At 50.2% G+C, this 57,671-nt stretch carries 51 protein-coding genes and 1 riboswitch (2 of these 52 only partly in view); of the genes, 33 read left to right on the top strand and 18 right to left on the bottom strand.

Annotation, left to right across the window (positions count from 1 at the left end; genetic code table 11):
* On the bottom strand, positions 1-734 hold the start of the coding sequence (locus A8F97_RS22550) for an AMP-dependent synthetase/ligase (RefSeq protein ID WP_015731241.1). 1,072 nt of this gene lie to the left of the window's left edge; only the first 734 of its 1,806 coding nucleotides appear in the window; it begins with the start codon at positions 732-734; its stop codon lies off the left edge, out of view.
* 411 nt (positions 735-1,145) lie between these two features.
* Here A8F97_RS22550 and leuA point away from each other — a divergent pair, with 411 nt between their 5' ends.
* Genes leuA through leuD form a run of 4 tightly spaced genes read left to right on the top strand, consistent with a single transcriptional unit; the run spans position 1,146 to position 5,854 of the window.
* The gene (gene leuA, locus A8F97_RS22545; protein WP_014701439.1) at positions 1,146-2,744 is read left to right on the top strand and encodes a 2-isopropylmalate synthase; all 1,599 of its coding nucleotides are present in this window, start codon (positions 1,146-1,148) and stop codon (positions 2,742-2,744) included.
* Positions 2,744-3,835, top strand: a complete 1,092-nt coding sequence (gene leuB, locus A8F97_RS22540) for a 3-isopropylmalate dehydrogenase (protein ID WP_011095330.1) — start codon at positions 2,744-2,746, stop codon at positions 3,833-3,835. The genes leuA and leuB overlap by 1 nt, the downstream gene beginning before the upstream one ends.
* A gap of 2 nt (positions 3,836-3,837) precedes the next feature.
* Positions 3,838-5,238: a 3-isopropylmalate dehydratase large subunit gene (gene leuC / locus A8F97_RS22535; protein ID WP_014701441.1), complete on the top strand. Its 1,401-nt coding sequence runs from the start codon at positions 3,838-3,840 to the stop codon at positions 5,236-5,238.
* A 13-nt stretch (positions 5,239-5,251) separates the two neighbouring features.
* A complete protein-coding gene (gene leuD / locus A8F97_RS22530; protein WP_014701442.1) occupies positions 5,252-5,854 on the top strand; it encodes a 3-isopropylmalate dehydratase small subunit in 603 nt (200 codons plus the stop codon).
* A gap of 72 nt (positions 5,855-5,926) precedes the next feature.
* On the opposite strand, the gene A8F97_RS22525 is transcribed toward leuD, so the two are convergent.
* From A8F97_RS22525 to A8F97_RS22510, 4 genes are all read right to left on the bottom strand, one after another.
* Positions 5,927-6,238 carry an AzlD domain-containing protein gene (locus A8F97_RS22525; protein WP_014701443.1) on the bottom strand — a complete coding sequence of 104 codons (312 nt, stop codon included), beginning with the start codon at positions 6,236-6,238 and terminating at the stop codon, positions 5,927-5,929.
* Complete coding sequence (locus A8F97_RS22520) at positions 6,235-6,969, bottom strand: AzlC family ABC transporter permease (RefSeq protein ID WP_015731244.1); 735 nt, start codon at positions 6,967-6,969, stop codon at positions 6,235-6,237. The genes A8F97_RS22525 and A8F97_RS22520 overlap by 4 nt, the downstream gene beginning before the upstream one ends.
* 105 nt (positions 6,970-7,074) lie before the next feature.
* The gene (locus A8F97_RS22515) at positions 7,075-7,911 is read right to left on the bottom strand and encodes a helix-turn-helix transcriptional regulator (protein ID WP_033072153.1); all 837 of its coding nucleotides are present in this window, start codon (positions 7,909-7,911) and stop codon (positions 7,075-7,077) included.
* A 220-nt stretch (positions 7,912-8,131) separates the two neighbouring features.
* Positions 8,132-9,751, bottom strand: coding sequence for a methyl-accepting chemotaxis protein (locus tag A8F97_RS22510; RefSeq protein WP_025920438.1), 1,620 nt, complete (start codon positions 9,749-9,751; stop codon positions 8,132-8,134).
* Between the two features lie 620 nt (positions 9,752-10,371).
* Between A8F97_RS22510 and A8F97_RS22505 the strand changes: the two genes are divergently transcribed.
* Complete coding sequence (locus A8F97_RS22505; protein ID WP_227001574.1) at positions 10,372-10,794, top strand: helix-turn-helix transcriptional regulator; 423 nt, start codon at positions 10,372-10,374, stop codon at positions 10,792-10,794.
* A gap of 114 nt (positions 10,795-10,908) precedes the next feature.
* Positions 10,909-11,127: a hypothetical protein gene (locus A8F97_RS24490; RefSeq protein ID WP_033072154.1), complete on the top strand. Its 219-nt coding sequence runs from the start codon at positions 10,909-10,911 to the stop codon at positions 11,125-11,127.
* On the opposite strand, the gene sgrT is transcribed toward A8F97_RS24490, so the two are convergent.
* Positions 11,059-11,223 (bottom strand): glucose uptake inhibitor SgrT, encoded by a 165-nt coding sequence (sgrT, locus tag A8F97_RS25080; RefSeq protein ID WP_014701448.1) that lies wholly within the window; start codon positions 11,221-11,223, stop codon positions 11,059-11,061. The two genes, A8F97_RS24490 and sgrT, sit on opposite strands and share 69 nt — an antisense overlap.
* Before the next feature lie 90 nt (positions 11,224-11,313).
* Between sgrT and sgrR the strand changes: the two genes are divergently transcribed.
* Positions 11,314-12,972, top strand: coding sequence for an HTH-type transcriptional regulator SgrR (sgrR, locus tag A8F97_RS22495; RefSeq protein ID WP_033072155.1), 1,659 nt, complete (start codon positions 11,314-11,316; stop codon positions 12,970-12,972).
* A 52-nt stretch (positions 12,973-13,024) separates the two neighbouring features.
* Here the strand turns inward: sgrR and A8F97_RS22490 are convergent, their stop codons facing one another.
* Positions 13,025-13,954: an aromatic alcohol reductase gene (locus A8F97_RS22490; protein ID WP_033072156.1), complete on the bottom strand. Its 930-nt coding sequence runs from the start codon at positions 13,952-13,954 to the stop codon at positions 13,025-13,027.
* Positions 13,955-14,239: 285 nt separating this feature from the next.
* On the opposite strand from A8F97_RS22490, the gene A8F97_RS22485 reads away from it, so the two are divergent.
* From A8F97_RS22485 to thiQ, 4 genes are all read left to right on the top strand, one after another.
* Positions 14,240-15,145: a LysR family transcriptional regulator gene (locus A8F97_RS22485; RefSeq protein ID WP_033072157.1), complete on the top strand. Its 906-nt coding sequence runs from the start codon at positions 14,240-14,242 to the stop codon at positions 15,143-15,145.
* Positions 15,146-15,298: 153 nt separating this feature from the next.
* Positions 15,299-15,395: riboswitch (TPP riboswitch) on the top strand.
* An 80-nt stretch (positions 15,396-15,475) separates the two neighbouring features.
* On the top strand, positions 15,476-16,459 hold the full coding sequence (gene thiB / locus A8F97_RS22480; protein ID WP_141650735.1) for a thiamine ABC transporter substrate binding subunit: 984 nt from the start codon (positions 15,476-15,478) through the stop codon (positions 16,457-16,459).
* Positions 16,435-18,042, top strand: coding sequence for a thiamine/thiamine pyrophosphate ABC transporter permease ThiP (gene thiP / locus A8F97_RS22475; RefSeq protein ID WP_033072159.1), 1,608 nt, complete (start codon positions 16,435-16,437; stop codon positions 18,040-18,042). Before thiB ends, thiP begins: the two co-directional genes overlap by 25 nt.
* Positions 18,029-18,733, top strand: coding sequence for a thiamine ABC transporter ATP-binding protein ThiQ (thiQ, locus tag A8F97_RS22470; protein WP_033072160.1), 705 nt, complete (start codon positions 18,029-18,031; stop codon positions 18,731-18,733). The genes thiP and thiQ overlap by 14 nt, the downstream gene beginning before the upstream one ends.
* 10 nt (positions 18,734-18,743) lie before the next feature.
* On the opposite strand, the gene A8F97_RS22465 is transcribed toward thiQ, so the two are convergent.
* Positions 18,744-20,366 carry a family 43 glycosylhydrolase gene (locus A8F97_RS22465; protein ID WP_033072161.1) on the bottom strand — a complete coding sequence of 541 codons (1,623 nt, stop codon included), beginning with the start codon at positions 20,364-20,366 and terminating at the stop codon, positions 18,744-18,746.
* 484 nt (positions 20,367-20,850) lie between these two features.
* Between A8F97_RS22465 and ilvB the strand changes: the two genes are divergently transcribed.
* Both ilvB and ilvN read left to right on the top strand, forming a co-directional pair.
* Positions 20,851-22,515 carry an acetolactate synthase large subunit gene (gene ilvB, locus A8F97_RS22455; protein WP_033072162.1) on the top strand — a complete coding sequence of 555 codons (1,665 nt, stop codon included), beginning with the start codon at positions 20,851-20,853 and terminating at the stop codon, positions 22,513-22,515.
* A gap of 5 nt (positions 22,516-22,520) precedes the next feature.
* On the top strand, positions 22,521-22,814 hold the full coding sequence (ilvN, locus tag A8F97_RS22450) for an acetolactate synthase small subunit (RefSeq protein WP_014701457.1): 294 nt from the start codon (positions 22,521-22,523) through the stop codon (positions 22,812-22,814).
* Positions 22,815-22,854: 40 nt separating this feature from the next.
* On the opposite strand, the gene A8F97_RS22445 is transcribed toward ilvN, so the two are convergent.
* Positions 22,855-23,625, bottom strand: a complete 771-nt coding sequence (locus A8F97_RS22445; RefSeq protein WP_025920447.1) for a DedA family protein — start codon at positions 23,623-23,625, stop codon at positions 22,855-22,857.
* Positions 23,626-23,772: 147 nt separating this feature from the next.
* Between A8F97_RS22445 and A8F97_RS22440 the strand changes: the two genes are divergently transcribed.
* The 13 genes from A8F97_RS22440 (at position 23,773) to rluA (ending at position 40,088) form a co-directional block, all read left to right on the top strand.
* Positions 23,773-25,353 carry a sensor domain-containing diguanylate cyclase gene (locus tag A8F97_RS22440; RefSeq protein ID WP_033072163.1) on the top strand — a complete coding sequence of 527 codons (1,581 nt, stop codon included), beginning with the start codon at positions 23,773-23,775 and terminating at the stop codon, positions 25,351-25,353.
* A gap of 154 nt (positions 25,354-25,507) precedes the next feature.
* Positions 25,508-25,810: a hypothetical protein gene (locus A8F97_RS22435; protein WP_033072164.1), complete on the top strand. Its 303-nt coding sequence runs from the start codon at positions 25,508-25,510 to the stop codon at positions 25,808-25,810.
* A 67-nt stretch (positions 25,811-25,877) separates the two neighbouring features.
* A complete protein-coding gene (locus A8F97_RS22430; RefSeq protein WP_033072165.1) occupies positions 25,878-26,363 on the top strand; it encodes a hypothetical protein in 486 nt (161 codons plus the stop codon).
* A gap of 694 nt (positions 26,364-27,057) precedes the next feature.
* A complete protein-coding gene (locus A8F97_RS22420) occupies positions 27,058-29,424 on the top strand; it encodes a DNA polymerase II (protein ID WP_033072166.1) in 2,367 nt (788 codons plus the stop codon).
* A gap of 161 nt (positions 29,425-29,585) precedes the next feature.
* The gene (gene rapA, locus A8F97_RS22415) at positions 29,586-32,489 is read left to right on the top strand and encodes an RNA polymerase-associated protein RapA (RefSeq protein ID WP_015731258.1); all 2,904 of its coding nucleotides are present in this window, start codon (positions 29,586-29,588) and stop codon (positions 32,487-32,489) included.
* A 466-nt stretch (positions 32,490-32,955) separates the two neighbouring features.
* Positions 32,956-34,067 (top strand): IS3 family transposase gene (locus A8F97_RS22405; RefSeq protein ID WP_099092839.1). Its coding sequence is split into 2 segments (ribosomal slippage): positions 32,956-33,217 and positions 33,217-34,067, totalling 1,113 coding nucleotides; the frame shifts between segments, so codons are not numbered across the junction.
* 59 nt (positions 34,068-34,126) lie between these two features.
* Complete coding sequence (locus A8F97_RS22400; protein WP_025920170.1) at positions 34,127-34,444, top strand: hypothetical protein; 318 nt, start codon at positions 34,127-34,129, stop codon at positions 34,442-34,444.
* Positions 34,444-35,373: a hypothetical protein gene (locus A8F97_RS22395; protein ID WP_069704217.1), complete on the top strand. Its 930-nt coding sequence runs from the start codon at positions 34,444-34,446 to the stop codon at positions 35,371-35,373. The genes A8F97_RS22400 and A8F97_RS22395 overlap by 1 nt, the downstream gene beginning before the upstream one ends.
* A 411-nt stretch (positions 35,374-35,784) precedes the next feature.
* Positions 35,785-36,726 (top strand): hypothetical protein, encoded by a 942-nt coding sequence (locus A8F97_RS22390; RefSeq protein WP_069704216.1) that lies wholly within the window; start codon positions 35,785-35,787, stop codon positions 36,724-36,726.
* Positions 36,727-37,186: 460 nt separating this feature from the next.
* Entirely contained in the window at positions 37,187-38,110 is a 924-nt protein-coding gene (locus A8F97_RS22380) for a hypothetical protein (RefSeq protein ID WP_069704214.1), read from the top strand.
* A gap of 32 nt (positions 38,111-38,142) precedes the next feature.
* On the top strand, positions 38,143-38,871 hold the full coding sequence (locus A8F97_RS22375) for a hypothetical protein (protein ID WP_014701477.1): 729 nt from the start codon (positions 38,143-38,145) through the stop codon (positions 38,869-38,871).
* Positions 38,872-38,890: 19 nt separating this feature from the next.
* Entirely contained in the window at positions 38,891-39,190 is a 300-nt protein-coding gene (locus tag A8F97_RS22370) for a PAAR domain-containing protein (RefSeq protein WP_014701478.1), read from the top strand.
* Positions 39,191-39,434: 244 nt separating this feature from the next.
* On the top strand, positions 39,435-40,088 hold the full coding sequence (gene rluA, locus A8F97_RS22365; protein WP_014701479.1) for a bifunctional tRNA pseudouridine(32) synthase/23S rRNA pseudouridine(746) synthase RluA: 654 nt from the start codon (positions 39,435-39,437) through the stop codon (positions 40,086-40,088).
* 95 nt (positions 40,089-40,183) lie between these two features.
* Here rluA and djlA read toward each other — a convergent pair whose 3' ends face one another.
* Complete coding sequence (gene djlA / locus A8F97_RS22360; RefSeq protein WP_014701480.1) at positions 40,184-41,074, bottom strand: co-chaperone DjlA; 891 nt, start codon at positions 41,072-41,074, stop codon at positions 40,184-40,186.
* Between the two features lie 187 nt (positions 41,075-41,261).
* On the opposite strand from djlA, the gene lptD reads away from it, so the two are divergent.
* From lptD to apaH, 6 genes are all read left to right on the top strand, one after another.
* Positions 41,262-43,631 carry an LPS assembly protein LptD gene (lptD, locus tag A8F97_RS22355; RefSeq protein ID WP_033072284.1) on the top strand — a complete coding sequence of 790 codons (2,370 nt, stop codon included), beginning with the start codon at positions 41,262-41,264 and terminating at the stop codon, positions 43,629-43,631.
* Between the two features lie 89 nt (positions 43,632-43,720).
* The gene (gene surA / locus A8F97_RS22350) at positions 43,721-45,016 is read left to right on the top strand and encodes a peptidylprolyl isomerase SurA (protein WP_033072169.1); all 1,296 of its coding nucleotides are present in this window, start codon (positions 43,721-43,723) and stop codon (positions 45,014-45,016) included.
* Positions 45,016-46,017 (top strand): 4-hydroxythreonine-4-phosphate dehydrogenase PdxA, encoded by a 1,002-nt coding sequence (gene pdxA, locus A8F97_RS22345; protein ID WP_033072170.1) that lies wholly within the window; start codon positions 45,016-45,018, stop codon positions 46,015-46,017. Before surA ends, pdxA begins: the two co-directional genes overlap by 1 nt.
* The gene (gene rsmA / locus A8F97_RS22340; protein WP_014701484.1) at positions 46,010-46,828 is read left to right on the top strand and encodes a 16S rRNA (adenine(1518)-N(6)/adenine(1519)-N(6))-dimethyltransferase RsmA; all 819 of its coding nucleotides are present in this window, start codon (positions 46,010-46,012) and stop codon (positions 46,826-46,828) included. Before pdxA ends, rsmA begins: the two co-directional genes overlap by 8 nt.
* A gap of 12 nt (positions 46,829-46,840) precedes the next feature.
* The gene (apaG, locus tag A8F97_RS22335) at positions 46,841-47,218 is read left to right on the top strand and encodes a Co2+/Mg2+ efflux protein ApaG (RefSeq protein ID WP_014701485.1); all 378 of its coding nucleotides are present in this window, start codon (positions 46,841-46,843) and stop codon (positions 47,216-47,218) included.
* Between the two features lie 2 nt (positions 47,219-47,220).
* Positions 47,221-48,066 carry a bis(5'-nucleosyl)-tetraphosphatase (symmetrical) ApaH gene (gene apaH, locus A8F97_RS22330; protein ID WP_014701486.1) on the top strand — a complete coding sequence of 282 codons (846 nt, stop codon included), beginning with the start codon at positions 47,221-47,223 and terminating at the stop codon, positions 48,064-48,066.
* A 52-nt stretch (positions 48,067-48,118) separates the two neighbouring features.
* Here apaH and A8F97_RS22325 read toward each other — a convergent pair whose 3' ends face one another.
* The 4 genes from A8F97_RS22325 to A8F97_RS22310 form a co-directional block, all read right to left on the bottom strand.
* Positions 48,119-48,313 carry a hypothetical protein gene (locus A8F97_RS22325; RefSeq protein ID WP_014701487.1) on the bottom strand — a complete coding sequence of 65 codons (195 nt, stop codon included), beginning with the start codon at positions 48,311-48,313 and terminating at the stop codon, positions 48,119-48,121.
* Positions 48,314-48,543: 230 nt separating this feature from the next.
* A complete protein-coding gene (gene folA, locus A8F97_RS22320; RefSeq protein ID WP_014701488.1) occupies positions 48,544-49,026 on the bottom strand; it encodes a type 3 dihydrofolate reductase in 483 nt (160 codons plus the stop codon).
* Between the two features lie 98 nt (positions 49,027-49,124).
* Positions 49,125-49,595: a threonine/serine exporter gene (locus A8F97_RS22315; RefSeq protein ID WP_014701489.1), complete on the bottom strand. Its 471-nt coding sequence runs from the start codon at positions 49,593-49,595 to the stop codon at positions 49,125-49,127.
* Positions 49,586-50,359 carry a threonine/serine exporter family protein gene (locus A8F97_RS22310; RefSeq protein WP_069704228.1) on the bottom strand — a complete coding sequence of 258 codons (774 nt, stop codon included), beginning with the start codon at positions 50,357-50,359 and terminating at the stop codon, positions 49,586-49,588. Before A8F97_RS22310 ends, A8F97_RS22315 begins: the two co-directional genes overlap by 10 nt.
* A gap of 222 nt (positions 50,360-50,581) precedes the next feature.
* Here A8F97_RS22310 and A8F97_RS22305 point away from each other — a divergent pair, with 222 nt between their 5' ends.
* Positions 50,582-51,196, top strand: a complete 615-nt coding sequence (locus A8F97_RS22305; protein ID WP_033072171.1) for a LysE family transporter — start codon at positions 50,582-50,584, stop codon at positions 51,194-51,196.
* Between the two features lie 86 nt (positions 51,197-51,282).
* On the opposite strand, the gene carB is transcribed toward A8F97_RS22305, so the two are convergent.
* The 4 genes from carB to ispH form a co-directional block, all read right to left on the bottom strand.
* The gene (gene carB / locus A8F97_RS22300) at positions 51,283-54,507 is read right to left on the bottom strand and encodes a carbamoyl-phosphate synthase large subunit (protein ID WP_014701492.1); all 3,225 of its coding nucleotides are present in this window, start codon (positions 54,505-54,507) and stop codon (positions 51,283-51,285) included.
* 14 nt (positions 54,508-54,521) lie between these two features.
* Positions 54,522-55,670, bottom strand: coding sequence for a glutamine-hydrolyzing carbamoyl-phosphate synthase small subunit (gene carA, locus A8F97_RS22295; protein WP_014701493.1), 1,149 nt, complete (start codon positions 55,668-55,670; stop codon positions 54,522-54,524).
* A 445-nt stretch (positions 55,671-56,115) separates the two neighbouring features.
* Entirely contained in the window at positions 56,116-56,937 is an 822-nt protein-coding gene (gene dapB, locus A8F97_RS22290; RefSeq protein ID WP_025920181.1) for a 4-hydroxy-tetrahydrodipicolinate reductase, read from the bottom strand.
* Positions 56,938-57,272: 335 nt separating this feature from the next.
* A protein-coding gene (gene ispH, locus A8F97_RS22285; RefSeq protein ID WP_014701495.1) for a 4-hydroxy-3-methylbut-2-enyl diphosphate reductase crosses the window boundary here: on the bottom strand, positions 57,273-57,671 show its final stretch. The gene runs 552 nt beyond the window's last position; 399 of the gene's 951 nt are visible here — the last part of the coding sequence; its start codon lies beyond the right edge, outside the window — the gene reads right to left on this strand; it ends in the stop codon at positions 57,273-57,275.

The raw sequence follows: 57,671 nt of genomic DNA, 5'->3' as shown, positions 1-57,671 counted from the left end.
TGCATCACGAAGAAGCTCCAGGCACGCTCGAATACATGGGAAAGTGGTAAGAAGCTAAGCGAGATGTCGTTTTCTGACATGCTTAAGCGCTCGTCATGCAGCTTAAGTTGCATCGCCATGTTGGTGTAATCCAGCATGACGCCTTTGGGTTCACCCGTGGTGCCAGAGGTATAAATCAGCGTAAACAGATCGTTGAGATCGCGACTATCGATGCGCTGCTGCCATTCATCACGCCAGAAATCGTCTACGGCCTGCGCTTCAAACTCATGCAGAGATTGCGCAATATCGCTACCGTGCAGGTTAACGCCCTCATCCATCACGATAATATTTCGCAACTGTGGGCAGGTATCGCGCAGCGTCAGCAGCGCATCCAACTGCTCCTGACCACCGACGAATATCGTGCGGATATCCGCATCATTGATAATGAACGCCGCCTGAGCCGCCGTATTCGTGGCATAAATTGGCACGCTGATCGCACGCAGGTGCAATAGCGCAAGGTCGGCCAGCGACCAATTCATCGAGTTATGAGAGAAAATCGCAACCCGTTCCTGAACATCCACGCCCTGCGCTAAGAGCGCACTGGCAATGCGCTGAATGCGCTGTCCTGCCTGTGTCCAGGTAAGTTGCTGCTCGCCCGCAGGCGTCCACTCGCGCAACGCAATACGACCTGCGCAGTGATTGATCCGATCTTGAACCCGGTGCACCACATGGTATGGCTGTAAATGATTAGTCATCTGTAAAAGAATTTATAAGGGAAATGAATGTGACAGCGTTTCAGCGTACAGCTGTATATTATTTGGCGTGCAGTCTACCGCCATTGTTCAAAACCGCAACGATCTTTCGTTCATTCGCCGTGGGCTATCGCTGGTTTACTTGACGCACGTCACATCAATCAAAAGTTGACATAACCCTGATAATCGCGTACCAATAATGCAACACCAAATTTTAGATGACGAGATCCCATGTTCAACTTTGCTGTCCTACTAGGCCTACTACTAAACGCATCCTTCTTGCGCGGTAGGTTTGTGGGCAGAGTTAAGAACTAAGTTTCTCGCCACACGATACAAAAACCCGCGCTGATGCGCGGGTTTTTTTTTACTCGCCGAGCGCCAAGTACAAAGTAGACACGACAAGGAACTAAACCGATGAGCGAGCAAGTCATTATTTTTGATACCACATTACGCGATGGTGAACAGGCTTTACAGGCGAGTTTGAGCGTAAAAGAAAAGCTGCAAATTGCCTTCGCTCTGGAGCGTATGGGCGTTGATGTCATGGAAGTTGGCTTTCCCGTGTCATCTCCCGGCGACTTTGAATCCGTTCAGACCATTGCCCGCAACATCAAAAATAGTCGTGTATGCGGTCTGACCCGCTGCGTCGAAAAGGATATCGATGTCGCCGCAGAAGCGCTGCGTGTCGCAGAAGCCTTCCGTATCCACACCTTCATTGCCACTTCACCGATGCACATCGCCACCAAGCTGCGCAGCACGCTGGATGAGGTAATCGAACGCGCCATTTACATGATCAAACGCGCGCGCAATTACACAGACGACGTTGAATTCTCCTGCGAAGATGCGGGCCGCACGCCAATCCCCGATCTGTGTCGCGTGGTTGAAGCGGCCATCAACGCAGGCGCTCGCACCATTAATATACCGGACACTGTCGGCTACACCATGCCGCATGAGTTCGGCAATATCATCGCCTCGCTGTACCAACATGTTCCGAATATCGATAAAGCCATCATTTCTGTTCACACTCACGACGATCTGGGCTTGGCCGTCGGCAATGCGATGGCGGCCGTTCACGCAGGGGCTCGTCAGGTAGAAGGCACATTGAACGGTATCGGCGAGCGTGCTGGCAACTGCTCACTGGAAGAAGTGATCATGGCGATTAAAACCCGTCATAACCTCCTGAATGTCCACACCAACATCAATCATCAGGAAATTTACCGCACCAGCCAGTTGGTCAGCCAGATTTGCAACATGCCTATTCCTGCCAACAAAGCGGTCGTCGGTGCCAACGCCTTCGCCCATTCTTCAGGTATTCATCAGGATGGCGTGCTGAAAAATCGTGAAAACTACGAAATCATGACGCCGGAATCCATCGGCCTGAAAGAAGTGCAGTTGAACCTGACTTCCCGTTCTGGTCGCGCGGCGGTGAAACACCGCATGGAAGAGATGGGCTATCAGGACAGCGATTACAATCTGGACGATTTGTACTCCGCTTTCCTGAAACTGGCAGATAAAAAAGGTCAGGTGTTTGATTACGATCTGGAAGCGCTGGCCTTTATTAGCCGTCAGCAGGAAGAACCTGAATTCTACAGTTTGGACTATTTCAGCGTTCAGTCTGGCTCCAGCGTGATGGCAACCGCCTCAGTCAAGCTGATCTGTGGTGAAGAAACCCAGTCAGAAGCCGCAACGGGTAATGGTCCGGTAGATGCCGTTTATCAGGCGATCAACCGCATTACGGGTTACCAAATTTCGCTGGTTAAATACCAACTGACGGCCAAAGGACAGGGGCGTGATGCGCTGGGTCAGGTTGATATCGTCGCGGATTATCAGGGGCGTCGTTTCCATGGCGTCGGTTTGGCAACGGATATCGTTGAATCTTCCGCGCAGGCAATGGTAAATGTATTAAACAACATCAAGCGTGCTCAACAGGTAGAAAAAGAAATTCAACGTCTGCAACAGCACAATAACCAACAACAAAACGATAGCAAACAACAAAACAGTCAGGAAACAGTGTGATGACAAAGAGCTACCATATCGCCGTTTTACCCGGAGACGGCATTGGCCCAGAAGTAATGGCACAGGCCCACAAAGTACTGGATGCGGTGCGTCAGCGTTTTGGTATCCGCATTACCACCAGTGAATACGACGTTGGCGGTATCGCCATTGACCGTCAGGGCACGCCGTTGCCGCAGGCGACCGTTGCGGGCTGTGAGCAGGCCGATGCGATCCTGTTCGGTTCCGTGGGCGGCCCGAAATGGGAACACCTGCCACCGGCAGAGCAACCGGAGCGCGGTGCGTTATTGCCTCTGCGTAAGCACTTCAAATTGTTCAGCAACCTGCGCCCTGCACGTCTGTATCAAGGGCTGGAAGCGTTTTGTCCGCTGCGTAGCGACATCGCCGCGAAAGGCTTTGATATCCTGTGCGTCCGCGAACTGACGGGGGGGATCTATTTCGGTCAACCAAAAGGGCGCGAAGGTAGCGGTCAGTATGAACGCGCTTTCGATACCGAGGTATATCACCGTTTCGAGATTGAACGCATCGCGCACATCGCGTTTGAATCTGCCCGTAAACGCCGCAGTATCGTGACTTCCATCGATAAAGCCAACGTGCTGCAAAGTTCTATTCTGTGGCGCGAAATCGTCACGGAAGTCGCTAAAGCCTATCCAGATGTGAAGCTGTCCCATCTGTATATCGATAACGCGACAATGCAGTTAATCAAAGATCCGTCTCAGTTTGACGTGATGCTGTGTTCTAACCTGTTCGGTGACATTCTGTCCGACGAGTGCGCCATGATTACCGGCTCAATGGGCATGCTGCCTTCCGCGAGCTTGAACGAGCAAGGCTTTGGTCTGTACGAGCCTGCTGGCGGTTCCGCACCGGATATCGCGGGTAAAGACATTGCCAACCCGATCGCGCAGATTCTGTCGCTGGCGCTGCTGCTGCGTTACAGCCTGGGTGCGGATGATGCCGCTGAGGCGATCGAAAAAGCCGTCAATACTGCGCTGGCTGAAGGTTACCGTACCGCCGATCTGGCAAGCGCCAGCAACGCGATCGGGACCAGTGAAATGGGCGACGTGATTGCGCGTTTCGTGGCGCAAGGGGCATAACCATGGGTAAGACGTTATATCAAAAATTGTACGACGCGCACATCGTGCATGAAGCGCCGAACGAAACACCGCTGCTGTATATCGACAGGCATCTGGTGCATGAAGTGACTTCCCCACAGGCATTCGACGGCCTGCGTGCGATGGGCCGCAAGGTTCGTCAACCAGGGAAAACCTTCGCGACCATGGACCACAACGTCTCCACGCAGACCAAAGACATCAACGCCAGCGGTGAGATGGCCCGCATTCAGATGCAGGAGTTAATCAAGAACTGTGCGGAATTCGGCGTTCAGTTGTATGACCTTAACCACCCGAATCAGGGCATCGTTCACGTTATCGGCCCAGAACAAGGGATGACGCTGCCGGGCATGACCATCGTCTGCGGTGACTCACACACCGCAACGCACGGCGCGTTTGGTTCACTGGCCTTCGGCATCGGTACATCGGAAGTCGAACATGTGCTGGCGACGCAAACCCTGAAACAGGGTCGTGCCAAAACCATGAAGATTGAAGTCACGGGTGATGCGGCACACGGCATCACCGCAAAAGACATCGTGCTGGCGATTATCGGTAAAACAGGTAGCGCGGGCGGCACCGGCCATGTCGTTGAATTTTGTGGCAAAGCCATTCGTGCGCTGAGCATGGAAGGCCGTATGACACTGTGCAACATGGCTATTGAGATGGGTGCGAAGGCGGGTCTGGTTGCACCGGATGAAACCACCTTCAACTACCTGAAAGGCCGCCAGTTTGCTCCGAAAGACGCCAACTGGGACGCCGCCGTTGCCTACTGGAGCACGCTGGAATCCGATGATGACGCGCAGTTTGACACTATCGTCACGCTGGACGCCGCGCAGATTGCACCGCAGGTCACCTGGGGCACCAACCCCGGTCAGGTTATCGCCGTCAATCAGGAAATCCCTAACCCTGATTCTTTCAGCGATCCGGTAGAGCGCGCCTCTGCCGCCAAAGCACTGGCGTATATGGATCTGCAACCCGGCATTAAACTGACTGACGTGAAGATCGATAAAGTCTTCATTGGTTCCTGTACCAACTCGCGCATCGAAGATTTGCGCGCAGCGGCAGAGATTGCCAAAGGGCGTAAAGTCGCCGCTGGCGTTCAGGCCATCGTCGTACCCGGCTCCGGCCCGGTAAAAACCATGGCAGAGCTGGAAGGGCTGGATAAAGTGTTCATCGAAGCGGGTTTTGAGTGGCGCTTACCGGGCTGCTCCATGTGCCTGGCGATGAACAATGACCGCCTGAACCCTGGCGAACGTTGTGCATCAACCAGTAACCGTAACTTTGAAGGCCGTCAGGGGCGCGCTGGCCGCACCCATTTGGTCAGCCCGGCAATGGCTGCGGCTGCGGCGGTGACGGGTCGCTTTGCCGACGTCCGCGAGTTGAATTAAGAGAGAAACTGACATGGCTAAATTTACTCAACACACAGGTCTGGTGGTTCCTCTGGATGCCGCTAACGTCGATACCGACGCCATCATTCCCAAGCAGTTTCTGCAAAAGGTGACGCGTACCGGTTTCGGCCAACATCTGTTCCACGACTGGCGTTTTCTGGACGATGCGGGTCAACAGCCCAACCCTGAGTTTGTGCTGAACAAGCCACAATACAAAGGGGCGAGCATTCTGCTGGCGCGCGAAAACTTCGGCTGTGGCTCTTCTCGTGAGCACGCGCCGTGGGCGCTGACCGACTACGGTTTCAATGTCGTTATCGCCCCCAGCTTCGCTGATATCTTCTACGGCAACTCGTTTAACAACCAACTGCTGCCAGTGAAGTTGAGCGACGAAGAAGTGGACGAACTGTTCAAGCTGGTTGACAGTCAGGAAGGGATTACCTTCACCGTCGATCTGGAAAATCAGGTCGTTCAAGCAGGCAGCAAACGTTATCCGTTTGAAATCGACAGCTTCCGCCGTCACTGCATGATCAACGGATTAGACAGCATCGGCCTGACGCTGCAACACGAAGCATCGATTACCGAGTATGAAAAGAATCAGCCAGCATTTTTGAACTGATTTGAGATTACGCATAACCGAAAGCCCGCACTTCATTCTGCGGGCTTTTTATTTTGGAAGAATGACGGGAAATTACAGCAGCGCGGCAATAAGATAAAAAGCCAACATACTCAAGAGCACGGCGACCACAATATTTCTGATAAAAAATGAAATCACGATGCTCACCATCGCGCCGAGAAAATAAGGGTTATCAGGAAAAACGCGGATAACGCCATGTTCCATTAAAATAATCGGCCCACAAATCGCAGTGAGTAAACATGGCGCAGAATACTTTAAAGCACGATGAAGTAAAACGGGAATTTTTACCGGTACAGCAGGCTCAAGAAAGATATAGCGATTAAAAAACACGATCCCCGACAGAACGAATATCAATAACCAACTCATTTTTCCTCCTTAAGCACGGACGCGATGAATACAGAGAAAAACATCCCACCGACACCAGCAATAGCGATGGCACCTTCTATCTTGAAATAGGTCAATAGCATCGACAGAAATAGGGAGAACAGAACACCAGAAAAGGTACTGATCTTTTTTATCATCGGTACAACGATGGTAATGAACGTGGCAACGATAGAGTAATCAAGGTGATATTTATCCAAATCAGGCACTGAAGAGGCCATGACCACACCGAGAATGCTAAAGATATTCCAAAAAATATAAAAGGTGAGGCCCGCACCAATTAAATAACTGGCGCTGACATTATTCTTTCTATCTTTCTTTTCACTCAGCGCAAAAAGCTCATCTGACAATAAAAAACCGATAGGCAGCCGTTTTCTTAATCTCAAAGTTGAAACATATTCCCGCAGCGTTAGGCCATATATCAGATGCTGTGCAGTGATAAAGAAAACAGAGATTAATAGCGTCGCGACATTCGCCCCAGACATAAGCAATCCTAACGAGACTAATTGCGCTGCTCCCGCAAAAATAATCGCGGACATCCCAATACTTTGCCCAACAGATAATCCCGATTGGATAGCCATAGAACCGGCGAGAATTCCCCAGGGCACCACCGATAAACAGAGCGGAAGCATTTCAACCACGCCGGTCATAAAGTGTTTCCACGGGCTAATCGTGTCTTTTGATCCCGACGGTGAACGGGCTACGGTGTTTTCCATATAACATTGCACTACCATAAATAAATCGATAGCGAAAAATTAACAAAACGCGTTTTAATAGTATTGGATAAAGTTGCTGTGACTCGGAATAGAGAACGAGCCTATTTATACGTTGCCTTTAGCAAACTCGCCCGGCGTCAGCCCCAACGAATTTTTGAAATGACGATGGAAGTGGCTCTGATCGGTAAAACCACACTGCACCGAAACATCAAGAATAGTATTGCCTTTACGCAATAGATCTTTCGCCTTGCGCAGACGCGCCTGAATTAAATAAGCATGAGGCGTAATGCCGACAACCGCCTTAAACTGCCGTAAGAAGTGCCACACGCTAAGCTCGGCGAGTTCAGCCAGTTCAACAAGCGCCAGTTCTCTCTCAGGATAGCTGTCCATAAAGGCTTTAACGTTCAGTATATTTTGGGTCGCAATCGGCAACAGTTGTGGCGTCAGGCGAGTCTTGCTATAGCGCATCGTCAGCCAGGTTAATGACGACAGCAGCAGCGTTTCTTTCAATAGCATATTGCCCGGCTGAGCAAGCATATTGAAGGTCATGAGCAGTTGTTCCGCCAATCCGGGATCGTGCACAACCGCATCGGGAAACCACGGAACGGAATCTTTAGAGCGCTGAATATCCTGATTAATCGAGTGAAAAAGATCGGGATGCGGATAAATGGCCCGATAGGCCCAGCCAGTTTCTACCTCAGAGCTTCCCGTATGCACATCGTCCGCATTCACCAAAATAATGTCACCTTTGGGCGCAACGTGCTCTGCACCAGAGCGATAAAAGCGTTGAGCGCCCTGCTCAATCACGCTGATGCAATAAGTATCATGAACATGGCGAGGAAAACGCTGCTGGTAGTATTGCGCCTGCAACATATCCAGACCACCGAGTGTCTCCAGGTGTCTGAAATTTGTCTGCTCTTGCGCAATCGGCTTTTTATGCACGCGTTAACCCTCTTGTCATTTGTACAAAATTGCTCAGGCAGAGAAGAAAAATAGGCGATCTTCGTCATCCAGAAACGGTGTACCTTTTCACTGATTCTACCAGAAACGGGTTAGCATCCCCATGCTGGAAAAACAACGAAAAAAAGCCAGCGACAAAAGCCGCTGGCGATCGATGATACATCTCTGTTTTTTTATCGCTTTGGCTTTTTTATCAACGGGATTACATCAGGTGAAACCGGGACACGCCAAGATTCAACCGTTCAGCCTGCTGCTCCAGTGATGCGGCAGACGAGGAGGCTTCCAGCACCAATGTCGCGTTTTGTTGCGTGACCCGATCCATTTCTGATATCGCTAACGACACCTGATTGATACCGCTGCTTTGTTCATCGGAAGCCAGCGCGATCTCATTCATGATTCGGGTAACGTTATTAATTTCAGCGACAATCTCACCCATCGCTTTACCCGCTTCGGATGCCAGCGTCGTTCCCTCTGTCACTCTGGCTTCGGACTCCTTGATCAACGCGGCAATTTCCGTTGCGGCATTAGCCGAACGCTGTGCCAGACTACGCACTTCTCCTGCAACCACCGCGAATCCTTTGCCCTGCTCGCCTGCTCTTGCGGCTTCAACCGCCGCATTCAACGCCAGAATATTGGTCTGGAATGCAATCCCATTAATGAGCGAGATAATCTCAGAAATTTTGTCTGAACTCTTGGCAATACCGTCCATAGAACCGACAACCTGTTCCACAATGCTGCCACCATTTACTGCCTTGGAAGACGTCTCCGTCGCAGCTTTGCTGGCATGATGCGCATTATCGGTATTCTGCTTCACCGCCGCGGTGAGTTGTTCCATACTGGCAGCCGTTTCCGCCAGCGCTGCGGCCTGCTGTTCCGTCCGGGCGGATAAGTCGGTGTTACCGACGGCAATTTTCGTCGAGCTGCTGTGAATCGACTCCGCACTATCACGCACCGAACCAACCGTTTCTGAGAGTGAATCCTGCATTTGCTGGATATTGCCCCCCAAAATACCGATTTCATTTCTTCCCACATCCACACTCGTGCGCGTTAAATCCCCCTGCGCAATCGCCTGTATGCGCGACACCCAATACTGCACTGGGTTAATAATGACCCGGCGAATTAATAAGAACGTCATACCGGTTAGCACAATGGCAAGAATAAACGCCCCCGTCATCAGCGTATATCCCAGCGTTGAATGTCTCTCTGCCGTCACATTAATATTTTTTGCCATCTCAACCCGATAAAGGTAAGACGCTTTCAGCGGCACGTCATACTCATCGTCCAACGTAGACAAGGTTGTCGACTCAAGCGCATTGAGTTCGTCAACATTGCCTCGTTTCGCGATATCAAACATCGGCTTGATACCCCGCTCGACATAATCGCTATAGCGCGCTTTCAGTTCATTATCACGCGCTTGTTCAACGTCAGCGCGAACTGCTCTATTTTGATATCCATTAAACATTTGCTGCGACATCGCCAGCCGTTCTTCGGCGGCTTTCATACTGGCGTTGTAACGGTCCGTAAGACCATTATGTAAGTGGTTCACGGCATGCAGCAAATTCATACGTGCCGCACGCATATGATTCGCGCTATCAACTAACTCCATCCGAACGTTCAATTCCAGCGTTGATTCATTTAATGACAATTCTGCTTGCTTCAAAAAATAGGACGATGTCGCGACGGCTAGGGCAAAAAGCAGTAAAACACCAGAAAAAACAACAATAAAAAGAGGCGTTAGCTTAATGTTATGTACCCCGGAAGTGGGCTGCCAGGATTCTGGTTTTTCGTAAAGCGCTATTGACTGATACGGTACATCGCTCATTTTTACATCCGTCGAGTTATTCAGAAAGTTGCTGTGAAGTAAATTTCAGGTAAGCAAGAAAAAAATAAAACACCGCCACATGTTACATATTAATTAAAGATTGTGACAATCCGCGTTAAATGCAAGAAAAAAAATAGTAACCTATGAAAAATAATTTCATCTATAAGATCACCATCACGAAAAAACGTCATTTTGACGATAATCATTTCAATGAAAAACAATTCATAATGTTAATTATTACATATAGTTATTGAATTATCCGAATTAAGTAATTTGCGTTACGATTTATTATTAATATAGAAACACATTCATAGAATTGTTTAATTTTAATGACAATAGATTTCATCCTAACATTCAATTTTGGGTATTAAATCATCGTTACTTTAGCAATCGCTGAGTACCGCTCCCTGTGGGCATGATCCCTCTCCCGTCCTCTACTTTCTTTTGCGAAGCCGCGCGCAGGCTTATCTACAGCACGCAGGACCACAGTACTCATATGATGAGTATTTGGTCCACGCCATCAGTCTCAGAAAACTACGCAAAGCAAATCCGCCGCAACGTCGATAACGGTCTGGCAATGCAGAAACAATAGAAGATACATACGGTTTAGCGAGGAATTTATGACAACGTATCACTTTTCTCTCACGCTATCGGGTGTTTCCGCAGACACTGCGGGACTAGAAGATGCACTTTTTAGCGGCTGTGATGATGCTCTGGTCTGCTTCTATGGCAGTGCTGTCTATCTCGAATTTGATCGAGAAAGCCCCCATTTTTCTACCGCAGTTATCAGCGCTATTCATGATATTGAGCCTGCGGGTATCCAAGCCAAAGTCCATTCCGTTGATGCGGCCTGGGTTGGGATCAGTGACATCGCAGCCTTATCCACGCTGTCGCGCCAGGCTATTGCGCTTCTCAAAGATGGAAAACGGGGCGCAGGCAATTTTCCCTCTCCGGTTCAACGCTTACGCGGTACATCACCGCTATGGGAGTGGAGTGATGTCACCGACTGGCTAGCTAAACAAAAAAAATACCACAGGAATTAGCCGACAACGCGCGGGGGCTTGCCTCGATTAATCTGGCCTTGCAGATACGCAATGCACACCAGCAGGACGAATTGGCGCGTTATTATGCATTGCTCAGCGAGGGTAAACCATTACGTGAACACTGCCGCTGATCTCTCCCTGCCACAAACCATCAGCGAAAAACCAAAAGGCGATAAGCAGGTCAGCACCATAAAAAAAACCAGCGAGAAAACCCGCTGGTTGGTGAAACGTCACCATTACTCAGAATACATTTTCTCGTACCACCTAGAGCCAATGACGGTATTCATCGTCGGACATTTCGTTCAGGTGCCACTGCGTCGCCTGCTGCAATAATGCAACGCGCTGTTGGGTAGACATCCATCGCAACCACTTCGCTTTACAGGTCGATAAGTAGGTTCGATAGAACTGGGACAAACGGGAAATTGCCATAAGCCACCTCCTCTCTTTCCTTGTTAGAAAGTATCGACGTAATATAGGGAAAGATAAATTGATGACTTTAGTGCAGGGAGTTCCTCTTTTATGTCTTCCCCTCGATTGCAACAACAGTTCATCCGCCTGTGGCAACACTTTCAGGGACAAACCACAGACACCACGCTGCAAGAGCTGACGGGGGTGCTGAACTGCTCACGCCGCCATATCCGTTCATTGCTGAATGCGATGCAGCAAGCAGGCTGGCTCATCTGGCAGGCAGAAGCGGGAAGAGGAAAACGCTCGCAGCTCTCCTTTGTGTATACCGGATTAGCCCTACAGCAACAGCGTGCCGAAGATTTGCTAGAACAGGATCGCATTGAGCAACTGGTGCAGTTGGTCGGTGACAAAGAAGCGGTGCGCCAGATGCTATTGGCTCACCTTGGGCGGAGTTTCCGACAAGGGAAGCATATTCTGCGCATCCTCTATTACCGCCCGTTGCGCAATTTATTGCCCAGTTCAGCACTGCGGCGTTCGGAAATGCATATTGCGCGACAAATCTTTAGTGGATTAACCAACATAAATGAGGAAAATGGGGAACTAAAGCCCGATCTGGCTCATCATTGGCAAGGCCTATCTCCCCTGCACTGGCGCTTTTATCTGCGTCCGGCCATCCGTTTCCATCACGGTCGTGAACTCACGATGGATGACATCACCACATCGTTATCACGCCTCGCGCCGCTTCCGCTCTTCTCCCATATTGAAGCAGTGACCTCACCGATGCCGTTTGTGATTGATATCCACTTACACAGCCCAGATAAGTGGTTGCCGTGGCTGTTAGCCAGCGTACACGCCATGATTTTGCCGCAGGAGTGGCAAACGCTGCCGAATTTCGCCCAACACCCGATTGGCACTGGCCCTTACGCCGTGGTGCGCAATAACAGCAGCCAATTGAAGATCCGCGCTTTCGATGACTATTTTGGCTATCGGGCGCTGATTGATGAGGTCAACATCTGGGTCTTGCCGGACGAGCCAGAAGAAATGCCAGTGTCTGTCCAATTTCAGTCTGATGATTCTCACCATGAGCAGTTGGAAAGTCGAATGGAGGAAGGTGGTTATTTCCTGTTATTCGACAAACGCTCGCCTCTGAATCAGCGTCCAGAAGCTCTGCAATGGCTCAGGCAGATATTTAACCCTATTTCGCTGCTCAGCCACGCCAATACCAGCAACCAGCGCGACTGGTCGCCCGCCTATAGCCTGTTGCCACGCTGGCATCATCATCGTCCCGATACGCCACAGTCCATTCCAGATGGGCTAACCGATGTTACGCTCACGTTTTATCAGGAACACCCAGAGTACCGGATATTAAGCGAGATTATGCGCACGCTGCTGGCGCAACAGGGTGTCACCCTGCGTGTTCAAACCATCAGCTACGAAGACTGGTATCAGGGCAATGCTGAAAGTGATATCTGGTTTGGTAGCCTGAATTGCTATCTGCCGCTCGAATTCTCTCTGTTCGCCATGCTTTATGAGCTGCCACTGGTGCAACATTGCCTGAATGACGATCTAGCGACAGACGCACAACAGTGGCGTAATCACACGCTCCCGATGGCGGAATGGAGTGAAAAACTCATCAAAAGTGGGCAACTGCATCCGTTATTGCATCACTGGCTGCAACTTCAAGGGCAGCGCAGCATGCGAGGCGTCCGGATGAATATGCTAGGCTGGTTTGATTTTAAATCCGCCTGGTTCGCGCCGCCGGAACGCTGAGAACCTTTGAAAATAGGTGCGGGGCACGTTGAATCGCTCCGCACCTTTCTGCCTATTTTTGCAACTGCATTCGTAAGAAATGCTCGACGTCGACCGTCTCGTAACCATTACGTTCATTGAACGTGCCTGATTTGTCCCACCACATGCCCTCACCCAAAGCAAATGCGGCCCGATAGCGCGTCATTGCGTCATCTGGAGCCACCTTCAGATCCCTGCGCAATTTGTCCAGAGTCCATAGTGTCTTCTCAAAGATTTTCCCCGTGACACGCTCAACGACATCGGCAAGTTGCCCGTATGAAATCGTATCACCTGCCACGTAGACCACCTCATTAACCCATCGTGGTTCGGCCAGCAAGATTTCCGTCGTGAGCCAGCCAATGTCTTCGGGGATCGTCACAGTCACTTTCGTATCCCAACTTCCCAGACCATGAAGGATCCCACTTTCCAGATCCACCACATCGAAGGCGGGTTCAAACAGGAAACTCGTGAACATGCCGGTCGAAACAATCACCCATTCGGTACGCAGTTGGCTACGTAGCAACTGTCTCACGTCGTACTGTTCATCAAAAACTGGATGGCCGCTTTTTCGCCCCACAACGTCATAGTCAACGCCAAATTGCCAAGGGAAATAGCGCGTGACGTTGGCAGCCAACACCGCTCTGGTTATTTTCATTTGAGTGCCCGGCCCTGCCACGAACCCCGAACAGTTCAATACCGTCTTATAATGCTTGAAAAGCTCCGTCAGAGCGTATTCATCAGAGGCCAGGTCGAACCCGATAACGTCAACCCCTAATGCACGGAGTTCGGTCAGTGTTGCCATACCCTGATCCGACGGACCGTTAACGGTGTCCGGCGAAACGAGTACCGTGACCGACAACGGCAAGGCTCGCGCACGCGGTGCGAGAGCACGCAATACCGCCATACCGAGCTGCCCTGCGCCAAGCACAAGAATATCTTTCAACGCTGTTCCGCTGTCATTCATGTCTTAATTCCTTCAAAATTTCAAATTATCGCCATCATAAGGAGTCGAGTGCGTTCCCGATGAATTCAGTGTGCTAACATGCCCTGGCCTATTCATACCTGTAACTTTCAGGAAATCCAGAGATCGGGGATTATGTTATACAAAAATGCACGCATGATAAGATTCGCTCAGACCACTTCATAATTTGAAAGAATCGAATAATAAAACACGCTAGCCGCTGTCACGGCAGATACGCTGTCTACACGGTCAGCAACGTTTCATCGCAAAATGGGGAGACATCATCGTATGGATCGGTTTCAGGCCATGGAAACATTCATTCGTGTGGTCGATGCGGGTAGTTTCAAAAAAGCGGCGGAAACCCTGCATGTTCTGCCATCCACCGTCACCCGCAGCATTAAAGAACTCGAATCACATCTCGGCGCTCGGTTACTTAACCGAACGACGCGAGCACTCAGTATTACGGATGTTGGCCTGCGCTATTACGACAGTTGCAAAGCGATCTTACGGGATGTGCACGCGGCGGAAAGCGTAACGGCACAGCAAAAGGAGGAACTACAGGGAACGATCAGAATCGGAGCGACACCTTCTCTGGTCAAAAATTTCCTTATCCCGGCACTGCCCGACTTCTGTGAACGTCATCCTGGAATAAGGCTAGACTTCCACCTGGGTGATGCCACCGTGGATATTGTCCAGCAGGGTATCGATTGTGTCATCAGAACCGGAGAACCACCATTATCACGACTGGTCGCACGACACCTCGGGGCGTTCCATTGGACTATCTGCGCTTCCCCACGCTATCTTGAACAACATGGATACCCCACAACGTTAGACTCGCTCAAAGATCATGTCGCAGTGGGCTATACCCACAGCCGGGCAGGTCGTTCAGTTAGCTGGGGGTTTCACGATGAAGCTCACACCGTAGCAATTCCGCTAGCAGGACAGATCAGCGTAAATGACACCGATGCCTATCTCGCCGCTGGCGTAGCGGGTCTGGGTCTACTACGCATTGCCAGCTATATGGTGCGCCAGCAACTCTCTGATGGACATCTTGTCCGGCTGCTTCCTGATCTCGAAGCACCGCTTGAACCTATTTTCATCCTCTACCCGCAAAGCCGCCACCTCTCGCCGGTTATCCGCGCTTTTATCGACTGGTGTACCGCGCTAATCGCGCAGGAGGCCATGAAATGGTAAATGCCAACAAATAGAACACAAAAGCCTTCACGTTAAGCGAAATTGTGCACCTACTACGGCCACACCACCGCGTCTGAATGGGCATACAAGCCTGGTTTGCGCAGCCGGAACGCTGAGAACCTTTCGCTGCCCGGCTTAACCCTTTACAATGAGGCGTTCTCAACGGGGTGCGGAAAATTTTTCGCTGAGAAGATACCCGTCGAACCTGATCCGGTTAATACCGGCGAAGGGATTTGAGAGTGTGGCTTATTGCTGCCTCGAAGTCCTTTGCCACCCTATGATTCTCAGGAGTGCAAAGTGTTAAATCAATTATTACACCGTTCAGCCATCGTGCTGAAAACCAGCCTGCCTTGTCTGTTACTGCTCTCAGCATCCGCTTTCGCCAAGCCCGCGCTTACCGTTTATACCTATGATTCATTCGCTTCAGAGTGGGGTCCAGGACCTGTCATCAAGACCGCGTTTGAAAAAGAGTGCGAGTGCGAGCTGAATTTCGTCGCGCTGGAGGATGGCGCATCGCTGCTGAACCGTCTGCGTATGGAAGGAAAAAACAGCAAAGCGGATATCATTCTGGGGCTGGACAACAACCTGTTGCAGGCTGCGGAGCAAACCGGCCTATTTACACCACACGGTCAGGACACCAGCACTGTTACGGTGCCAGGGGGGTGGAGCAATAAAACGTTCGTTCCTTACGACTATGGCTATTTCGCGTTTGTATATAACAAAAACACGCTGAAGAACCCGCCGAAAAGCCTGCATGAACTGCTGGACAGCAACGCACCGTGGAAAGTGATCTATCAGGACCCGCGCACCAGCACGCCGGGACTAGGTCTGCTACTGTGGATGCAGAAAGTGTACGGCGACGACGCGCCGCAAGCCTGGCAGAAGCTGGCGAAAAAAACCGTTACCGTGACCAAAGGCTGGAGCGAAGCCTACGGCCTGTTCCTTAAAGGGGAAGCGGATCTGGTGCTAAGCTATACCACATCACCGGCCTACCACATCATCGAAGAGAAGAAAGACAACTACGCAGCGGCCACTTTCAGCGAAGGACACTATCTGCAAATCGAAATCGCCGGGCAGTTGGCTTCCAGCAAAAATCCCGAGCTGGCAAAACGCTTTATGAAGTTCATCCTGAGCCCGACTTTCCAGCAGGCTATCCCTACTACCAACTGGATGTATCCGGCGGTGAAAACTGAACTGCCTGCGGGCTTCGCGACGCTTGCCGTACCTGAGAAAGCGATGCAGTTCAGCGCACAAGAAGTCGCCGACCAAAGGACGCAGTGGATTCAGGCATGGCAACGCGCCGTCAGCCACTGATCGGCGGACGTCTGTGGCCAGGGCTACTGGCCACCACGCTGTTAATTTCCGTTGCCGTACTGGCTTTTGGCGCACTGTGGATACAGGCGCCAGAAAGCCAGTGGCGCACGCTATGGCATGACAGCTATCTCTGGCATGTCATTCGGTTTACCTTCTGGCAGGCTTTTCTCTCCGCGCTATTTTCTACCGTTCCCGCGATCTTCCTCGCCAGAGCGCTGTACCGACGGCGCTTCCCCGGCCATCGCTGGCTGCTTCGCCTGTGCGCGATGACGCTGGTGCTGCCCGTGCTGGTGGCCGTTTTTGGCCTACTCAGCGTGTATGGCCGACAAGGCTGGCTGGCCTCTGCATTGGGCTGGTTTGACCTGAAATACACCTTTTCGCCTTACGGACTGCAGGGCATTCTGCTGGCACACGTCTTCTTCAATCTGCCGCTGGCAACTCGGCTGCTGTTGCAGTCACTGGAAGGTATTGCCACCGAGCAACGTCAGTTAGCCGCCAATTTGGGCATGAATAGCTGGCAACATTTCCGTCTGTTGGAATGGCCTAATCTACGCAGGCAGATTTTACCAACCGGTGCGCTGATTTTTATGCTCTGCTTTGCCAGCTTTGCCACGGTTCTGTCACTGGGCGGTGGCCCGCAGGCAACTACGATTGAGCTGGCGATTTATCAGGCATTGAGCTTTGATTACGATCCTGCACGCGCGGCGCTACTGGCATTAATTCAGATGGTTTGCTGTCTTGGTTTAGTGCTGCTGAGCCAGCGGCTGGGACGTATTCTGCCTATCGGCAGCACACAGCAGCTTGCATGGCGTAACCCGCAGGATAGCGCCTTGAGCCGCCTCACCGACGGCCTGCTGATCGGCGCACTATTGCTGCTGGTCATTCCCCCTTTGCTGGCCGTGGTCGTTGATGGCGTGAACCGCTCACTGGTTTCCGTGCTGCAACAGCCCGTGCTCTGGCAAACGCTGTTTACCTCACTGCGCATTGCCTTAGGTGCAGGATTACTGTGTCTGGTATTAACCATGATGCTGCTCTGGAGCAGTCGCGAGCTTAAGTTACGCCAGAAGCCACTCTACGGGCAGTTGATGAATCTGAGCGGTATGCTCATCCTCGCCATGCCCGGTATTGTGCTGGCAACCGGCTTTTTCCTGCTGCTGAATAACAGCATCGGGCTGCCGCAATCCCCCTATGCGCTGGTGGTGTTCACGAATGCGCTGATGGCAATTCCATATGCCATTAAAGTGTTGGAAAACCCGATGCTGGACGTCGCCGAGCGCTACAACCGGCTCTGTACATCGCTGGATATTCGCGGCTGGCAGCGGCTGAAGCTGATCGAGCTGGCTGCGCTGAAGCAACCATTAGCACAGGCGCTAGCCTTTGCCTGCGTGCTGTCGATTGGGGATTTCGGTGTTATCGCGCTATTCGGTAATGAGCAATTCCGCACGCTGCCGTTCTATCTGTACCAGCAAATTGGCTCCTATCGCAGCGCCGATGGCGCGGTCACGGCACTGCTGTTGATGCTGCTGTGCTTTATGTTATTTACCCTGATTGAGAAACTGGCAGGCCGTCATGATCGCGCTTGAGAAATTAACCTACTTCTATCAGCACTTACCCATGCGTTTTGATTTTCACGTCAAACCGGGTGAGCGCATCGCCATCCTTGGCCCCAGTGGCGCAGGAAAAAGCACGCTGCTGAACCTGATTGCCGGTTTTCTGATGGCGGATAGTGGCGAATTACGGCTTAACGGTGAATCTCACCGCGAGACACCTCCCGCTAAACGACCCGTTTCGATCCTGTTTCAGGAAAACAATCTGTTTCCTCACCTTACGATTGGGCAGAACATCGCGCTGGGATTGCACCCCGGTCTGCGGCTCAGTGCCACACAGCGTGAAACGCTACGGCAGATCGCCGATCGGGTTGGTTTGGCAGATCTTTTGGATCGGCTACCGTCGCAGGTTTCCGGCGGACAGCGTCAGCGCGCAGCATTGGCACGCTGTCTGGTGCGTCATCAACCCATTCTACTGTTGGATGAACCATTCTCGGCACTCGATCCGGCGCTGCGTCAGGAGATGCTCGATCTGGTTGAAAGCGTGTGCCAGGAGCGTCAGTTCACGCTGCTGATGGTGTCCCACAATCTGGATGATGCCATGCGGATCGCAAAACGCACGGTACTGATCGTGGACGGGCAGATTTATTATGATGGGCCGACTCAGGCGTTACAGGATGGCAGCGCCGAGGCCGCCACCATCCTGGGGATTTCACGCTCTTCTTAAGATCGGGGAATCAAGGCAAAGCCTGATAACGCAGGTTACTGAACGTAACGTCGCCCTCGCCCGATGCATAAAGAGCAGGCCGCAAGCTGAGGAAGTCATACGCAACGTTATGATGGTAGCCGGACACTTCCATCTGCACCGAATATTTCTTCCACGGTTCCTGATCTGAGGTTCGGGTGTAAAACGTCACGATATGGCGATCGTTTTTCATCCGAATTTGCACCTCATTACCCGTGATGTGCGGCAATTTCTTTTCTGCTCTTTCCAATCCATAACGGTGCATGACCGTGCCATCCTGATTAAATGACAGCCCGACATACAGCTTCGCGTTATAGAACAGCAGTAAGCCTGCCTGCGCTCCAGGAGCAAAGCTCGCGGTGACCTCAATTTGATAGGCCTGATCGCCGGGGATCATCGTCAGCGGCGCGCTGTCTTTCGGCGACGTTCCTTTTGCCTTCAGGTGCAGCTTGCCGTCTTTAAGCGTGACCCGTTTCAACTCTTCCGCATTGGCGCGGTAGAAATGCCAGCGGGCTGGAAATTTCTCGTTGGTAAAGCTATCAGACCAGCCAATACCGTGAGGCACCGCTTCACCTCCAGCCGGTTTGCGGATCGGTTTACCGGTATCGAATCCAGCAGAGGTAAACCAGCCATCGTTCCCCCAGACGATCGGCTCCAGCATCGCCTGACGTCCCAGCGTCATAAAACCGTTTTCATAACCGTGATACATCATGTACCAATTTTTATCCGGCCCTTCGATCAGCGTTGCGTGGCCGCGTGACCACCATTTTTCTGAACGATCCTGCGTGCGGATAATCGGGTTATGCGGTGAGTTTTCCCACGGCCCGTTGATCGATTTCGATCGTGCGGCAATCACCATATGTCCGGTTGGTGGCCCTGCCGTACCACCTTCCGCCAATACCATATAGAAGTACTCGCCGTGGCGCAGCATCTTCGGCCCTTCCTGCGAGAAGCTTTCCACATCCCACTCTTCCGGATACTGCCATCCCTGATAGACCACTTCCATTTCACCGACCGTCGACAGCCCATCGTCGGTTAACTGCACCCGGTTGCCGCCAGACATAAAGATGTAACGCTTGCCGTCCTCTCCCACCACATGACCGGGATCGCTGGCCGGATTTTTCAATCCTGTATCTTTCGGTACTGTCCACGGGCCGCGAATATCATCGGCGGTAATCACATACAGCGTTTTCTTTTTCGTTCCTTTGGCGTCGATAATCCGATTTGTAGTGAAATAGATATAATATTTGCCGTCATGTTTCACCAAATCCGGTGCCCAAATCGCGTCAACGGGCGTCGTTATCGCAGGGCCAAGCGGCTGCCAGTTCACCAGATCGCGCGAGTGCCAAATCAGCAGCCCAGGGATATCGTCAAAGGACGAAAACGTCATGTAGTAATCAGCGCCATCCTTGATAATAGTGGGATCAGGATGATCGCCCGCAATAATCGGGTTGAGATAGCAACCATTCCCCAAATCCGCCTGACGCTGCTGTTCAATACCGCGCATCCATTCATTGGCAGGGCCAGCCTGACAGGCCATTGCCTGGCTGATACCCATCGCCATCAGCAGGAGCCCACTCAATACGCTTTTCCCCACCATTCGGGAGATACTCATTTATTCCCACCCACTATCTCAATGATTATTTTATCATTTATAACATTGAAACCCTGTTCCAATTGTGAAAAAAGTCACGCTTCTCTGGTTGTGTGGCGAAAAATAAAGCAGTAATAACAGCATTAAATGTCGATAGATTGTGATCCTGTAGGCATATTCGGTTTTTATCCCTTGTGGGTATTGTGTCTTTTTATGCTGCTGTGCTTATATGAATTGGCAATTGGTTCATTACTTATTCGAACACAAATAACGTAAACAGGATCCCCGTGACGCACTACTCTTCTTCCACTTCAGCACTACTAAGCACCGCGCATGTTGACGCGGTCGTCGTCGTGCGCGTGGTGGTCGTGGTCGTCGGCAGCAGCGCGCCGTAACGGGTTCCGAATCGAAGATTCTCAAACCCCGCCGGCGCCAGCCGAGCGGGGTTTCTTGTTTCTACCCTCCCCGCTCCGACACCGCACCGGCCCTGATGAAGGATGTAAACATGCGTTATACAGGCGCTCAGTTGATTGTTCGGTTGCTCGAACAACAGGGCATCACCACCGTAGCGGGTATTCCAGGCGGCGCAGCTCTGCCGTTATATGATGCGCTGGGTCAAAGCCAGACAATTCGCCACGTTCTGGCTCGACACGAGCAAGGTGCGGGATTTATGGCGCAAGGCATGGCGCGCGCCAGCGGGAAAGCCGCCGTTTGTATGGCCTCCAGCGGTCCGGGGGCAACCAACCTGCTCACCGCCATTGCTGATGCCAAACTGGATTCAATCCCGCTGGTGTGTATCACCGGTCAGGTGCCTTCCAGCATGATCGGCACCGATGCGTTTCAGGAAGTCGACACTTACGGCATCTCTATCCCCGTCACCAAACATAATTATCTGGTGCGTGACATCAACGAACTGCCGCGCGTGATCCCAGAAGCATTTCGCATCGCGCAGTCGGGTCGCCCCGGCCCGGTGTGGATCGATATTCCAAAAGACATTCAGAACGCGACCATTGAACTGAGCGAACTGCCGAGCGTCTTTCCTCTCGATACGCCACCCGCTATCGCACAACAGGATATCGAGCGAGCAGCGGCCATGATTAACGCGGCACAGCGTCCGGTTCTCTATCTGGGCGGGGGGATTATTAGCAGCGTTGCACACGAACAGGCGGTTCAGTTGGCGGAGCGTTCCGGCCTGCCAACCACCATGACGCTGATGGCACTAGGCTCAATGCCTGTCGATCATCCTCTGTCGCTGGGTATGCTTGGCATGCACGCCGCACGATCAACCAATCTGATCTTACAGCAGGCAGATTTGTTAATTGTGCTGGGTGCGCGTTTTGACGATCGCGCGATTGGTAAAGCGGAGCAGTTTTGCCCGCAGGCCAGCATCATCCACATCGACATCGATCCCGCCGAGTTGGGCAAGATCCGTCAACCACACGTGGCGATCAATGCCGATGTTGCGCAGGCGCTGGATCACCTACTGCCGCATATTACCTCACAGTCGCGTGACGTATGGCGCGCCACCGTCCGTGGGTTGCAACAGGAATTTCCGTTCAATATGCCGAATGCTGACGATCCGTTAAGCCATTATGGTCTGGTTCAGGCCACCGCGCAGGCGCTAACGGATGATGCGATCATCACGACTGATGTCGGCCAACACCAGATGTGGGTGGCCCAATCTTATCCGCTGCGTCGTCCACGTCAGTGGCTGACATCCGGCGGGTTTGGCACGATGGGCTTTGGCTTGCCTGCGGCGATTGGTGCCGCACTGGCCGAACCGGAGCGTACCGTGGTGTGTTTCTCAGGTGATGGCAGCCTGATGATGAACATTCAGGAAATGGCGACTGCGGCAGAAGAAGGGCTCAACGTAAAAATCGTCCTGATGAATAACCAGTCACTCGGTCTGGTTCACCAGCAACAGGATATGTTTTTCCAGCAGCGCATCTTCGCTGCAGATTACCGCTATAGTGCGAATTTCCTCGCCATTGCCGCAGGTTTCGGCTTTGCGACTTGCGATCTGAACGCGGCAACCGACCCACAGGCCGCGTTGAAAGAAGCGCTCAACCAGCCGGGGCCAGCGCTGATCCACGTAAGCATTGATGCTAATGAAAAAGTTTTCCCCATCGTGCCGCCGGGCGCAGCGAACATCGATATGATCGGAGATTAATGACTATGTCAACTCAAGCAACTTCAAATCAGGTCACGCTAGAACTCTCTGTGCGCAACCACCCCGGCGTGATGTCACACGTTTGCGGTCTGTTTGCCCGCCGTGCATTTAACGTAGAAGGTATTCTGTGTATGCCGCTGGCAAGTGGTGAAGAAAGCCGAATCTGGCTACTCGTCAAAGATGACCAGCGACTACAGCAGATGATCAGCCAGGTAGAGAAACTGGAGGACGTCCTTCAGGTACGCCGTCACGGTGAAGAAATGCGTATTTTCGAGCAGGTCGCCGAGTTTTACTGTTAAATCTGGCAAGGGCCGGGAACCTCCCCGGCCGGAATAGAGGCTACCCGTTGAGCACCTGCCATAGCAGGTGCCGGTAAACTGGCATCAACGGGTGCTGAATCAGCGCGATCAACGATGCAACCGCCGCCACAGATATCGCCGGAACCGCCCAACGCAGGCGTCTGAGCGGCATCATTCTGCTAAACCAATCAAGATGTTTACGCTTATCACTGCGCCACCAGCGCCAGTTTAACCAGCCTGCGACCCACACGGCGACGGCCGTTACCAATAATAACCACTTAAAACCCGCGCTGTTCGTGTCTGCGGGAATATCAATTGCCACCCCAGCCAAAATGCCGGGTAAGAAATAGGCTGGTGGCCACAGCAGGCAGCCGATGATATTCGGCACGGCAAATTTATACGGAGGCAACCCCAGCATTCCCGCTACCATCGGGATTAACGGCCGCGTCGGGCCGACAAAGCGCCCGATCAATATCGTCGGCATTGGGTGTTGATACAGAGCATATTCGGTTTTATTTACTAATGTCTGATACTTTTTCAGGAAAGACCAGTTATGCAGCGGCGCTTTGAAACGCACGCCAATAAAATAGGAAATCCAATCCCCTAGCAGGCAGCCGATAATTCCAGCCGCCCACGCAGGATACAGCCCCATTTGTCCGCTACCGATTAGTGCCCCCAGCGTTGCCATCATCACCGTGCCCGGCAACAGCAGGCCCACCAGAGCCAGAGATTCCAGAAAGGCAACCAGCATGACGGCGATCAGCGAATACGCGAGTGATTGGGTAACCAGATGATCCAGCCACGCTTCCATAAAACCTACCCATATTTTATAAAAACAAGGATTGTCTGGATCATAGCAGAAGCCGTCAACTCCTGATTGCTGGTCAATTCTTTTGCACCGTAGGGCATCAACACTTATGATAGCGGTCATTTTTTGCCACCGTGCCGCTCTGCCACTATGTTTTTTAAACTACTCAATCATTTCGGGCTACGACGTCTTATCCTATTACTGGCAGTGGCAAGCGCATTAGTGACGCTGGCAAACAGTTTTTATGCCAGCTATCGCGTCCAGCGAGAGCTTCTGATTGATAACACGCTTGAAGCCAATCGCGTCTACGCCACCAAACTTGCTGCAATGACCCATTCTTTCTTTAAAGAATCCCAGCAGCAGTTAGCCTACAGCACAAACATCGTCGCTTCCCAAATGGATGACAAAGTCACACTGCTAAAAGAAGCAGACCGCCTGCGGTTACAGACCAGCAACTTCAACTCTGTCGTCATTGCAGATGAAAAAGGTGTCGTCAGAGCCACGTCACCCGATACGTTCCAATTAATCGGGAGAAACCTGACAACAGATGGCGTACTCGAAGCGTTGAAAGAAAAGCGGCCCCTCATCAGTCAGCCCTATATGTCTGCCGCGAATAACCTTATCGTGCTGATATCGTCGCCGATTTTCACACGAGATGGCCGATATAAAGGGTTTATCGGCGGATCGATCTATCTTAAGCAGCCCAGCGTTCTTAACACGCTCTTAGATAAACACTATTACCGCGACGGCTCTTATATTTATGTCACCGATAAAAACAGAAGGATGCTGTATCACCGCGATATGGAGCGTATTGGTAAGGTAGAAACCAACGATCTAAAGATCGACATGCAGCGCGAGGATAATGGTAGCCAGCATATGGTGAACTATCTGGGCGAGAAAATGTTAGCGGGTTATGCCGTTGAATCGACCTCACAATGGGAGATTGTGGCGCTTCGTCCAACAGAGACCACGCTGAAACCACTGGATGGACTGATGCTGAACGTTCTGCGTCATACGCTACCGCTAGCGCTGCTCACTATCTTGTGCGTCTGGCTGCTTGCCCGGCTCATCGCGCAACCTCTCTGGCTGCTGGCTCGCAGTGCCAATAAGATGGATGCGACGGACGTTTCCGACGATATCAGAAATATCCACTCTTGGTATTTTGAAGCTTCTCAGCTCAAGCAGGCGATGTTGCTGGGTATCGATTTATTACAGCGCAAAATTGGTAAGTTACGCTCTGAGGCACACTCAGATCCGATGACTGAACTGCTCAACCGTCGTGGGTTGGACAGCGTTCTTCGCTACTGGCAGATGGGGCAAAAAAGCTTTGCGGTCATCGCGCTCGATATCGATCGCTTCAAACGCATCAATGACACCCACGGTCACGACGTCGGGGATACCGTCATTCGCTATCTCTCACAGCTTATTCGCACCAGCTCGCGCGAGGCCGACATTCTATGCCGCAGCGGCGGTGAAGAGTTCCTTATACTCCTGCCCGAAACCAGCCAGGATGAAGCTATCAAGATTGCGGAACGATTACGCCAACGCACGCAGGAATCCACGATACCTGTCGTGGGCAACATGACGATCTCATTAGGCGTTGCCCTGTGGGAGCCGGGCACCAGCGGTATGTCGATCGAGCGAACCTTCAAGCTCGCGGATGAAGCTCTGTATCAAGCTAAGCAGGAAGGCCGCAACCGTGTGGTTTCAGCCTTAAGCGACGAACATTAATTCCCGATTTCCCCTGTCTTTTTATGGTTCAAACCATTGTTGGTAGTCAGGCAGATCATGATGAAGCCGTTGGTTACTATCACCGGGCGGGCGGTAGCGTGCGCCGGAAGTGAGATGCCCAGGGAAACGGGGGCCTACGGAGGAGAGTCTTATCATGAGTTTAGAATTAGTTGCAGATTTGAACGCCCAAATCGCTCAAGAAACACAAGAGGAGATATTATTAACGTTGCAAAGTAAGTATCAAAAAGTTTATACATCAACATCTGAAAACTCTGGTTTTGTCAGATATGGTGAAGAATATAAAATTAAAGCACCCCCGCTCTTTGATATTTTCATTTTAAAGGATAAGGTTATTTTATCGATATATGGTAATTTAACCGATCAGAGAACAATCACAGATCAAGTTAGCAATGCTTTTTTGGCGAAAAATATCTCTATTTATTTTTCGGAAGAATAGCGAAAAATATTAATTATTAAAAAAATAAAACCCATCCACAACTCAATCGCACATTTATGAATTAAACATGAAAATAAAATTAAAAGTAAATAATAAGCCTGTTGAGCTAGATGAATTTTTAAATGAAGAAGAAATGGAGTTATCTCCTTTCCACTTTTCTCTTGTCGAACTATCTCAATATTTAAATGGTTTTATAGATATTACATTCAACGATAATTTGAATGTTAGACTAGATTTATTTTCTGATTTCTCAATATGTCTTGAAGATATCATCGACTCTATAAATGCAGCAAAAACAAACCATTGCAAAAGAGAAAAAATATGGTTTTGCGAGCAGGGATCTGATTTTTACATATATTACAAAGTGAATGAAAATATACTCTCCCTATCTTATAAAAAAGGGGAGGAAGTAGGAGGAATCAACAAAGAAATGCCTGACTTTATCGTTCACATTGACACATCAGAATATATTGAAAAGTGGAGGAATGTTTTTCAAGAATTACGAATTCTCTTTGAACAAGTACTGCATAAAAAAATCCCTTCACCTTTTTAACAGTAGTAATAATAGATAGATGGCTAAGTCAACTTTCAATCAAAGACTCGTTAACATGAACATGAGAGAAATAGAAACTAAATATGGTGTAATTTACGGAAGAAATGCGCTTATCTTGTCAAACACAGCGCTTAATCTCCACCCTTTTGAGTTCATTGTGACATCATCGTTATCATTGATGGCATGCAAGCCATCAATAAAAAAGATGTCCTTATTAAATTTTCATTTACTGACATAGAAAATTTATCGATCTACAAAACAGACGATTACCCTTATGAAAAATACACTGCATCAAGTTTTGATGAAGTTGAAGGGGAATATAAAAGAGATAACAAAAGAATAGTGCTAAGCACCTACGATCACGTTTTTGATATCATTGGAAAATGCGAAGTAATATATTCTTAATTAAATAGGAGTAAAATTAAATAGTTAGAATTATTTCTTATTACATTCTATGGTAGCTGTATATTCCAAAATTTTGAATATTAAAGATCATGTTTAAAATAAACAGAAAGTAAACCCGTTGTCAGAGTCGGAGAGCACAGCGCTCACCGTAGGACAGTTGCACAAGCTGTAGCCTATAATGGCTTCGACATGACAGTTCTATTCCGGCACCACTGGACATTACCTGTATAAATAACCATACTTATCCCCACCATCCTTCCTTATCTCGCTTGCTATAAAAGGCCGCTTAGTGACTCAGGTTCGTCAGGGGTTTCTACTGACCCGCCACTGGCACGATACGCCAGCAGGCACGCAGGTTGAATTTTGGCTGGCCACCGATGAAGGCCCGCTGCTCGCACGACTGCCGGTACAAGAGGCCATCGCCTTTATTCCCGTACAGCAAGAAGCCCGCGCAAGAATGCTTTTACAGCAGGAAAAACGCTGGCAGTTAAAACCGCTCGCTATGCAGGATTTCCATCATCAACCGCTGTTGGGGCTGTATTGCCCGCAATACCGTCAGCTACTGCGGCTGGAAAAGTTACTGCGTGAAGGTGGCGTTCAGATCTACGAAGCGGATATTCGCCCGACTGAGCGCTTTCTGATGGAACGCTTTATCACCGCTCCCGTGTGGCTAAGCGGCACACTTATGTCAGATAACCTGCTGACACAAGCCCGCATGAAGTCGAATCCCGATTACCGTCCGACGCTCAGGCTGGTATCGTTAGATATCGAAACCAACCGCCACGGCGAGCTTTACTGCATTGGGCTGGAAGGCTGTGGACAGCGCCAGGTTTACATGCTCGGCCCACCGAACGGGATACCTGCTGAACGCGATGATTTTACGCTTGAGTATGTCGCCAGCCGCCCGCTATTGTTGGAAAAGCTGAACGCCTGGATGCAGTTGCACGATCCCGATGCCATCATCGGCTGGAATCTGGTGCAGTTTGACCTGCGCGTTTTGCAAAAACATGCCGAACGCTACAACATCCCTCTCAAGCTGGGGCGTAATGGACAGGCGCTGGAATGGCGAGAACACGGCTTTAAACAGGGACATTTCTTTGCCAGCGCCACCGGCCGTCTGATTATTGACGGTATTGAAGCGCTCAAGTCCGCGACGTGGAATTTTGCCTCGTTCAGTCTGGAATTTGTCGCGCAGTCGCTGCTGGGGGAAGGCAAAGCCATCGACACGCCCTATCAGCGGATGGATGAAATTGACCGTCGCTTTGCCGAAGATAAGCCCGCACTCGCTCGCTATAATCTGCAAGATTGCGAACTCGTCACGCGTATTTTTGACAAAACCGAGCTTCTTCCCTTTTTACTGGAACGCGCCAGCGTCACCGGGCTGGCGGCAGACCGCAGCGGGGGTTCCGTTGCAGCATTTTCCCACCTCTATTTACCGCGCATGCATCGTATGGGTTACGTCGCCCCTAATCTGGGCGAGGTTGCGCTTGAGGCCAGCCCCGGTGGATTTGTCATGGATTCGCGTCCCGGCCTGTATGACTCAGTGCTCGTGCTGGATTACAAGAGCCTCTACCCCTCGATTATCCGTACCTTCCTGATCGACCCGGTCGGGCTAGCGGTGGGAACGCAGAATCCAGACACTCAACATGCCGTATCCGGTTTTCGCGGGGCATGGTTCTCCCGCGAACAGCACTGTTTACCTGCGATTGTCGAGCAAATCTGGCAAGGGCGTGAAGCAGCGAAGCGCACCAACAATAAGCCGCTATCACAGGCATTGAAGATCATCATGAATGCCTTTTACGGCGTACTGGGTGCTACCGGCTGTCGCTTCTTCGACCCGCGCCTCGCCTCCTCTATCACCCTGCGCGGTCATGAAATCATGCGTAAAACGCGCGAGCTGATCGAAGAACAAGGCTATCAGGTCATTTATGGCGATACCGACTCCACGTTCGTCTGGCTTAAGTACTCGCACAGTGAAGAGGAAGCCGCAAAAATTGGCAAAACGCTGGTACAGCACATTAATCAGTGGTGGACACTGCATCTGCAAGACACCCAACAATTAACCAGCGCGCTGGAGCTAGAGTTTGAAACCCATTTCCGCCGCTTCCTGATGCCAACGATTCGCGGCGCAGAGCAAGGCAGTAAAAAGCGCTACGCCGGAATGATCGACACGCCACAAGGCGAAAAGATGGTGTACAAAGGGCTGGAAACCGTGCGTAGCGACTGGACGCCGCTGGCACAGCAGTTTCAACAACAACTTTATCTGCTGATTTTTCAGCAACAAGCTTATCAGGACTGGCTGCGAGATTATGTCGATCGAACTCTGAACGGCGATTTTGACGATCTGCTGATTTACCGTAAACGACTACGTCGCAAGCTGGATGATTACCAGCGCAACGTGCCGCCACACGCCAGAGCCGCGAAGATCGCCGATGACTATAACCGCCAGCAAGGGCGGCCGCTGCAATACCAAAACGGCGGCTGGATCAGCTATGTGATGACCGTCCACGGCCCTGAACCACTGGAAACCCGGCATTCACCGTTAGATTACCAGCATTATATAGAACGCCAGCTCCAGCCCGTCGCGGACGCTATTCTGCCTTTCCTTCATGACGATTTTGCTACACTGGTGACAGGTCAGATGGGATTATTTTAAATAGAAGCGGTTAATTCACAGCACAGCAAGTTTGAGAGGTGACGAACGCGCTGTCATCCATTACCATAACGCCCTTTCTGAATTTGCATCAGCAGCATTATCAGCAACCGATAATGTAATCAGACATTCCCCCGACACAAACGACATCGAGCTAAGAATTTATGCCTTTTACACTTGGTCAGCGCTGGATCAGCGATACAGAAAGCGAACTTGGACTGGGAACGGTTGTTGCCGTCGATACGCGTATGATAACGCTGCTTTTCCCTGCCAGCGGTGAAAACCGACTTTATTCCCGCAGCGATGCCCCCATCACCCGCGTGATGTTCAACCCCGGCGACACCGTTACCAGCCATGAAGGTTGGCAGCTCAAGGTTGATGACGTGCGGGAAGAAAAAGGGTTGCTGGTGTATTGCGGCCAACGCCTGGACGATGAAACGCAGGCAGAACTGCGTGAAGTCTTTTTAGACAGCAAGCTCACGTTCAACAAACCGCAAGATCGCCTGTTCGCCGGACAGATTGATCGTATGGATCGCTTTGCTCTGCGCTATCGCGCCCGCAAGCACCAGAACGAGCAGGCACTGCAACAATGGGGCGGTTTGCGCGGCATGCGTGCCAGCCTCATCCCCCATCAGCTTCACATCGCTCATGAAGTTGGCCAACGCCATGCGCCACGTGTTTTGCTGGCGGACGAAGTCGGTCTGGGGAAAACCATTGAAGCCGGAATGATCATCCACCAGCAACTGCTGGCGGGTCGTGCCAATCGCGTGCTGATTATCGTACCGGAAACCCTGCAACATCAGTGGCTGGTCGAAATGCTGCGCCGCTTTAACCTGCTGTTCTCACTGTTTGACGACGAGCGCTATGCCGAAGCCAAGCTGGACAGCAGCAATCCGTTTGAAACTGAACAGTTGGTGATCTGCTCACTGGGATTTGTTCAACGCAGTGCCCAGCGTTTTGCACAGTTGGTCAACGCCGACTGGGACCTGCTGGTGGTGGATGAAGCCCACCATCTGGTTTGGAGCGAAGAGAGCCCCAGCCCGGAATACCAGGCTATTGAAGCTCTGGCTCGCGCGACCCCTGCCGTTCTGCTATTAACCGCAACGCCGGAACAGCTTGGGCAGCAGAGCCACTTTGCGCGCTTACGCCTACTCGATCCCAACCGTTTCCACGACTATCAGGAATTCGTTGCCGAACAGCAGCAGTACCGTCCAGTCGCCGATGCCGTCACTCTGCTATTAGCGGGTGAAACCGCTCAGACGGCTGAGCTAAATGCGCTGAGCGATCTTCTGGGTGAACAGGACATTGAGCCGTTGCTGAAATCCATCAACAGCGACAGCGACGACAACCAGAAAGCACGTCAGGAACTGATCACCATGCTGATGGATCGCCACGGCACCAGCCGTGTGCTGTTTCGCAATACGCGTCAGGGCGTTAAAGGCTTCCCGCAGCGTATCCTGCATCAAATCCGTCTGCCGCTGCCGTCGCAGTACCAAACCGCCATTAAAGTTTCCGGCATTATGAACGCGAATAAGCCGTTGGAAACACGCGCCCGCGATATGCTGTATCCAGAACAAATTTATCAACAGCTCGAAGGGGACGATGCAACCTGGTGGAACTTCGATCCGCGTGTCGAATGGTTGCTGAACTACCTGACTGCCAATCGTGATGAAAAAGTGCTGGTAATCTGTGCTCAGGCCGCCACAGCGCTACAGTTGGAGCAGGTGCTGCGCACGCGTGAAGCGATTCGCGCCGCCGTCTTCCATGAGGGATTGTCTATTCTGGAACGTGACCGCGCCGCCGCCTATTTCGCTTCCGAAGAAGAAGGCGCACAGGTGCTGATCTGTTCAGAGATCGGCTCAGAAGGCCGTAATTTCCAGTTTGCCAGCCATCTAGTGATGTTCGATCTGCCGTTCAACCCCGACCTGCTGGAACAGCGTATTGGTCGTCTGGATCGTATCGGGCAAGCAAAAGAAATTCAGGTTCTGGTGCCGTATCTGGAAAATACTGCACAGGCCATGTTGGTACGCTGGTATCACGAAGGGCTGGATGCGTTTGAACACACCTGCCCGACAGGTCGCACTATCTATGATGCACACCATACGCAGTTGATTGAGCGACTGACGACCGTCGGCGAGCAGCAGGGATTGGATGAATTTATCCATACTTGCCGTCAGCAGCACGACAGCCTGAAGCAACAGCTTGAACAAGGCCGCGATCGTCTGCTGGAAATGCATTCTAACGGTGGCGAGCAGGCTCAGTTGCTGGCACAGGCCATTGCAGAACAGGATAATGACGTCAATCTGGTGACATTTGCCCTGAACCTGTTTGATATTGTTGGCATCAATCAGGAAGATCGCAGCGATAACCTGATCATACTGACGCCATCCGATCATATGCTGGTGCCGGATTTCCCAGGTTTGCCGCAGGACGGCTGTACGATCACCTTCGATCGCGATCAGGCGCTTTCCCGCGAAGATGCACAGTTTATCAGTTGGGAACACCCGCTCATCCGTAACGGGCTCGATCTGGTGCTGTCCGGCGATACCGGAAGCTGTGCGGTTTCCTTGCTGAAAAATAAAGCGCTACCAGTCGGCACACTGCTGGCTGAGCTAGTTTACGTTGTGGAAGCTCAGGCACCAAAACACCTGCAACTGACCCGTTTCCTACCGCCAACACCGGTTCGCCTGCTGATGGATCGTAAAGGCACGGATCTGGCGGCACAGGTTGAGTTTGAGAGCTTCAACCGCCAGCTCAACGCGGTAAACCGCCATACGTCCAGCAAGCTGGTGAATGCGGTGCAATCCGATGTTCATGCCATGCTGCAACAGGCAGAAGCATTGGTGGAAACGCAGGCGCGTCAGCTTATCACCGAAGCGCAACAGCAGGCCGATCTGCAACTGCGCCGCGAGTTGGAACGTTTGGAAGCACTGAAAGCCGTCAACCCTAACATTCGTGAAGACGAACTGACCGCGCTGGAAAATCAGCGCGAGCAGGTGTTAAGCAACCTGCACGAAGCCAACTGGCGTCTGGATGCGATCCGTCTGGTCGTGGTGACGCACCAGTAAGCGTTGCTTGCTGCGGTATAGGCATAACGCTATACCGCAGCCATAACAACATGTTGTTTGCAAAATCGAGAGACACGAGCCCGAGGCCGCCCTGCGGGAACCTCATTCACTTGAGGTTCCTGCTACCACAAAGCCTAGACGTAATCAGCATCAATCTTGACCACCTTAGTGGCATCAGCAGTAGCTCTCAGTTAGCCACATTCACTAAACAACTCCACTTTTCGAAACTCATTAAAAAATAAAGGAAAATATTTTTCCCATAAAATCAATGAGAAATCGGCGAATAACAAAAGCTGCAGAATTTATACTCAGTCATGCAAATGCCGTAATGTTGTCGGAAGACGCTTATATTTTTTAAAAAAGTATCGCCAGATTGCTGGGTAGGATTGTAAGTATCCCTGCAAAACGGCCCATTCACTTTTAGAGATCTTCCGACATACTGATTATGTCACTTGAGGAGATCGTCATGCGTAAAGCCCGATTCACTGAGCACCAGATCATCGCCGTTCTGAAGTCCGTCGAAGCTGGACGTACCGTCAAGGATGTCTGCCGCGAAGCCGGCATTTCCGAAGCCAGCTATTACAACTGGAAAGCGAAGTTTGGTGGTATGGAAGCTTCTGATATCAAAAAGATGAAAGATCTGGAGGATGAAAATCGTCGTCTGAAACAGATGTTTGCCGATCTGAGTCTCGAGTGTCGTGCTCTGAAAGATGTCATCGAAAAAAAGCTTTAAAACCAGCGATAAAGCGTGAGCTCGTCAGTTACCTGACCGCGCAGTTTGCGATGAGCATACGCCAGGCATGCAGGACATTGTCGCTGAGCAGGACGGTGTATTTTTATCAGCCGGACACCTGTCGTGATGAACCGGTGATCCAGGCTCTGGCGGAGGTGGCTGAACGCTATCCCCGTTACGGTTTTAAGAAGCTGTTTCAGGTGCTGCGCAGGCAAGGCAATGCCTGGAATCATAAACGCGTTCATCGCATTTACTGCCTGCTGAAACTGAATTTTCGCCGTAAGGGAAAGCAACGTCTGCCGGTGCGCAATCCGACTCCGCTGGCGACGCCGGAAGCACTGAACCAGAGCTGGTCGATAGATTTTATGCATGATGCGCTGGTCTGCGGCAGACGCTTTCGGACCTTCAATGTGGTGGATGACTTTAACCGCGAGGCTCTCGCAATAGAAATCGATCTGAATATCCCGGCGCAGCGGGTGGTCAGAGTACTGGACAGGATCGTGGCAAACCGTGGTTATCCGCTGAAACTGCGGATGGACAATGGCCCGGAGCTAATCTCGCTGACTTTGGCACAGTGGGCTGAAGAGCATGGCGTGATGCTGGAATTTATCAAACCGGGAAAACCAACGCAAAATGCCTTCATCGAACGTTTTAACCGAACGTACCGGACAGAGATACTGGATTTTTATCTGTTCAGAACCCTGAATGAAGCGAGGGAAATCACAGAACGCTGGCTGACGGAATACAACAGCGAGCGGCCTCATGAATCCCTGAATAACCTGACGCCGGAAGAGTACCGGCTGATGGCTGAAAATCCGGAAATCTCAAAAAGTGTGTGGAACTAAAACAGGTGTGCTTACAGGATCACCTGTCAGAAATCCAGAAGGGCGGGATTGATTATGTAATGAAAGTAATAGAAAGTGCTTTAAAAGCTAATAAAAAAAATCCGGCAGGTTTTATTATGGACACGAAAAAAATTAAAGAAATGGAAGAATTACTTTTTGCTTTAGATAAACAAAAGGCAGATGGTATTACTAGAGTGTTGGGGTTTGTGGTTGGCCAAGGTATTGATGAGAAATATAAAACCATAAAAAACATTGTTAGTCCAGAAGGATTGCAACAGATAACTTTATGGTTTGGGAGTCAAAAAACTGTTAATGATGCTTTCGGCATAAACATCATGACGCATTCGCAAGTAAGAAACAATGGGAGCATTAAATAATGAGCCGCTATGATGATATTAACAATTACTTCCATAGTGAAAACAATATTCACATGGATAAAAAAAGATATTTACATTTATTAACAGACTCCTATGAAATGTATTTGGATGATATCCGGGACAACCCCCATGAATTGTATATGACCTCAAAGATTTTTTTCGAAAGGATATCTTCCGGACATATGTATTATTACATGTGGGAGCTGTTTTTTGAAAAAAAAATCAACAACCAAATGTTATGTAATTTCATTGCTTTTGAATCAATGTATCTATTTGTAGAATATACATCAAACCCTGAAAATATTGATAATTTTAAGGCCACCTTATCTCGACAAGGTTGTGCCCTACTTTCCTTTTTAGCTTGTCACAAAAATGATATTACAGCATATTGCAGTCCTTTTATTTTTGATAAATTAAAAAATATAAATGATATACATAGAGATGATTTAGATTGCCAAAAACTAGGTATATTAGTAATTGAAATGCTTGCAAGTGAGAATAATCAAACCATCAATTGGGATTCTATGGGAATTCCTTTTGACCGTTTTTATCGCGATTTTGTTAAGGAAGCTTTATACTCAAAAGATGAAAAAATATTAACGGATTGGCTCAACGCACTTTGTGATAATCATTTAAAATGGTCAGCTCGTTCTGAGCTTGTTGAGAACGAATCGCCGCTTTTAGGCTATGAAATATCAGAAGACTATCAACTTCTATGGCCATTTGAATACCTGGCTGTGAAGAACTTTCGTGCTAAACATGGGTTAAGTACTCCAGAGATTGATCATCCGTTACTCAAAACGCCAATGGCAATCGATCACCGTCCCGACTTTAGCCAATGGCAAGCACCGGAATGGTTTTATCCATTACTCGATAAGCTCATTGCTATTAATCCGAAAATTTCCTTTGCCAAGGATCTCTTTAAATAATGAATTTCCAGCCATAGAACATAGGGGTAAAATGAATTGGGAGGAGCCATTTTCATACAATAAATACTCTGATGGTGTTAGGTAAATAGATCAAAGCGATCACCGGCGGTATCAGTGCCGGTGCGGGAACTAGGAAATCGGGCTGTTCGGGCGAGTGGAATAACTCACCATCCAGAAAATATGCAGAGATTGCTGAGTGATTTGAGAGATTAAAGAAAGTCAAAAAATGGTATAATAGCATTAGGATTTATTGTCGAAAAAAATGCAGATGATAAACATAAAAAATATAGTCAACTCAGAGGAACTTCAACAACTGACGTTGTGGTTTGGAAACCAAGATATTGTTAAAAATCCCTTCGGAGTTGACATTTCATGTCATTCACAAGTTCGAGGTAATAAAGGTAATTTTAAATGAACCAGAGATTCAATGAAATCAGAGATTACTTCTACAGTAGAAACGACTCCGGCATGGATACTGAAAGATATGTTAATTTAACAAATGAAGAGGGTGATGTATATTTAGAAAAATTAAATAAAATAGGAAACTCACCCGAGAAGACATTCATAACATCGAATAGCCTCTTTGAAACCATAGCCCCTAGCCATGCATACTACTATTCATGGAATATTATTTTTAATAAAAAAACAACCAACCAATACTTATGTAATTACATTGCTTTTGAAGCCATGACTCTTTTTAGCGACTATGGTTCGTACAAAGACCACACCGAATATTTTTATATCCCCATACATAAACAAGGTTTGGCATTGCTTTATTTTATGGCTTGCCAACAGTTTAATTTATCTGAACGCTGCTATCCATTTATAGTTGATGGTTTAAAAAGTACAATTATAGATGACTTTAAGGATCTAGAAGTACAAAAACTAGGTATATTAGCGATTGAGATGCTTGCAAGTGAGAATAATCAAACCATTGATTGGGATTCTATGGGAATTCCTTTTGACCGTTTTTATCGCGATTTTGTTAAGGAAGCTTTATACTCAAAAGATGAAAAAATATTAACGGATTGGCTCAACGCACTTTGTGATAATCATTTAAAATGGTCAGCTCGTTCTGAGCTTGTTGAGAACGAATCGCCGCTTTTAGGCTATGAAATATCAGAAGACTATCAACTTCTATGGCCATTTGAATACCAGGCTGTGAAGAACTTTCGCGCTAAACATGGGTTAAGTACTCCAGAGATTGATCATCCGTTACTCAAAACGCCAATGGCAATCGATCACCGCCCCGATTTTAGCCGATGGCAAGCACCGGAATGGTTTTATCCATTACTCGATAAGCTCATTGCTATTAATCCGAAAATTTCCTTTGCCAAGGATCTCTTTAAATAATGAATTTCCAGCCATAGAACATAGGGGTAATATGATTAGGGGGAAACTATCTTTCATACAATAAACACTCTGATGGTGTTCGGTAAACAGATCAAAGCGATCAGCGGCAGTATCCGTGCTGGTACGGGAGCCAGGAAAATCAGGCCTTTCGGATAAGTGAACAGCCCACCACTCAGACAAAGGTTGAAAACTCCAAGCAGGCCAAGGGAGGCGAATAATGGTAACTAGCATTAATATATCACACGTTAACCACAGAGCGGTAAATACCAGTACCAAGGTGGCCAATACTGCTCAACTCCCTCCGCATTTCTGGAACATATTTGGGGTCAAAACTACGACTCTGAATGCTAGAGGTATGACACAACCAGAGCAGCAACGAGAGGAATATGTCAGAAATTCAGAAGCATGGGATTGATATAATAAAATATTCACAAGTTACTAATCGTGGGAGTTTTCAGTAATGAAGACATTCAAAGACACTCAAAATTATTATAACGAAAACAATAGTTCGCTTGATTACAATGAATACTTATCATCATTAAAAAACTTTGATAGATTCATTTTGGAACCTACAGATACACCAAAAGATACATTTGTAAATTCAATGGCATTTTTTGATATAGTATCTCCACGCTATGCCTTTTATTACTCGTGGTTAATAAATTTTAAAGGGAGAATAGAAAATCAATATTTATGTGACTCGATTGCGTATTACGCCATGTTACTTTTTAGTGATTACGGTTCACATAGTAAACATGTTGAATATTTTGATAATCCATTATTTAAACAAGGGATTGGGCTACTTACCTTCATGGCATGTAGAAAATTTGACGTAGTTGATAATTGCTATCCATTCATCATTGATGGATTAAAAACAATGCCTACAGGCGACTTGGGAGAAATCCCCCCCCAACGCTTGGGAATTCTTGCAGTTGAAATGTTAGCAAGCGAACAGAATCAAATAATAGACTGGGATTCAATGGCGATACCATTTGATCACTTTTATAGAAACTTTGTCAGAGAAGCTTTATATTCTAAAAATGAAAGCTTAGTTAAAGAATGGTTGATTGCACTATGTGATAATCACGTAAATTGGAGTGCAAGGCCTACTCTTGTTGAAGAAGAAGTTGACTATATGGGATATGAAATTGAGGAGTCACATCTACTCCTATGGCCATTTGAATACCAGGCTGTGAAAAACTTTCGCGCTAAACATGGGTTAAGTACTCCAGAGATTGATCATCCGTTACTCAAAACGCCAATGGCAATCGATCACCGCCCCGATTTTAGCCAATGGCAAGCACCGGAATGGTTTTATCCATTACTCGATAAGCTCATTGCTATTAATCCGAAAATTTCCTTTGCCAAGGATCTCTTCAAATAATAAATCCTGGTCACAGAAAACATGGAGGTGATATGAGACTGACTCAAGAAGTTTATAAAAACATTACTCGCTACCGCCAGGCCGACTTTGTCCATACTGGTATTGAATATTTACATGAAAATTTCGAACCTTTAATCACCTACAGGAATATTCCTGAATATAATCTGGAACAAGCCATCAACCAAAGCTATGAGTGGGTTGATGAACAAGGACGTCCCAGTCAATTACTGGCAATGAGAACAGTATGTGCTCGTTTGTGCTTCGGTTCATTTTTCATGCATGATCTTCATTATAGTGATTTACATTCAATTATGCGCGAACAATTCGCGGCTGATGAATTAACCGATGACGACCCTGTCTATCACTATATCATGAAATATCGTAGTGACTGGTTAGTTGACTGGTTCAAAGAAAATCGGAAATTGTCTTGGGATTTAATTATTTCCCAGCGATTAGCACCTTTACATTCCCCTAACGGGCAAAATAATCAGCAGCTATTAGATAAGCTGTTTGCCAGTGAGAAACGGGAAAGCATTCAAGGGAATGAACATTGGGAAGCCGTATCCCACAGCCTAAACAAAGCTGCCAGTCAATCATTACCGGTAGCGGCAGGAGAGCATGTTGCGCTGCTGCTAGCTATCGCTCAATATTACGATGGTTATCAATGTTTTAATGATCCCCTAAGGCCACGCTGGTACAGTTGTCAATCAGGCGAAAATGTGCAGGCAATAATCTATCGATTGCAAGACAGCTTCAATTAACCTCTGGAGATAGACTAGAATGAGCAAAGCCGTTGCTTTGAAAGGCCATAACCATACTTGCCCGCTTGTTGACCCAGGCCCGAAACCTCATATTGGTGGCCCGATTAGCCGTTGCCAGCAGAGCTTTGTGACTTTTAATGGTATTCCACTGGCATTGGTTGGAGACAAACTCGTGTGTGTAGGGAGCGGATCAGAGGACAGCATCGTCAGCGGTTCATCTTGTGTCACTATTAATGGTATTCCCGTTGCTCGGATAGGTGATTCTACAGCACATGGTGGTGTCATTGTGGACGGTGAGTCAGGGTTGACGATGGATTAGCCTCGATAAAGCGAATATTGGTATTTTACTCAGAGACACCTCTGGATTTGCCAGAATATCTGAAAAGCCCAACTGCTGCCCCAAGTGTGGTCATAAGTCTTTTCAGGTAGACAAACGGGATAGCATCATATTAGGGAAAACACAGGATGAGGCTTCCGCAGGAATACCTCACCCCGTGATAAGCCCGTGTATCTCGATCAAACAGCAACGACACCTTCTGTCTTTTGCGTATTTTGGAGCGTGAATGGAACCCTATAATCCGCCTACCGATCCCTGGTTGCACATTCTTTACCAGGATCAGCACATCATGGTGGTGAATAAACCCAGCGGGCTACTGTCGGTTCCCGGCCGTGCGCCAGAACACAAAGACAGCGTCATGAGCCGCATTCAGGCTGACTACCCCGCGGCCGAATCCGTTCATCGTCTGGATATGGCAACCAGCGGCGTGATTGCCGTTGCACTCACAAAAGCTGCCGAGCGCGAATTAAAGCGCCAGTTTCGCGAGCGTGAACCTAAGAAATGCTACCTTGCTCGCGTCTGGGGACATATGGCGCAGGATGAAGGCGTTATCGATCTGCCACTGATCTGCGACTGGCCGAACCGCCCGAAACAGAAAGTCTGCTTTGAAACAGGAAAATCAGCACAGACGGAGTATCAGGTACTCTCGCGTGACGATGACGGTACGACACGCGTCAAGCTGATGCCGATTACCGGTCGTTCTCATCAACTGCGCGTCCACCTGCTCGCACTCGGCCACCCTATCCTCGGCGATGGCTTTTACGCACATCCCGATGCCAAAGCGATGGCCCCCCGCCTTTTACTGCACGCACAAGAGTTAGCGATCACACACCCAGCGTTCAATACCCCGATGCACTTTCGTTGTGAGGCAGATTTCTGAGGCAAATGCGCTAGCGGAATTCCCACATTATATTCAGCATGAACGGTTAAGAGATAAAGCATAAGAGAAGTGAGAAAGAAGAGGAAGGATGCGGATTATTTTGCCCGATTCGCACCTTTTAACAGTTCATAGGCGGCCTGAATATCCTGCGCCTTGCGTTTGGCCATCTCCATCATTCTCGGTGAAAGCTTCTTCGCGACCAGCTTATCAGGATGATGTTCGCTCATGAGTTTACGGTAAGCGCGTTTAATCGTAGCGGCATCATCGCTACTGCGCACCCCCAAAGTACGGCAGGCGCTTTCAACCGTTGGCCCACACGGCACCGAAGCCGGGCGTTGACCGCCATAAGAGTGCCCGCCGGAGTAACCCCCATTGGAATAACTACTGCTGCGCCGCTGATGTGATTTGCCATTCTGTCGCGACTGGTTTTGCCGAGACTGCTGCCCTGTGGGGCTTTCCATATTTCGCAAAAAGAACTCAAACTGCTCACGCGTCACGCCCAGTTCATCCGCAATCACATACAGCACACGGCGCTCATTTGGGTGTAGAACACCATCGACAAACGCGACCTGAAGCTGAATTTCCAGAAACATCTTAATTAAATCAAAACGCCCCAGACAGGCATCCCGCAGCTTGCGCAATTTTATTCGCAAAGGGAAATGGCCGGCCTTTCCCTCGCGGAAAGCCCGTTGGGCAGCAGTTCTAGCCTCACCAAACAGCTCAAGGCGATCCATCATTTTGGTCGCGATCTTGATGTCAGCTTCCGTCACCCGACCTTTGGATTTGGTCAGATGCCCCATCGCCTGAAAGGTTGTGAGAAAGAACAGTGACTGACGGGTAGACTGAGCGGAGAAATAATCACGGCGACGCGATGCCTGGACTCTGTCAATCCAATGCCCCATCAGTAAGCCCATGATCACTCCCCAGATGCCAACGCTCGAGGCAATTCCCAGCGCCAACCCCAGCAACTTTCCCCAATACCGCATATACTCCTCAAATCCTCATGCCGTCAGCCAAAAATTGCTTTATCATACCTGTCATTTATCTTTGCACCTAACGGCGGTGCGTATATAAGCGGTGGGGATTTAACACTGGCGCAACGCTAACGAGTGATATAGTCTCTGACCGTTTGCCGACATGATGCCCCTGATGACGGAACACCTGATAACACGTATGAAAAAAAGTTTCCCAACTCTGCTGGCCACTCTGGTTTGGTCGGCGCTTTACAGCCAGCACGCGCTGGCCGATCTCGCTGAACAGTGCATGCTGGGTGTACCCACGTACAACAGGCCGCTGGTAACAGGCGATCCCAATCAGTTGCCGGTCAATATTCAGGCCGACAAAACCGAAGCCAATTATCCCAACAACGCCAAATTCATCGGCAATGTTAATATCCAGCAGGGCAACAGCATCATGACTGCCGAGCAGGTGGAGCTGAACCAACTGGACCCAGCAACGCAGAGCAGCATACCTACGCGCACCATTACCGCGACGGGGAATGTCCACTACGACGACAATCAGGTCATCCTCAAAGGCCCTAAAGCCTGGGCCAACCTGAACACCAAAGATACCGACGTCTATGAAGGCGACTATCAGATGGTGGGTCGTCAAGGGCGTGGTTCCGCCGACAAAATGAAAATGCGTGACAGCAATCGCTACACCATTCTGGAAAACGGCTCTTTCACTTCCTGCCTGCCGGGAGATAATAGCTGGAGTGTCGTCGGTTCGGAAGTAATTCAAGACAGAGAAGAACAGGTTGCTGAAATCTGGAACGCGCGTTTCAAGATTGGTGGCGTACCTGTGTTCTACAGTCCGTATTTACAACTTCCTATCGGTGATAAACGACGCTCAGGCTTCCTGATCCCCAATGCAAAATATGGTAGCAGCAATGGCTTTGAACTGCTGACACCCTATTACTGGAATATTGCCCCTAATTTTGACGCCACCATCACACCGCATCTGCAAACCAAACGCGGCATGCAGTGGCAGAACGAATTCCGCTACCTGGCCACGCCGGGCCTCGGTGTTATTCAGTTCGATTGGCTACCCAGCGACCGTGAATACGCCAAAAGCGCACCGCAGGACGATAATGATACGCGCTGGCTGCTCCACTGGGGCCACAGCGGCGTGATGGATCAGGTGTGGCGTTTTAACGCAGACTATACAAAAGTCAGCGACGATCGCTACTTTACCGATCTGGATTCGCATTACGGCTCAACCACTGACGGCTACGTTACCCAAAAACTCAGTGCAGGTTATGCGAACCAAAACTGGAACACCACACTGTCCACCAAACAGTTTCAGGTCTTTTCCAACGCGACCAGTCGTGATGTCTACCGCGCAGAACCACAGCTTGATATCAATTACTACCAGAATGATATCGGCCCGGTTGATATGCATCTTTATGGTCAGGCGGTAAAATTTACCAACGTCAACGACAACCGGCCAGAAGCCACGCGTCTGCACGTTGAGCCAACGCTAAATCTCCCGCTGGCAAACCGCTGGGCCAGCCTGAATACCGAAGCTAAGCTATTAGCGACGCACTACCAGCAGGATAATCTGGAACGTTACCGTACTTCCTCGACGCCAAACATTGACCAAAGTACCAAAGATGCACTGAAAGACTCGGTGAATCGGGTGATGCCGCAATATAAAGTCGACGGCAAGATGGTCTTTGAACGCGAAATGGACTGGTCGCAGGCTTATACCCAGACGCTGGAACCTCGTGCGCAATATCTGTACGTGCCCTATCGCGATCAGAGCAGTATCCATAGCTATGACTCCACACTCATGCAGACCGACTATTCCGGCCTGTTCCGCGATCGCAGCTACAGCGGCCTGGATCGTATCGCGTCCGCGAATCAGCTTGTGACTGGTGTCACCACGCGAATTTATGATGATGCGTTGGTTGAACGTTTTAACGCTTCTATTGGTCAAATTTATTACTTCGATCGCCCGCGTACCGGTGACCGCAGTACGTCACTCGATAAGAGTGATAACAACGGCAGCCAGGTGTGGGCTGGTGACTCCTTCCTGAAGATCAATGACAGTTGGGGGGTTCGTGGTGGTCTGCAGTATGACAATCGCCTGAACGAAGTTGCACTGGGCGATGCCGTGCTAGAATACCGTCGCGATGCGGAACGTTTGGTACAGTTAAACTACCGTTACGCCAGCCCTGAATATATTCGCGACATGATCCCTAATGTTACGAACCCTGGCTTCCAGCAAGGTATTTCACAGGTTGGTATCACCGCGAGTTGGCCGATCGTAGAGCGTTGGGCGGTTGTGGGTGCTTATTATTACGACACCAAGGCCAATCAGCCAGCAAACCAACTCATTGGCTTACAGTACAACACCTGCTGCTGGGCTGTGAGCGTCGGCTATGAACGTAAAATTACCGACTGGAACAGCGCTAGCCGTAGCAGCGAATACGACAACAAAGTGTCATTTAATATTGAATTACGTGGTTTAAGCAGCAATTACAGTCTGGGTTCCGACAAAATGCTGCGTTCAGGCATTTTGCCTTACCAGCGCGCATTCTGATGTCATCCAGAGTGTTAGTAACAAACAGGCTGTCTCACTGAAACGTTGAAACTTTTAACCCGCCTTGCGGATGAAATAATGGGAAAGGTATGAAGAACTGGAGAACGCTTATTCTCGGATTGGCACTGAGTGCCTCTACCGCGTTCGCAGCACCACAGGTGGTTGATAAAGTCGCAGCAGTCGTCGATAACAGCGTCGTACTGGAAAGTGATGTAAACAGTCTTTTGCAATCGGTCAAACTGAACGCCCAACAGGCCGGGCAACAGTTACCCGATGATGCCACGTTACGTCATCAGATTACCGACCGCCTGATCATGGATAACATCATCCTGCAAATGGCGCAAAAAATGGGTATTCAGGTGACGGATGAGCAGTTGGATCAGGCAATCACTAATATTGCCGCTCAGAACCGGATGTCTCTAGATCAGTTAAAGAGTCAGTTGGCTTATGAAGGTCTGAACTACAACACCTACCGTAACCAGATTCGTAAAGAGATGCTGATTTCGGAAGTGCGTAACAACGAAGTTCGCCGTCGCGTAACCGTCCTGCCACAGGAAGTCGATACGCTGGCGAAGCAGATTGCTAACCAGACCGGCGAAAATGATGAGCTGAATCTGAGCCACATCCTGATTCCATTACAGGAAAACCCGACTCAGCAGCAGGTTGATGAAGCGGAAAATCTGGCCACCTCGCTGGTGAAGCAAATCAGTGAAGGGGCGGATTTCGGTAAGCTGGCCATCACCTATTCATCGGATTCTCAGGCGCTGAAAGGCGGCCAAATGGGCTGGGGCAAGTTGCAGGAGATCCCAACGCTGTTTGCTGAACGCTTAACACAGGCACAGAAAGGCCAAGTCGTCGGTCCGATCCGTTCTGGTGTGGGCTTCCACATTCTGAAGGTGAACGACATCCGCGGTGGTAACAAAAGTGTGTCGGTAACCGAAACCCATGCTCGCCATATTTTGATCAAACCTTCTGTCGTGATGACGGACAGCCAGGCGCAAGCCAAGCTGGCCGACGTTGCACAGCAGATCAAAAACGGCAGCACCGATTTCGCGGCACAGGCCAAACTGCTCTCTCAGGATCCGGGATCGGCCAATCAGGGCGGCGACCTTGGCTGGGCTTCTCCAGATATGTACGATCCGGCCTTCCGCGATGCGTTGCTGAAACTGAAGAAAGGCGAAATCAGTCAACCGGTTCACTCCTCTTTTGGCTGGCACCTGATCCAGTTGCTGGACACCCGTCAGGTTGATAAAACTGACGCGGCGCAAAAAGAGCAAGCGTACCGTATGATCTTTAATCGTAAATTCGCTGAAGAAGCGCAAACCTGGATGCAGGAGCAGCGCGCAGCGGCCTATGTCAAAGTGATTAATGGTGCCACTCACTAATGCAGACTGAGAGCAATACGCCACGCGTTGTGATCACCCCCGGCGAACCCGCCGGGATTGGCCCCGATCTGGTGATTGCTCTGGCGCAGCAGGACTGGCCTGTAGAGCTCGTTTGCTGCGCCGATCCTGAGTTGTTATTCACTCGCGCATTGCAGCTATCTATGCCGCTGACGCTGCGTGACTATCAACCCGGCCAGCCCGCACAGCCACAGCGGGCAGGTAGCCTCACCGTCCTACCGATCGCCACACCAGCAACCGTCATTGCAGGCCAACTGAATGTGGCCAACAGCGCTTACGTCGTTGAGACGTTAGCCCGTGCGTGTGATGGTTGCCTGAACGGTGAATTCGCGGCGCTGATTACCGGCCCGGTGCATAAAGGCATTATCAACGATGCTGGTGTCCCCTTCAGCGGGCACACTGAATTTTTCGCCGATCGCAGCAACTGTGACCGCGTCGTCATGATGCTGGCGACAGAAGAGTTACGCGTTGCCTTAGCAACCACACACTTACCGCTCGCTGCCATTTCTGCGGCCATTACCCGCCAGAGTCTGCATGAAGTCATCACGATCTTACATCATGATTTGCAGAAAAAATTCGGTATCACTCAACCGCAGATTTATGTCTGTGGACTGAATCCTCACGCGGGTGAAGGCGGTCATATGGGCCGTGAAGAGCTGGATGTGATTAATCCGGCACTGGACGAACTGCGGCAACAGGGCATCACGCTGATTGGGCCGTTGCCTGCCGACACGCTTTTCCAACCAAAGTATCTGCAACACGCTGACGCCGTTTTGGCGATGTATCACGATCAAGGGCTCCCGGTTCTGAAATATCAGGGTTTCGGGCGCGCTGTTAATATCACACTGGGGCTACCGTTTATCCGCACATCGGTCGATCACGGTACAGCACTAGAGCTGGCCGCAACCGGTAACGCTGACCCCGGCAGCTTCATCACGGCATTAAATCTTGCCATTAAAATGATAAAGAATAGTAATGAATAATCGCGTACACCAAGGTCACTTCGCCCGTAAACGTTTTGGGCAAAACTTTTTAAACGATCATTTCGTGATCGATAGCATCGTTTCGGCGATCCATCCTCAACCTGGTCAGGCTGTAGTAGAGATCGGCCCGGGCCTTGGCGCGTTGACGGCTCCGATCGGCGACAGAATGGATCGTTTTACCGTCATTGAATTGGACAGGGATCTGGCGGCACGGTTGGAAAAGCATCCGACGCTGAAAGATAAGCTGACGATTATTCAGCAAGACGCCATGACGATCGATTTCGCCGCGCTGGCTGAACAGGCTGGGCAACCGCTGCGTGTTTTTGGCAACCTGCCGTATAATATTTCCACACCGCTGATGTTTCATTTGTTCACCTATACTCAATCTATCCGCGACATGCACTTTATGTTGCAGAAAGAAGTGGTTAACCGTTTGGTGGCGGGGCCGAACAGCAAAGCCTTTGGACGTCTGAGCGTTATGGCACAGTATTATTGTCAGATAATCCCGGTGCTTGAAGTGCCACCGGAAGCATTCAAGCCCGCGCCTAAAGTCGATTCTGCCGTAGTGCGACTCGTGCCTCATGCCGTGATCCCTTATCCGGTCAGTGATATTCGCGTGCTGAGTCGCATCACAACGGAAGCGTTTAATCAGCGCCGCAAGACTCTGCGTAACAGCCTCGGTAATCTGTTCACCCCAGAAACGCTCACCGAACTGGGTATCAATGTCACCAGCCGTGCAGAGAATGTGACCGTTGAGCAATATTGCCGGTTGGCGAACTGGTTAAGCGAGCACCCGGCAAAACAGGAATAACTGGAGTTCATCATGATTAATGCGCCCCGTGTTTGTGTACAGGTTCAGAGCTTCTACGTGGAATCACAATCGGAGCCTGATGAAGAACGTTTCGTGTTTGCTTACACGATTACGGTTCGCAATCTGGGGCGTCATGAAATCCAGCTTCTGGGGCGTTATTGGCTAATCACTAACGGTAACGGCCGGCAGACCGAAGTTCAGGGGGAAGGCGTAGTCGGCGAACAGCCGATTATCCAACCTGGCAGCGAATTTCAATATACCAGCGGTGCCGTCATGGAAACGCCTCTCGGCACAATGGAAGGCCATTACCATATGATTGACCATCAGGGTAAGGCATTTCAGGTTCCAATCTCCGTCTTCCGTCTGGCTATACCTTCACTGATACATTAATTATGTCTACCTATTTAGTTGGTGATGTTCACGGCTGTTTAGTTGAACTCAAAGCGTTATTAGCGCAAGTTTCCTTTAATCCTGAGCAGGATACGCTCTGGCTAACCGGTGATTTAGTCGCACGCGGGCCGGATTCGCTTCAGGTTCTGCGCTTCGTTCGTTCCCTCGGTTCATCTGTCCGTATGGTGCTTGGCAATCACGATCTGCACCTGCTGGCCGTTTATGCGGGTATCAGCCGTAACAAGCCGAAAGATCGTCTCAACGATCTCCTCACCGCACCAGACTCAGATGAGCTAATCAACTGGCTACGCCGTCAGCCGATCTTACAGGTTGATGACGATCTGAAGCTGGTTATGGCGCACGCGGGCATCACACCACAGTGGGATCTGCCGACAGCACTGATGTGCGCACGCGAAGTTGAATCGATCCTGAGTAGCGACAGCTATCCGCTTTTCCTTGATGCCATGTATGGCGATATGCCGAACCACTGGAGTCCAGAGATCAGCGGTCTGGCACGTCTACGCTTTAGCACCAATGTTTTTACCCGTATGCGCTACTGCTTCTCTGGCGGGCAGTTGGATATGCTGTGTAAAGAGCCACCGGGTCAGGCACCTTCCCTGCTAAAACCATGGTTTGATCTACCAAGTCAAATCGCTGGGGAATACGCTATTGTGTTCGGCCATTGGGCATCATTGGAAGGGAAAGGCACGCCGGAAAACATTTATGCGCTGGATACCGGGTGCTGTTGGGGGGGAGAAATGACTATGCTGCGTTGGGACGATAAGCGCTACTTTACGCAACCGTCACTCTCATCCAATACCGAACTCTCTGGTGATATTACTCTCTGAAATAGGTGAGTAATACACTGGTGTCGCCATTCCATTACTAGCCGTGTCATCGTCATAGAAAGGGGAAAGTCGTCCCAGACTGAATTTTTTTGGATGATGGCACGGCTAACGCCTCGGCGGGAATCGACCAGATACCGCCACCAAGAAACCCAGCCAGGCCAACGGGTTCTACGCCACCTGTCGGCAATTCGCGGCGGCGTGGATCGCTCAAACGGTCAGTATTCAGATTGCTGCTTCTATTCGTCATACGCACTATCTCCTTCATATCAAACACAGCGGTTTACGTGTATTTCAACTTAATCGCACCTCGACCTATCTACACTTCGATTTAGCGATACTTCAATTTCACTACGCGAACAATGACTTGTTTTATACTAACGATGGCAGATGACGGAAATGTGAATGAAAAAACCCGCTGCGAGGCGGGTTTGAGTCTTCATCGTATTACCGATGGAACGTTATCGCAGAAAAATGCCCTTAGCGGCGTTCCAGAATTTCAAAGCAGTAACTGTGTGAATTGCGCTCATCAGCATCATGGAATTCGCTGAAGACAGACTGCCATTCATCCGGCTCGTAATCAGGGAAATGCGTGTCGCCTTCCACTTCGGCATCAATATGCGTCAGATAAAGACGGTTAGCCTGCGGCAGCATCTGTTGATAAATGCTACCGCCGCCAATCACCATCACTTCCTCAACCTCACCCGCCGCCGCCAGCGCAGCGTCCAGCGACGAGACCCAGGTCACGCGATCGTCATCACCGGGATGATTACTGACGACCACATTCAGCCGGCCAGGCAGCGGCTGACCGATAGAACGGAAAGTATTACGCCCCATAATAATCGGCTTATTAAGCGTATTACGCTTAAACCATGCCAGATCGGCGGGCAAATGCCACGGCATCGCGTTTTCCATACCGATTACGCGATCCACTGCCAGTGCAGCAATCAAACTAATAACCATGGTGAAAAAACCCTGTAGGTCAGAAAATTGCTGACACTATACGGAAAGCCCTTTCGCTCGTCGATATCAAGACTCGACGGAAATGTAATATAAGAGTTTTAAACCCCAGGCCGTTTACGGTAGAGCCAGATCCCCGGTAAAGACAGGCCGATAGAGAGCGCACCGACAATAAAACTGGCCTTTAGGAAATTGGTCATCATGACGCTCATCAGCGCTTCGCTGTAGCCAAGGTGCGAAATCTCCACCACCGAAATCATCGCCGTGTAGGCAGAAATACCGGGAAACATCGGAATAACGGCAGCCACAGTGAAGACTTTCGGATGCGCCAGCAGCCAGCGTGACCAGCGAATGCCGGTGATGCCAATCAGGATCGCCGCCAGAAACGATGCCCATTCGATATTCATGCCAAAGTGTATCGCCAGAAACCGAATGCCATGCCCGACGCCGCCCAACAGTGCGCAGTAAGGCAACACTTTCAGTGGCACGTTGAAGACCATCGCAAACCCCAACGCGGGAACCGCAGCCAGCAACATATCCTGCAAGAACGCCCAAAGTAAACTTAAGCCCATCCGCGTAACCCCCACAGCGACATCGCCATCACCACACCAATACAGGTTGCCAGCGTCAATAAACTCGCCACCGTCCAGCGTGCCAGACCGGTATTTACGTGCCCTTTAAACATATCCGCCACGGCGTTGATCAAGGGAAAGCCAGGAACCAACAGCAGCACACTCGCCGCCATCGCCACCGTCGAGGTCTGAGAAAAAGCTGGCAAGCGCATCAGCAACCCTGACGCCGACGTGGCGACAAACGCCGTAATACAGAAATTGATTAGCGGATTCAGATGTCGTGCCGTAAAGATCTGACGGACATACATCGCCAGACCGCTGGCAATCAGCGTGACAATAAAGGCATCCCACCCACCGCCGTTCAAACGGCTGAAGCAGCCGCAGGAGAGCGCCACAACGGAAACCATCAGCCAACGCGGATAGCGCAGTGGCTTAATATGTCCCAAACGCTTTTCCACGCCCGCCACGTCCAGCAGTTTATGCTCAGCCATGATCACCGCATGCTGCACCTCAATAACAACGTGCATGTTAATGCCGCGATCCACATTCTTCCGCGTTGACGTCAGGCAATGCCCTTGCATGATGGTGGTCAGGACAATCGAATTTGCCGAGATTGAACTCTCAACGCTATCGGCCCCCAGTGCCATACCCAACCTTGAAGACAGTTGCTCCACGACCATACTTTCTGCACCATGCTGCAATAGCAGCAGTGCGCACTGGATGCACAATCGGGTTATTTCCCGCTGCTGTGGCGCTTCACTCATCCGTTTTTCGCCACATAATTGTTTTTCACTACTTAATAGTTCACGGTTCTCACGTTCACTGACCATGTTGTTCTCTCAACCTGCCCCTAAAATTAACCACAAAAAATGAAAGGATAATTGTTAACATATCACCGCCGAATAACCAATAAGTGTGATGCGAATTCATTATTCTGGCGCTATGATTCCCTCGGCCTCTCTCTTTTTTCACCGTCTGGAATGACCATGTTAGAAACATCACTGTTTGTCGCGACGATCGCCACGCTGGGGATGCTCTCTCCCGGCCCCGATTTTTTTCTCGTCATCAGGAATGCCGCGCGCTATCCCCGCGCTGCCGCAATGATGACGGCCATTGGCGTAATCTGCGGCGTGGCAACCCACATGACGTACTGTGTCGCCGGGCTAGCCGTCGTTATCACCACCACCCCGTGGCTGTTTAATGTACTGAAATATGCGGGCGCCGCCTACCTAATCTGGATCGGTATTCAGGCACTATTCACGCGCGGCGGAAGTAAAATGGACGTATCAAACCTGGTGCAGCAAAGCGTCAGCCTGAAAAAAGCGTTCCTGCAAGGTTATCTCTGCAACTTGCTTAACCCGAAGGCCACACTATTCTTTCTGGCAATGTTCACCCAGGTTCTTAATATTCACTCCGGCATCGGTGAAAAGCTGTGGTATGCCATGATTATCTGGGGGCTCTCTGTCGTCTGGTGGCCGCTGTTGGTGGTACTTTTCCAAAGCGAACCGGTACGGCGCGGGTTGGCTAAAGTGCAAAAACTGGTCGATAAACTGCTGGGCACGGTGCTGATCGCGCTGGGCATCAAAGTGGCATTGGGTTAAAACTCAAAACGCTCCCATTAAAAAAGCCAGCGCTGTTACCAACGCTGGCTTTTATTATCAGCTTACAACCTACCGAAGTCGGTCTATCAGCCTTTGATCATCGCATGCATTTCCTGCACGGAGGTGACTTTCTCCGTCGGATCGGCCGTCAACGACATCGCGGTAGCGAAACCGCCGTTCAGCGTCGTGTCGTAGTGCACCTTGTATTGCAGCGCGCTACGGCGAATCAGCTTAGAGTCTTCAATCGCCTGACGCCCTGCGGTGGTGTTAACGATGTAAGTGTACTCGCCGTTCTTGATGCGGTCCTGAATGTGCGGACGACCTTCATGCACCTTGTTCACCAGACGCGGATTAATGCCAGCCTCACCCAGTTCAATCGCCGTGCCGTGCGTCGCATCCAGCTCAAAACCGTGTTTCAGCAGCTTGGCCGCCAGATCCACCACCCGAGCTTTATCGCCTTCACGTACCGACAACAGCGCTCGTCCAGTTTTCTTCATGTGCGAATTGCTGCCCAGCATCGCCTTGGCAAACGCTTCAGCAAACGTGCGGCCAACGCCCATCACTTCACCGGTCGAACGCATTTCTGGCCCCAGAATCGGGTCAACGCCAGGGAATTTGTTGAACGGCAGTACCACCTCTTTTACCGAGTAGTACGGCGGGATAATTTCTTTGGTAACGCCCTGCTCAGCCAGCGTTTTACCTGCCATCACGCGTGCCGCGACTTTCGCCAACGGAACACCAGTCGCTTTCGAGACAAACGGTACGGTACGCGCTGCACGCGGGTTCACTTCAATCAGATAAACTTCATTATTCTTCACCGCGAACTGCACGTTCATCAGGCCACGAACACACAGTTCAAATGCCAGTTTTTCAACCTGCTGGCGCATCACGTCCTGAATTTCTTTGCTCAGCGTGTAAGCAGGCAGTGAACAAGCCGAGTCACCAGAGTGAACCCCAGCCTGCTCGATGTGTTCCATAATGCCGCCAATCAGTACACGCTCACCGTCGCAAATGGCATCAACGTCGACTTCGATAGCATCGTCAAGGAAACGGTCTAACAGAACTGGCGCATCGTTGGACACGCTAACTGCGTTTTGGAAGTAGCGCTTAAGGTCGATTTCGTCATACACGATTTCCATCGCTCGACCGCCCAGAACATAAGAAGGACGGACAACCAGCGGGTAGCCAATGCCACGCGCTTTTTCTACTGCCTGCTCAATCGTCGCTACCGTGGCATTAGCCGGTTGCTTCAGCCCCAGACGATTCACTGCCTGTTGGAAACGCTCGCGGTCTTCTGCACGGTCAATCGCGTCCGGGCTGGTGCCGATAACCGGCACACCAGCGGCTTCCAGCGCACGCGCCAGTTTCAGTGGCGTCTGGCCACCGTACTGCACGATAACGCCTTTTGGCTTCTCGATACGGACAATTTCCAGTACATCTTCAAACGTTACCGGCTCAAAGTACAGGCGGTCAGACGTATCGTAGTCTGTTGAAACGGTTTCAGGGTTACAGTTGACCATGATGGTTTCATAACCATCTTCGCGCAGCGCCAGCGAGGCATGGACGCAGCAGTAGTCAAACTCGATCCCCTGACCGATGCGGTTCGGCCCACCACCCAGCACCATGATTTTGTCACGATCCTGAGTCGGGTTGGCTTCACACTCTTCTTCATACGTGGAGTACATATACGCCGTATCGGTCGAGAATTCCGCCGCACAGGTATCGACGCGCTTATAAACTGGGTGAAGATCAAATTTATCGCGCAGCTTGCGAATTTCGCTTTCCGCCACGCCAGCCAGTTTCGCCAGACGCGCATCGGCAAAGCCTTTACGCTTCAGCATGCGTAGGAAATCGGCATCCAACGCAGTGATACCTTTCTCTGCAACCTGTTCTTCCAAACGCACCAGCTCTTCAATCTGCACCAGGAACCAACGATCGACGTTGGTCAGGTTAAACACGCCATCTACGGACATCCCGGCGCGGAAGGCATCCGCGATGTACCAGATACGCTCGGCACCAGCATCTTTCAGCTCGCGGCGGATCTTGGTCAGCGCTTCAGGGTCATCCAAATCAACTTTCGGATCGAAGCCCGTTGCGCCCACTTCCAGACCACGCAGTGCTTTTTGCAAAGATTCTTGCTGTGTGCGACCAATCGCCATCACTTCACCGACAGATTTCATCTGTGTGGTCAGACGGTCGTTGGCACCCGCGAATTTCTCGAAGTTGAAACGTGGGATCTTGGTGACAACGTAGTCGATAGCGGGTTCGAAGGACGCTGGCGTACGGCCACCAGTGATGTCGTTCATCAACTCATCGAGCGTATAACCTACCGCCAGTTTGGCGGCAATTTTCGCAATCGGGAAGCCCGTCGCTTTAGAGGCCAGCGCGGAAGAACGTGATACGCGCGGGTTCATTTCGATAACGATCAGGCGACCGGTTTTCGGGTTTACCGAGAACTGAACGTTAGAACCGCCTGTTTCTACGCCGATTTCACGCAGTACCGCCATCGAGGCGTTACGCATGATTTGATATTCTTTATCGGTCAGCGTTTGCGCTGGCGCAACGGTGATGGAGTCACCGGTGTGGATGCCCATCGCATCAAAGTTTTCGATGGAGCAGACGATGATGCAGTTGTCGTTCTTATCACGCACCACTTCCATCTCATACTCTTTCCAACCGATCAGTGATTCATCGATCAACAGCTCTTTGGTTGGCGAAAGATCCAGTCCGCGTTCACAGATCTCTTCGAACTCTTCACGGTTATAAGCGATACCGCCACCGGTGCCGCCCATCGTAAAGGAAGGACGGATAATGCACGGGAAGCCAACGTCAGCCGCTACAGCCAGCGCTTCTTCCATATTGTGTGCAATACCGGAACGTGCGGTATCCAGACCGATTTTTTTCATCGCGACGTCGAAACGGCGGCGATCTTCTGCTTTATCAATCGCATCCGCCGTTGCACCAATCATGGTGACACCGAATTCGGCCAGCACGCCCTGACGTTCCAGCTCCAGCGCACAGTTCAGCGCGGTCTGGCCACCCATCGTCGGCAGTACCGCATCTGGACGCTCTTTTTCAATGATTTTACGCACCACTTCCCAGTGAATCGGCTCGATGTAAGTTGCATCGGCCATTTCCGGGTCGGTCATGATGGTTGCTGGGTTGGAGTTCACCAGAATAACGCGGTAACCCTCTTCACGCAGCGCTTTACACGCCTGTGCACCCGAGTAGTCAAACTCACACGCCTGGCCGATGACAATCGGGCCTGCGCCCAGAATCAGGATGCTTTTAATATCTGTACGTTTTGGCATTTTCTCGCTCCTGATTATTTAGCTGAAGAACGGTAAGTCTGAATCAAGTCAATAAAGTGGTCGAACAGCGGCGCGGCATCATGCGGGCCAGGGCTGGCTTCTGGGTGCCCCTGGAAGCTGAACGCCGGTTTGTCAGTACGGTGAATTCCCTGAACCGTGTGGTCAAACAAGGATTTATGCGTGACGCGCAGTGTGTCAGGCAGATTAGCTTCATCCACCGCAAAGCCGTGGTTCTGTGCGGTGATCATCACACAGTCGTTATCCAGATCTTTTACCGGATGGTTGCCACCGTGGTGACCCAGCTTCATTTTGATGGTCTTCGCACCGCTCGCCAATGCCAGCAGTTGGTGACCCAGACAGATACCGAATACCGGAATATCCGTTTCCAGGAAGGTTTTGATCGCGCGAATTGCGTAGTCACACGGTTCCGGGTCACCCGGGCCGTTAGAGAGGAAAATACCGTCTGGATTAAGCTTCAGTACGTCCTCAGCAGGTGTCTGCGCTGGAACGACCGTCAGGCGACAGCCGCGATCCACCAGCATACGCAGAATGTTGCGTTTCACACCGTAGTCATAAGCCACCACGTGGTAAGGCAGGTCGCTTTCGTTTTTCGCCGCAGGCAATTCACCTTCCAGCGTCCAGCTTCCCTGTAACCAGCTATAGCTTTCTGCCGTCGTCACTTCTTTGGCCAGATCCATCCCTTTCAACCCTGGGAAAGCTTTCGCTTTCGCCAAGGCGACAACGGCATCCGGTGCATCGCCCGCGATGATGCAGCCATTCTGTGCGCCTTTTTCACGCAGCAGACGGGTTAGTTTACGGGTATCGATGTCAGCGATGGCGACGATGTTGTTGCGTTTGAGGTATTCAGAGAGGCTTTCTTCACTACGGTAGTTGCTGGCAATCAGAGGTAAATCGCGAATAACCAGACCTTGAGCCTGTACAGATGGGGATTCTTCATCGTTGGCATTGGCGCCAACATTACCGATATGGGGATAAGTGAGAGTGACAATCTGGCGGGAATAGGAAGGATCAGTAAGGATTTCTTGATAACCGGTCATCGACGTATTGAAGACCACTTCCCCCACTGCCAATCCTTCTGCCCCAATGGCCCGACCGTGGAATTGGGTTCCGTCTTCCAGAACCAATAGCGCTGACTTAATCAAAACACCCTCCAAGGAATAAACAATCACGTTATTTGCATATTAATTCAGATTCGAGCCACTAAATCAATGCAAAAACTACCTGTAAGGCCAATTTTTGGCAAATTGGGCGCATTTTAATGATGGTCTTCCCGATTGTCTACCCAAACCGCTTTTTTTCTCTTATTTTTATGCTTTCCGAAATAAATAACCGCCCACTGACGTAAAAAGCCGTATCAACTCAGACAAGTAAACGGTTGCGAGACAATTTTGTTAAAATAAGGGCGACAAATAACCAATAAAGGACATTTAGGAAGTAAGGAAGGTAAACCATCACGAAAAAAGAGAATAAAACACACATAAAAACCGGTGATAACAACAAAAACAAACCAAAAATGAAAAAATAAAGGCGAACACAAAAAAGCCCACCTTTTTCATATAGATATATTTTTGTTATAAAAATAAAATACTACAAATCATCTAAAGAAAGCACATCTCTCATATCAAAAAGACCATCTTCCTTAGAATTAATCCAGATAGCCGCTCTTACTGCACCATTAGCAAACGTCATCCGACTGGATGCCTTGTGGGTAATCTCAACCCGCTCGCCAATATCAGCAAACATCGCCGTATGTTCACCGACAATATCGCCAGCCCGCACGGTAGCAAAGCCAATGCTTTTTGGATCGCGCTCACCGGTATGGCCTTCACGCGCGTACACTGCACAAGACTTTAGATCGCGTCCCAGCGCATCGGCAATCGCTTCGCCCATCGCCAGCGCGGTACCAGACGGCGCATCCACTTTGTGGCGGTGATGTGCTTCAATGATTTCGATATCAGTATAGTCGCCCATGACCTTGGCGGCTTTTTCCAGCAGTTTCAGCATGACGTTGACGCCAACGCTGAAGTTCGCCGCAAACACAATCCCGATATCCTGTGCAGCCTGCTTAATCGCCGCCTTGCCTGCGTCATCAAAGCCGGTCGTCCCAATAATCATGCCCTTACGGTGCTGGCGACAAAATGCCAGATGCGCGAGCGTACCTTCCGGTCGGGTGAAGTCGATCAAAATATCGAAATCATTCTGCACGGCATCCAGGCTTTCATTCACGGTGATACCGTTTTTACCCAGCCCCGCCAGCTCACCAGCATCGCTTCCGATCAGGGACGAGCCAGAACGTTCGAGTGCCGCGCCCAGTACCACACCGTCCATTTGCTCAACAGCCTGAATTAGCTGACGCCCCATACGGCCGCCCGCACCGACCACCGCAATACGGATGGATGAATCTTTCATAATGTCTCTCTCTTTTTGATCCTGACGACATAAAAATAACATCAGGTTAACGGGCGCTGCGCACTATCGCCAGCGGATTTACCGCCAGATTAGAAAATACTGTTTGAAGCCGCAGAAAATCAGCAAAACTGTCTAGCTACAGCCAGCAGAATCGCGTCGGAAAACGATGAAAAGCCTTAAGGCGTTTGAAGATAAGCAAAAACGGTCAGAAATAAACCATACGGGATAACGCATAAAAATTCATTTTTATGCATTACCATTTTCATGAATGGATACAAGGGGAGATAGAGACGGGAATAACAGCGATAGAGCCGAAGCCCTATCGCAGAAACAGACTAATCGATCTGTTTCACTTCAACACGCAGTTCTTTCGGCACTTCAAAGACGATGTTTTCTTCACGCCCTTGCATTTCAACCGCAACCTTGCCGCCTAATTCTTTCAGGCGCTGAATCACCTGTTGAACCAAAATATCCGGGGCCGATGCCCCTGCGGTGACGCCAACCTGCGCAACGCCCGTTACCCATGATTCCTGGATATCTTCGGCAGCATCAATCAGATAGGCCGCTTTCCCGGCTCTCTGCGCCAATTCAGCAAGGCGGTTGGAGTTTGAGGAGTTTTTAGAGCCCACAACAAAAACGACATCCGCCTTATCCGACAAATGACGAACCGCTTCCTGACGATTGGTCGTGGCATAGCAGATATCATCTTTACGCGGGCCGACAATCTGCGGGAA

Origin of the sequence: Pectobacterium parmentieri, assembly GCF_001742145.1 — a bacterium.
GTDB lineage: Bacteria > Pseudomonadota > Gammaproteobacteria > Enterobacterales > Enterobacteriaceae > Pectobacterium > Pectobacterium parmentieri.
Note: the sequence above shows the minus strand (reverse complement) of the source record. Positions and strands in the feature narration are given on the sequence as shown.

Bases quoted from the DNA above. Each gene is read 5' to 3' on its own strand.
- A8F97_RS22520 (WP_015731244.1), bottom strand. From the start codon at position 6,969: ATGGAAAACACCGTAGCCCGTTCACCGTCGGGATCAAAAGACACGATT.
- A8F97_RS22305 (WP_033072171.1), top strand. From the start codon at position 50,582: ATGTTAGAAACATCACTGTTTGTCGCGACGATCGCCACGCTGGGGATG.
- A8F97_RS22465 (WP_033072161.1), bottom strand. From the start codon at position 20,366: ATGAGTATCTCCCGAATGGTGGGGAAAAGCGTATTGAGTGGGCTCCTG.
- rsmA (WP_014701484.1), top strand. From the start codon at position 46,010: ATGAATAATCGCGTACACCAAGGTCACTTCGCCCGTAAACGTTTTGGG.
- A8F97_RS22375 (WP_014701477.1), top strand. From the start codon at position 38,143: ATGAGACTGACTCAAGAAGTTTATAAAAACATTACTCGCTACCGCCAG.
- A8F97_RS22510 (WP_025920438.1), bottom strand. From the start codon at position 9,751: ATGAGCGATGTACCGTATCAGTCAATAGCGCTTTACGAAAAACCAGAA.
- pdxA (WP_033072170.1), top strand. From the start codon at position 45,016: ATGCAGACTGAGAGCAATACGCCACGCGTTGTGATCACCCCCGGCGAA.
- leuB (WP_011095330.1), top strand. From the start codon at position 2,744: ATGACAAAGAGCTACCATATCGCCGTTTTACCCGGAGACGGCATTGGC.
- A8F97_RS22485 (WP_033072157.1), top strand. From the start codon at position 14,240: ATGGATCGGTTTCAGGCCATGGAAACATTCATTCGTGTGGTCGATGCG.
- A8F97_RS22525 (WP_014701443.1), bottom strand. From the start codon at position 6,238: ATGAGTTGGTTATTGATATTCGTTCTGTCGGGGATCGTGTTTTTTAAT.
- A8F97_RS22445 (WP_025920447.1), bottom strand. From the start codon at position 23,625: ATGGAAGCGTGGCTGGATCATCTGGTTACCCAATCACTCGCGTATTCG.
- A8F97_RS22395 (WP_069704217.1), top strand. From the start codon at position 34,444: ATGAGCCGCTATGATGATATTAACAATTACTTCCATAGTGAAAACAAT.
- A8F97_RS22490 (WP_033072156.1), bottom strand. From the start codon at position 13,954: ATGAATGACAGCGGAACAGCGTTGAAAGATATTCTTGTGCTTGGCGCA.
- A8F97_RS22370 (WP_014701478.1), top strand. From the start codon at position 38,891: ATGAGCAAAGCCGTTGCTTTGAAAGGCCATAACCATACTTGCCCGCTT.
- A8F97_RS22325 (WP_014701487.1), bottom strand. From the start codon at position 48,313: ATGACGAATAGAAGCAGCAATCTGAATACTGACCGTTTGAGCGATCCA.
- sgrR (WP_033072155.1), top strand. From the start codon at position 11,314: ATGTCTTCCCCTCGATTGCAACAACAGTTCATCCGCCTGTGGCAACAC.
- dapB (WP_025920181.1), bottom strand. From the start codon at position 56,937: ATGAAAGATTCATCCATCCGTATTGCGGTGGTCGGTGCGGGCGGCCGT.
- sgrT (WP_014701448.1), bottom strand. From the start codon at position 11,223: ATGGCAATTTCCCGTTTGTCCCAGTTCTATCGAACCTACTTATCGACC.
- A8F97_RS22400 (WP_025920170.1), top strand. From the start codon at position 34,127: ATGAAAGTAATAGAAAGTGCTTTAAAAGCTAATAAAAAAAATCCGGCA.
- leuC (WP_014701441.1), top strand. From the start codon at position 3,838: ATGGGTAAGACGTTATATCAAAAATTGTACGACGCGCACATCGTGCAT.
- ilvB (WP_033072162.1), top strand. From the start codon at position 20,851: ATGCGTTATACAGGCGCTCAGTTGATTGTTCGGTTGCTCGAACAACAG.
- apaG (WP_014701485.1), top strand. From the start codon at position 46,841: ATGATTAATGCGCCCCGTGTTTGTGTACAGGTTCAGAGCTTCTACGTG.
- A8F97_RS22390 (WP_069704216.1), top strand. From the start codon at position 35,785: ATGAACCAGAGATTCAATGAAATCAGAGATTACTTCTACAGTAGAAAC.
- apaH (WP_014701486.1), top strand. From the start codon at position 47,221: ATGTCTACCTATTTAGTTGGTGATGTTCACGGCTGTTTAGTTGAACTC.
- leuA (WP_014701439.1), top strand. From the start codon at position 1,146: ATGAGCGAGCAAGTCATTATTTTTGATACCACATTACGCGATGGTGAA.
- thiQ (WP_033072160.1), top strand. From the start codon at position 18,029: ATGATCGCGCTTGAGAAATTAACCTACTTCTATCAGCACTTACCCATG.
- surA (WP_033072169.1), top strand. From the start codon at position 43,721: ATGAAGAACTGGAGAACGCTTATTCTCGGATTGGCACTGAGTGCCTCT.
- A8F97_RS22430 (WP_033072165.1), top strand. From the start codon at position 25,878: ATGAAAATAAAATTAAAAGTAAATAATAAGCCTGTTGAGCTAGATGAA.
- A8F97_RS22505 (WP_227001574.1), top strand. From the start codon at position 10,372: ATGACAACGTATCACTTTTCTCTCACGCTATCGGGTGTTTCCGCAGAC.
- djlA (WP_014701480.1), bottom strand. From the start codon at position 41,074: ATGCGGTATTGGGGAAAGTTGCTGGGGTTGGCGCTGGGAATTGCCTCG.
- carB (WP_014701492.1), bottom strand. From the start codon at position 54,507: ATGCCAAAACGTACAGATATTAAAAGCATCCTGATTCTGGGCGCAGGC.
- lptD (WP_033072284.1), top strand. From the start codon at position 41,262: ATGAAAAAAAGTTTCCCAACTCTGCTGGCCACTCTGGTTTGGTCGGCG.
- A8F97_RS22310 (WP_069704228.1), bottom strand. From the start codon at position 50,359: ATGAGTGAAGCGCCACAGCAGCGGGAAATAACCCGATTGTGCATCCAG.
- A8F97_RS22435 (WP_033072164.1), top strand. From the start codon at position 25,508: ATGAGTTTAGAATTAGTTGCAGATTTGAACGCCCAAATCGCTCAAGAA.
- A8F97_RS22440 (WP_033072163.1), top strand. From the start codon at position 23,773: ATGTTTTTTAAACTACTCAATCATTTCGGGCTACGACGTCTTATCCTA.
- leuD (WP_014701442.1), top strand. From the start codon at position 5,252: ATGGCTAAATTTACTCAACACACAGGTCTGGTGGTTCCTCTGGATGCC.
- folA (WP_014701488.1), bottom strand. From the start codon at position 49,026: ATGGTTATTAGTTTGATTGCTGCACTGGCAGTGGATCGCGTAATCGGT.
- rluA (WP_014701479.1), top strand. From the start codon at position 39,435: ATGGAACCCTATAATCCGCCTACCGATCCCTGGTTGCACATTCTTTAC.
- ilvN (WP_014701457.1), top strand. From the start codon at position 22,521: ATGTCAACTCAAGCAACTTCAAATCAGGTCACGCTAGAACTCTCTGTG.
- A8F97_RS22380 (WP_069704214.1), top strand. From the start codon at position 37,187: ATGAAGACATTCAAAGACACTCAAAATTATTATAACGAAAACAATAGT.
- A8F97_RS22315 (WP_014701489.1), bottom strand. From the start codon at position 49,595: ATGGGCTTAAGTTTACTTTGGGCGTTCTTGCAGGATATGTTGCTGGCT.
- thiP (WP_033072159.1), top strand. From the start codon at position 16,435: ATGGCAACGCGCCGTCAGCCACTGATCGGCGGACGTCTGTGGCCAGGG.
- rapA (WP_015731258.1), top strand. From the start codon at position 29,586: ATGCCTTTTACACTTGGTCAGCGCTGGATCAGCGATACAGAAAGCGAA.